Genomic DNA, 53,778 nt, shown 5'->3' with positions numbered 1-53,778 from the left:
CGGGTGGTCCAGGGTGTGGTTCTGGACGCTGGCCCCGACCGACTGCAGCCGGGCCAGCCGGCCGTAACCGGGGCCGATCACGCTGTCGGTGAGGAACATGCTGACCGGCAGGCGCAGTTCGCGGACCATGTCGACGAAGCGGGGGTCGCGCTCGGCGCCGTCGTCGTAGGTGAGGAAGACGACCCGGTCGGCGGTCGGGACATGGTCCACGACCGGCGGGAGGGCCGTTCCGGGGCTGCCGGCCAGGGAGCGGGCCGGGTGGGCCGGGGCAGGGGCCAGGGGGGCCGTCAGACCCCAGCGGCGGTAGGCGGGCTGCCCGGCGGCCGGGCCGGCCGGGTGGACCCGGGCCGCGGCCTTCCTGCCCAGTCGTTCGATCGGGTCGACGGACTGGGCGCAGCCGCTCAGGGCCGTCAGGACGAGCGCGGTGAGCGCGACGAGCAGGGCGGCCACCGGTCCCGCGCCCATCTGCCGCGCCCTCACAGGTAGTCCTCCAGACGGGCCACCGCGTAGCCCTTGGCGGTGACCTTGTCCAGGAAGCGGCGGACCAGGTCCGGCATGGTGCCCTTCCACTCGCCGCGGCCGCGGAAGTGGCTCAGGACGATGTCGCCGGGGTGCAGGTCCCGGTCCCCCTCGCGGTACTCCCAGTGGTCGACGAAGACCTCCTCGTCCCAGAGCGGGGCGTAGCGCACGCCGCAGCTCTTCGCGGCGCGCAGGGTGTCCTGGTCGTAGTTGCCGTACGGCGGCCGGAAGAGGGCGGGGCGGGTGCCGTAGCGCTCCCGGATCACCTCCTGCATCCCGCAGATCTCGTGTCTCTGGCGGGAGTAGGAGAGGGCCGGCAGGTAGGGGTGGTGGAGCGTGTGGTTGTTCAGGGCCGCCCCCCGGTCCTGCATCTCCTTGAAGTACCCGTAGTCGTCCTTGATCAGGTAGTCGCTGAGGAAGGCGGTGTACGGGATCTTCAGCTCGCTCATCATGCGCAGGAACGCCGGGTCCTTCTCGGCGCCGTCGTCGATGGTGAGGAAGACGACCCGGTCCTCGGTGGGGACCCTGGTGAAGACCGGCGGCAGACCGAGCTCCTCGTGGTCGTCGACCTCGAAGCCCTTGCGGGTGGTGATCTCCGGCTTGTGCGCGGGCGGCGCCGGGGGCGTCAGCGGGACCTTTCGCAGGCCCCAGCGCCCCGCCGCGGCGACCCGGGCCCGGTGGGCGGCGCGGAGCCGGGCGGCGTAGCCGTACAAAGCGCGGGCGGGCGCGACCACCGGGGGCGCCGCCTTCTCCGGCTGCTGTCCGGCCGCGGGGCGGGTCGTGCGGCCGGCGCCCCCTCCGGCGCAGCCCGACGCGGCGGCGGCCAGGGCGAGGACGGCGACGAGGCTCCTGATTCCCACGGCGCGCGTCCCGGCGCTGATCGTTCCCCTGCGGCTGCGGACGCCCGTCCTGGGGCGAGGTCCCGCGTGGGGGCGGTGTCCCGCGTGGGGACGGGCATCCGTGCCGGTGCGAGGTCCCGCGTGGGGGCGGGCATCCGTGCCGGTGCGAGGTCCCGCGTGGGGACGGGCATCCGTGCCGGCGCGGAGCCCCGTCCGGGGGCGGGCTTCCGTCCGAGGGCGGCGACGGGCCGGCCCATCGAGGCCGTTCATGTCATTTTGTACGACAGGTCCCATGGCGCCGGATCTTCGCAGTCGCCCTTCCCCGACCCGGTCCGACACCGCCGCCGGGGACGCGCTGTCCACCGACTGGCCCACAATGACCTGGTGAACGACCTCGCCCCCCTGCGCACTCCCGAGGGCCGCGCCCTCCTCGACGCGGTCCGCGGCACCGCCCCCGCCGACGAACTCGCCGTCGCCACCCGGCTCCGCCGCGAACATCCCGCCGACCTCGTCTCCGCGGCCCTCGGCCAGGCCCGACTGCGGCAGCGGGCGGCGGTGAAGTTCGGGGCGCGGGACGCCGAGCGGATGTTCTTCACGCCGAACGGGGTGGAGCAGTCGACGCGCGCGAGCGTCGCCGGCTACCGGGCCGAGCGGATGAAGGCGCTCGGCGTGACCTCCGTCGCCGACCTGTGCTGCGGGATCGGCGGGGACGCGATCGCCCTCGCCCGCGCCGGGATCCGGGTGCTGGCCGTGGACCGGGACCCGGCGGCGGCCGAGGCCGCGCGTGCGAACGCCGAGGCGCTCGGGCTGGGCGAGCTGATCGAGGTGAGGGAGGCGGACGTCACCGAGGTGGACGCCCGCGGTTACGACGCCGTCTTCGTGGATCCCGCGCGCCGGGGCGGCCGGGGGCGCATCTTCGACCCCGAGGGGTACTCCCCTCCCCTGTCGTGGGCGGTCGGCGCCGCCCTCGCCGCCCCGCACGCCGCCCTCAAGATCGCGCCCGGGGTGCCGCACGAGGCCGTCCCCGTCGAGGCCGAGGCCGAGTGGATCTCGGACGGCGGGGACGTCAAGGAGGCGGTCCTGTGGTTCGGGACCGAGCCGGGGACCGTCCGGGCCACTCTGCTGCCGGGGCCGCGCACCCTGATCGGCTCCGGCCTGCCCGACCCCCGCGTCCGGCCCGTCGGGCGGTATCTGTACGAGCCGGACGGCGCCGTCATCCGGGCTCATCTGGTCGCCGACGTGGCCCGGGAGCTCGACGGCGGTCTCGTCGACGAGACCATCGCCTACGTCACCGCGGACGCCCTCCGCCCCACCCCGTATGCCACCGCCTATGAGATCACCGATCAACTCCCTTTCGGCGTCAAGAAGTTGAAGGCTCTGTTGCGGGAGCGGGGGGTCGGTGCGCTGACCGTGAAGAAGCGGGGTTCGGCGGTGGAGCCGGAGGAGCTGCGGAAGAAGGTGCTGCCCAAGCCGCAGGGTTCCGAGGCGGTGACGGTGTTCCTCACACGAGTGGCGGGCGCCCCGACCATGCTGATCGGGAAGCCCGCCGCCCCCTGACACCGGTCGGGCCATCCGTCGGGCCATCCGTCGGGCCGTGACGGCCCGCGCGGCCGTCAGTCCGAGGCGTCGGCCCTGTGCAGCAGCAGGCGTCGTTCGCGTGCGCTGGCCGTCAGCGCCGCCGCCCGTTCGAACTCGGTCCGGGCCTCCGCGGTGCGACCGAGGCGGGACAGAAGGTCGGCCCGGACGCTCGGGAGCAGGTGGTACTCCCGCAGTGCGGGTTCGGCCGTCAGGGCGTCGACGATGGCCAGGGCGGCCGCCGGGCCCTCGGTCATCGACACGGCGACCGCGCGGTTCAACTCGACCACCGGGGAGGGGAAGCGGGCCGCCAGCAGCCCGTACAGGGTGGCGATGCCCGCCCAGTCGGTCCGGTCGTACGTGTACGCGTGCGCGTGGCAGGCCGCGATGGCCGCCTGGAGGGCGTACGGGCCCGGGGCCGCGCCCGCCGCCACGCTCCGCGCCCGGTCGAGGGCGGTGATGCCGCGCGCGATCAGCATGCGGTTCCAGCGGCGGCGGTCCTGGTCCTTCAGCAGGACGGGTGTGCCGTCGAGGGAGGTGCGGGCGGCCGACCGGGACGCCTGGAACTCCAGCAGTGAGACGAGGCCGTGGACCTCGGGCTCCTTCGGCATCAGCGCCGCCAGCTGCCGCCCCAGCCGCAGGGCGTCCTCGCACAGCGCCGGGCGCAGCCAGTCGTCACCGGCGGTGGCCGCGTACCCCTCGTTGAAGATCAGGTAGATGACGTCGAGGACGGAGCCGAGCCGGGCCTCGCGGTCGGGGCCGTACGGCACCTCGAAGGGCACGTTCCTGGTCGCCAGGGTCTTCTTGGCGCGCACGATCCGCTGGGCGACCGTCGGCTCGGGCACCAGGAAGGCACGGGCGATCTCCGGTGTGGTCAAGCCGCCCAGCAGACGCAGGGTGAGGGCGATGCGGGACTCCGCGGAGAGCACCGGATGGCAGGCGGTGAAGACGAGCCGGAGCAGGTCGTCGTCGATGTCGTCGGGGTCGGCGGGCTCCTGGGGCGGGGCGGTCGTGGTCTCCAGGTCGCGGCCGATCTCCTGGAGCTTGCGGGCGTGGTTCTCACGCCGGCGGATCAGGTCGACGGCACGGCGCCGGGCGGTGGTGGTCAGCCAGGCGCCGGGATGGTCCGGCACGCCGTCGCGCGGCCACTGCTCCAGCGCGGCCACCAGGGCGTCCTGCGCCAGTTCCTCGGCGACGCCGACGTCCCGCACGAGTCGGGCGACGGCGGCGATGACACGGGGGGCCTCCAGACGGAAGACGGTCTCGATGGCCGTACGGGTATCCGGGGCGGTACACCGATCCGGGGCGTCCGTACCGGGGACCGGGGCGGCCCTGCCGGGGTCCGGGGCGTCCGTACCGGGGACCGGGGCGGCCCTGCCGGGGTCCGGGGCGGCCCTGCCGGGGTCAGGGTCGTCCGTACCGGGGACCGGGGCGGCCCTGCCGGGGTCAGGGGCGGCCGTACGCGTATCCGGGGCGCCGTGAGAAGGCGGGGCGCCGCCGGGGTCCGGGGGCGTGCGGGGGTGCGAAGGCGGGCCGGGGTCCGGGGCGGGCTGTCGTTCCACAGCTCACCATCGAACACCCGGCGCCCGTTCAGGCCAAGAACGCTCAGCCTTCCGCGATTTCCCGCACCTCGCAGGTCACCGTCCAGTGCTCCTCGTGCACCTTCAGGAACCGCTTCGTCCATTCGACGGCCTCGGCCATGTCCTTGCACTGCATGATCGCGTAGCCGCCGACGACCTCCTTGGCCTCGGTGAAGGGCCCGTCGGTGAGGGTGATCTTCCCGCCCTCCCAGTGCGCGCGGACGCCCTGCGCGGACGGGGTCAGCCCGGCGGTCTCCAGCATGACGCCGGCCTTGGTGACCTCCTCGATCAGTTCGCCCATCCGCTGCATCAGCTCCGGGCTGGGGCCCTCGGCGGGGGCGGTGGACTCGTCGATCTTCACGAGCGACAGATAGCGGGGCATGGTGACTCCTCGGGTGCGGTGAGCCGGGTCCTTCCCGGCCTCTCCCCCCTGCGTCGAACGGCGGCGGGCCGGATCGACACCTCACCGGAATTTATTTCAGCGACTTCCACAGCGCGCTCGCCGCCGGCTCCAGCGCGACCACCCGGTTGGGGTCGGAGGGGGCCGGGACCACGGGCATGGTGACCGTCCGGACGTTCCCGGCGGACAGGCCCTTCAGGCTCCGGCCGAGTTCCGTCAGCTCGGCGAGCGAGTCCAGACCGGTGTCGGTGGTCAGGCTTGCGGTGACCGCGTCGGCGGCCTCGTACAGCTCGGCGGGGTCGGTGAGGAGGTCGGTGGAGGCGATCTGCTCCAGCAGGGCCTTCACCAGTTTCTGCTGGAGGCCTATGCGGCCGAGGTCGCTGCCGTCGCCTATGCCGTGGCGGGTGCGGGCCAGGGCGAGGGCCCGGGCGCCGTTCAGACGGTGGGTGCCGGCCGCGAGGTGCAGATGGCTGTCGTCGTCGTCGATGTCCTCGTCGGTGGTGACGGTGACCCCTCCGAGCGCGTCCACGAGCTTGGCGAAGCCGGAGAAATCGACCTCGACGTAGTGGTCCATACGGACACCGGTGATCGACTCGACCGTCTTGACGGCGCACACCGGGCCGCCGACCGCGTAGGCGGTGTTGAACATCGCGCCGTACGCCTTCGCCGTCGAACCGCCGTCGGGCAGCGGGCAGGAGGGCCGGGTGACGAGGGTGTCGCGCGGGATGCTGACGACCGTGGCCTTCGTGCGGCCGGCGTCGATGTGCACGACCATCGCCGTGTCGGAGCGGGCGCCGGTGCTGTCGCCGCCGCCGAGCGCCTGGTTCGCCGCGCCGCTGCGCGAGTCCGAGCCCAGCACGAGGAGGTTCACCGCCTCGGTGGGCGGCGGGGAGGCGGACGCCGGGGCCGACGGGGTCGTGACCGCCTTCGCCGGCCGGTCGTCGCCGAGCGCGTTGTCGATGTCGACGCTCTTGATGTTGCCGTTGAGACGCCAGTAGGCCCAGCCCGCCGTCCCGACGCCCACCACCAGGACGGCGGCCAGCGTGAGGCCGGCGGCCTTCAGTGCCCTCGACCGCCGGCCCGCTCCGCTGCCGGTTTCGCCGTGCTCCTCGAGTCCCGTCACAGGAAGGAACGTACGTCCGAATTATGAGGATGGGGTTAGGAAGGGGTTCACGGACACGCCTCCTGAGGGAGATCTCGCGGTTGCCGTGCCGGTCACCCCAAGGTGACCGTGGGCGCCGGGTTGCTCCCGCTCCAGTCGGCGTTGAACCCGAAGCTCACCGAACCGCCGTCCGGGACCGTCCCGTTGTACGAGGCGTTCGCGCACGACACGGCCGCCCCCGACTGGGTGCAGGCGGCGTTCCAGGCCTGGGTGATCCGCTGGCCCGCGCCGTAGGCCCAGGTCGCCTTCCAGGACGACAGCGAGGCTCCCGAGCAGGAGATCGTCACGTTCCCGGTGAACCCGGTGTTCCACTGGCTGCCCACGCTGTAGGCAGCCGTGCACCTGCCGGTCGGCGGCACCGGCGTGGTGGTGCCGCCGAGCGCCTCGGAGATGCCGTAGTACGCCGGTTTGGGCGCGTAGTTCGCGTCGTACGGGGTCGCCGCGCCCTCCCCCGGGAAGGTGCTCTCCACCCAGGAGTCGGAGTCGGTGAAGCCCCAGACCGTGAGGTTGACGCATCGTGTGACGGCGGCACAGGCGGCGGTGACCGCCTTGTAGTCGGCCTTCTGCTGCGCGAGCTTGGCGCTGTCGGAGGGCAGGGGCATCCGGATGTCCAGCTCGGTGATCGCCACGTCCACGCCGAGGTCGGCGAAGCGCTGGATGTTCTGCTGGAACGTGGACGGCACCTGACCGAGGACCAGGTGCGCCTGCAGCCCGACCCCGTCGATCGGGACGCCCCGCGCCTTCAGCGACTTGACCAGGTTGTACAGGGCGGTCGACTTCGCGTTGACGCCCTCGACGTTGTAGTCGTTGACGTAGAGCCCGGCGGCCGGGTCGGCGGCCCGCGCCCGGGTCAGGGCGGTGGCGATGTAGTCGGCGCCGAGGCCGTTGTACCAGAGGGTCGAACGGTAGGTGCCGTCCTCGTTGAAGGGCTCGTTGACGACGTCCCAGGCGGCGATCTTCCCCTTGTAGCGGCCGACCTCGGTGTCGATGTGGTTCTGCAGCAGGGCGCCGAGCTGCGCGGGCGTCCAGCTGCCGTTGGCCAGCCAGTTGGGGTTCTGGTTGTGCCAGACCAGGGTGTGACCGCGCACCTGCTGGTTGTGGGCCTGGGCGAACGCCACGATCCGGTCCGCCTCGGCCCAGTCGAAGACGCCCTGCGTCGGCTCCACCGAGCCCCACTTCATGGCGTTGCCCGGGGTCAGCGAGGAGAACTGCGCCCCGGCGACGTCGCCGTAGACGCCGGTGAGCTTGGAGCCGGTGACGGCGGTGCCGACGACCTTCCCCTTGGCGGCGCCGAGGTCGCGCAGCGGAGCGTCGGCGGCGTGCGAGAGGGGAGCCGCGACGAGCAGGGCCGCCGCTGCGGCGGCGCCGGTGAGCAGGGCGGTGAGCCGTGTCCTCGGCGATATCGGCCCGGGGGACCGTCGGGGAGATGTTCTGGAGGATCTCATTGCGGGTGCCTCCGAAAGTTTCGGTTGTTCAACCGATTGACTTCGGTGGAGTGTGGAGGCATCCAGCACACCCGTCAATACGTCAACTTCCGGCCGCGGGCGGCACACCCGTGCTCGTCCGCACCACGAGGCTGGTGGCCAGCTCCACCCGCGTCGCCGTCGGCGCATCCCGGGAGACCGACCGGCCCAGCTCCAGGACCAGCCGGGCCGCCGCCTCGGCCATCTCGGTCAGCGGCTGGCGCACCGTCGTCAGCGGCGGGCCGACCCAGCGGGCGACCGGAAGGTCGTCGAAGCCGACCACGCTCACGTCCTCCGGGATGCGCAGACCCAGTTCGCGGGCTGCCTCGTAGAAGCCGAGCGCCTGGAGGTCGTTGCCGGCGAAGACGGCGGTGGGCCGGTCCGGGCGGTCGAGCAGCTCGCGGCCCAGCCGGTAGCCGGTCTCGTGGTGGAAGTCGCCGGTCTTGATCAGCCCCGGCTCGACCGGCAGCCCGGCGGTCTCCAGCGCGGCCCGGTAGCCGTCGATCCGGGCCCGGCTGCACATCATCTGCGGCGGCCCGCTGATCGCCCCGATCCGGCGGTGCCCCAGCTCCACCAGGTGCCGGGTGGCGGCGAGGCCGCCCTGCCAGTTGGTCGCCCCGATGGACGGCACGTCAGCGCCCGGGTCGCCTGCCGGGTCCATCACCACGAACGGGATGGAGCGGCTGGTCAGCAGCGCCCGCTGGGACTCGTCGAGTCCGGACAGCACCAGCACCACGCCGTGCGGGCGGCGGGCGGCGACCTGGTCGGCCCAGGTCCGCCCGGGGGTGAGCCGTCCGGCGCTCTCGCTGAGCACCACGCTCAGCCCGGCGTCGCGGGCCACGTTCTCCACACCCCGGATGACCTCCATCGCCCAGGCGCTCTCCAGCTCGTGGAAGACCAGGTCGATCAGGGGGGAGCGGGTCGCCTCCGCGCGACGGCGGCGGTAGCCGTGGGCGCGCAGCAGCTCCTCGACGCGGGTGCGGGTGGCGGGGGCGACGTCGGCGCGGCCGTTGAGGACCTTCGAAACAGTCGGTGCCGACACGCCGGCCTCGCGGGCGATCTCCGCGAGCGTCGCGGTCTGCGTCGGCCGCGCTTCTGTCCGCGTTTCTGTGGGCTCCGAGGGTGTCATGGCGGCGATCGTATCGTCACGCGACCTCTTGACGAACCCATGCCGACGCCATAGGTTCCCGGAACATTCGGAATGCAGCTCGAAACATTCGACAGGACGCCCGCCCTGCCGAACGCTCCACAGGATTCCAGGGCGCACCCTCCCCCTGGTGGCTCACCGACCTCTGACAGGAGTTTCATGACCACCGCCCCCTGGCGTGACCCCGCCCTGCCCGCCGCCGCCCGCGTCGACGACCTCCTCGGCCGGATGACGATCGAGGAGAAGACCGCCCAGCTGTACGGCGTGTGGGTCGGCGCCGCGACGGACGGCGGGGGAGTCGCCCCGCACCAGCACGACATGACCTCCGAATACGACTACGACGAGCTGATCACCCGGGGGCTCGGCCAGCTGACCCGCTCCTTCGGCACCGCGCCCGTGGAGCCGGCGCTCGGCGCCCGCGCGCTGGCCGGCGCCCAGCGGCAGATCGTCGCCGCCGGCCGTTTCGGCATCCCGGCGGTCGCCCACGAGGAGTGCCTGGCCGGAGTCACCGCCTGGCGGGCCACCGCCTACCCGGTCCCCCTGGCCTGGGGCGCGGCCTTCGACCCGCCGCTGGTCGAGGAGGTGGGCCGGGCGATCGGCCGGGACCTGCGCGCGATGGGCGTCCACCAGGGCCTCGCCCCGGTCCTGGACGTCGTCCGCGACCCGCGCTGGGGACGGGTCGAGGAGACGATCGGCGAAGACCCGTATCTGGTCGGCACGGTCGGCACGGCCTACGTCCGCGGACTGGAGTCCGCCGGGATCGTCGCCACCCTCAAGCACTTCGCCGGCTACGCCTCCTCGGCGGGCGCGCGCAACCTGGCCCCGGTGCGGGCGGGCACCCGCGAGTTCGCGGACGTCACCCTGCCCCCGTTCGAGATGGCGCTGCGCGAGGGCGGCGCCCGCTCGGTGATGGCGGCCTACACCGAACGCGACGGCGTTCCGGCCTCCGCCGACCCCGAACTGCTGACCGGCCTCCTCCGGGAGGAGTGGGATTTCACCGGCACGGTCGTCGCCGACTACTTCGGCATCGGCTTCCTGCAGACCCTGCACCGGGTGGCCGGCACCCCCGTGGAGGCGGCCCGGCTGGCGCTGGCCGCCGGCATCGACGTCGAGCTGCCCACCGTGAAGTACTACGGCGAGGCGCTGGCCGACGCCGTGCGCGCGGGCGAGGTGCCGCAGGAGCTGATCGACCGGGCCGCACGCCGCGTCCTGCTGCAGAAGTGCGAACTGGGCCTGCTGGACGAGGACTGGCAGCCGCACGTTCCCGAGTCGGTGGACCTCGACCCGCCCGCGAACCGCGCGCTGGCCCGCCGGCTGGCCGAGGAGTCGGTGGTCCTCCTGGACAACCCCGACGGCCTGCTCCCCCTCTCCCCCGACGCCCGGGTGGCCGTGATCGGGCCGAGGGCGGCGGACGCGCTGGCGATGCTGGGCTGCTACTCCTTCCCGTCCCATGTGCTGCCCCACCACCCCGGGGTGGAGAACGGCATCGACATCCCGACGCTGCTGGAGTCGCTGCGGGCCGAACTCCCCGACGCGAAGGTGACGTTCACGGAGGGCTGCGGGGTCTCCGACCCGGACCCCTCCGGCTTCACGGAGGCCATCACGCGCGCCTCGGAGGCCGACGTCTGCGTGGCCGTCCTCGGCGACCGCGCGGGCCTGTTCGGGCGGGGCACCTCGGGCGAGGGCTGCGACGTCGCCGATCTGAGCCTGCCCGGCGTCCAGGGCGCGCTGCTGGACGCGCTGGTCGCGACGGGCGTCCCGGTCGTCCTCGTGCTGCTCACCGGCCGCCCGTACGCGCTGGGCCGCTGGCACGGGCGGCTGGGGGCGGTCGTCCAGGCGTTCTTCCCCGGCGAGGAGGGCGGTCCGGCGGTGGCCGGCGTGCTGTCGGGCCGGGTGAACCCCTCGGGCCGGCTCCCGGTGAGCGTGCCACGTGTGCCGGGCGGTCAGCCGTGGACCTACCTGCAGCCGCCGCTGGGCCTGGCGGGCCAGGTCAGCAGTCTCGACCCGACCCCGCTGTACCCCTTCGGACACGGACGCTCGTACACGGCGTTCACCTGGGAGGACTTCAGCGGCCCGGACACGGAGATCGGCACGGAGATCGGCACGGACGGCTCCTACGACGTCTCCGTCACCGTCCGCAACACCGGCGACCGGGCGGGCGCGGAGGTCGTCCAGCTGTATCTGCACGACCCGGTGGCCGAGGTCACCCGCCCCGACGTGCGGCTGATCGGCTACCAGCGGCTGGAGCTGGCCGCCGCCGAAGCGGCCCGCGTGACCTTCCGCTTCCACGCGGACCTGTCCGCCTTCACCGACCGCTCGGGGCGGCGGGTGGTCGAACCCGGCGACCTGGAACTGCGGTTGGGCGCCTCCAGCGCCGACGTCCGGGCCACCGCCCGGCTGCGGCTGACCGGGCCGGTGCGCGAGGCGGGAGCGGGGCGCCGGCTGCGCTGCGAGGCGGACGTCGTGCGCAACTGAGGTGCGGAGTGGGGGTGGGGGCGTGTCAGAATCCGCCGACCCTCCGGCACAGGCGACGGGAACGCCATGGACATCCCGATATCCGCACCCACCTCCTCCCCGCCCACCGCGCCCGACCCGGCGTCCGGGGACCGTCCGCCGCGCGAGTGGCTGCTCGGCCTCGCCATGCTCGCGCTGGCCGGACTGCCCGAGGCGGTCCTGTTCTGCGCCCTGTATGCGGCGGGTCTTCGGTGGGTGGCTGCCCTGCTGCTCGGCTCGGCCGTCCGCAGGATCGCCCGGACCGTCTCGGCGGCTCGCGGCCCGCTGCCCGGCCGGGCGGTGCGGCCCCGGGACGAACCCGCACTCGCGGAACTGGTACGGGACGTGGCCGGGCGGCTCGGCTTCCACGAGCCGCTGCTCGTACGCATCGTGCCGACCGTCCAGGCGGCCCTGGGACGCACGCGGATCGACGGCGTGCGCACCCACGTGCTCCTTCTCGGCCTGCCCCTGCTGCGCAACCTGACCGAGGCCGAGCTGGCGTCCGTGACAGCGCACGAGCTGGCCCACGAGAGGCACCTGCGCGACCGGCGCCACGGCCTCCTGCGGTTCGCCCGCGCACAACTCGCCGAGCGGCTGGAGGGCCGGTTCCGCCCGCTGGCGCCGTTCGCCGCGCCGCTGCTGCGCGCCTCCCGGTCCCCCCTCTGGCACGCCGAGACCGCGGCCGACGCCGACGCGGCCCGGATCGCCGGCGCCGAGGCCACCGCCGGAGCGCTGCACCGGGTCGGGCTGTTGGACGCGGCCTTCGAGGCGCTCGGCGAGCGCTGGCTGTCGGGGCTGGCGCAGCAGGACGCCTGGCCCGAGGACTTCTACGACGCTTTCGACGCCGCCGTGAGCGACCCGTACGTCGCCCGCCGGGCCGCCCGGGCAGCCGCCGACGAGGACGCCGTGGACCCCTACGGGACGGCCGACCACCCGCCCCTGGACCGCCGCGCCGCCGCCCTGCCGGACCACGCCGGGTCCCCCTTCGGCAGTGCGGTGCTCACCCTGCGGACCGGGGCCGCCGTCGAGGAGTGGTGCGTCCGGGAACTGGCCGGTCCGGACGGGGAGCCGGACGAAGAACCGCACGACGACGACGTGAACGCGGTGCGCCTCCTCGGTCTGCCGCACGACCGGCTGCGCGAACTCGGCTTCGACACCCGCCTCGACGTCCTGCACGCCGTCCGCCGCGACAGTTCGACGCGGGCGGCGGCCGCAGTCCTGGACGCCCTCGCCGACGGCACGGGCCCGCTGCTCGCCCGCCGTCTGGAGCCGGCGCTGCGGTGGGCGCCGGCGACGGTCCGCCCGGCGCTCACCCGCGGCGTCCTGGCGAACGCCGCGAGCCCGGCCTTCGCCGAGGCGTTGTGCGCGGCCGGCTGGACGCACTCCGGCCGCTGGCTCACGACCGTCGTCACCCCGCCGGACGACGGCAGCGCCGTCGACGTGCACGAACTGCTCGACGACGCCCTGCGCAGCGGCGACCTGGAGCCCCTGCGCACCCTGTGGGCGTCCGCCGGTCCGAAGGAGTGGGACGTATGAGACGCCCCGGCCCCGCCCTGCGGGCAGGCCTCCTGGGCATGGCCGTCACCCTCGTCGGCTACGCCCTGTTCGCCGCGTGGCTCGGCCTGCACGCCCGGCGTTACGCCGACGCCCGGGACCGGGCCACCGCGACGGCCGTCGGCGTCGTCGTGGAGGACGGCATCGGCGGCGACGACGACGTCCGCGTCCGCTGGACCGACTCCCTGGGCGGGGTCCACGTCCAGCGCTTCGCGATCTACGACACCGACCGCCGCCCCCGGGGCGCCGACTTCCCGGTGGCCTACGATCCCGACGACTCCGCTCCCGAGGGCTTCCCGGCCGACGGCGACGAGACGGCGGTGGAGGACGACCTGGTCTCCCCCGTCCTCCTGGGCGGTCTGGCCGTCGTCCCCCTGACGTGCGTCTGGGCCTGGCGCGGTCTGCGGTTTCGGCTGCGGGTGCGCCGCCCAGGGTGTCCGACGAGGGGACGCGTCCGCTTCGGCCGGCGTCCGGGCGCGGCGGTGCGGGGCCGGCGGACGACGTGGCTGAGGCTGACGGCCCCCGACGGAAGCGGCCGTCACTGGCAGCGCGTCATGTGGCACCCGGCGCTCGAGACGATCTCCGGCGAGGTCGAGGTCGTCCTGCACCGCGCGGGCGACGGCAGCCTCCGCCCGGCCGCCGTCACCCTTCCCGACGGCACCCGGCTGGTCCCTCTCGGAAGACTGCGCGAGCACCGCCCGCCGTTCCTGGTCTTCGACGACGAGGAGGCCGTCCGGGCTGACCTGCGGGACGCCTTCGTCCTTCCCGCCGACGCCCTCGCGCGAGCGCCCCGGCCCCGGCCCTGGCGGCGGGGCGCGGTGACCGCCGCGTCCGGCACCGCGCTCGGCGCGCTCGCCGGCCTCCTCCTGACCGGCGGCGCCCTGGTCCCCACGGTGGCCGTCGCCCTGGCCGCGGGGACGCTGCTGGTGTCCGTGTGGGCGCTGTCCGCTCCGCAGCCGTAGAACCCGTGTTCGGGGAGATGGGGAGATGCCGTGCACTGTCGGTGAATAGGATCTGAAGCCCGACCCGAGAGGTGCTTCAGGTTGAGTGAACCGCAGCGTGGCGTCTGTCCGTTATGCGGTGCGCCCCGGGCCGCGGACGGAGCCCCCGCGTGCGTGTGCGCCCGGCTCGCGTCCGACGCCCACCGCAGCGCGCGCACGGCGGAGGCCGCCGCCGCCGAGGACTTCGACCCGGTGCGCATCCGGCCGTTCGTCGTGTTCGACGACGGCCGGGAACCGCAGGACGGCATCCGGGAACCGCAGGACGGCGCCGGGCCCGCGAGTCCGGCCGCCCCCGGCCCGGCGCCCGCGAGCGAACCCGGTGAGCCGCCCTCCGCGAAGGCGGCCGACGGGGCACAAGAGGCCGACGGGGTGGAAGATCTCGCGTCTGGCGGGCCCGGGTCAGGCGAGCATGGGCGGGCCGACGGCTCCCGGGCCGGTCCGGGCGCCGGCGACGCGTCGCTCCCGGGCCGCCGCCGGAGCCCCGTGCGCCTGCTGGTGCTCGCCGGCGTCCTCGCGACCGCCGTGACCGCGGCGGTGCTCGCCGGATTCGTCCTGTACGTAGGTCCCACGCGCGACGGCACGCTCCCCGAGGGCGTGCGGGCGCCGGTGCCCGACGTGACGTCCGGCGGAGTCACCACGGGCCGAAAGGCGAGTCCGCGGGCCTCGCGGACAGCGCCGTCGCCGACCGCCTCCGACTCGCCCGGCACGCCCTCGCCCACCCCGACACGGCCCACCCGGTCCGCCGCGCCGCCCCCGGCTCCGTCCAGGCGGGCCACCGGCAGCGCGTCCCCCCGGCCGGCCCCGACCGTCTCCGCGCCGCCGGTGCTGCGGTTCGGGGACGCGGGTCCCGAGGTGGCCGAACTCCAGGCACGGCTGCGCCAGATCGGCTACCAGGGAGGGCGGACCGAGGGCGTGTACGACCGCGAGGTCGAGGACTCGGTCCGCTCCTACCAGCTCACCCGGGCGGTGCTGGAGGACGAGTCCGGGGTGTACGGCGTCGCGACCCGCGCAGCGCTGGAAGCGGAGACCGACGAGCCCTGACCGCTCAAGGCCGGTCCGGAACCGTCTCGAACCGCCAGCGATGCACCGCCCTGGCCACCAACTCCCCGTCCGGCTCGGGAAGTTCGGGCAGGCCGGGATCGTCGTACCCGGCGTCCCACCAGGTGATGACGAGCACCCGGTCCTGCGGAGCCCGGAAAGTCTCGCAGCGCAGGGGGCGCCGCGCGAGCCGCCGCGCCTGCTCCTGCGCCCAGTGCAGCAGTTCCTCGCCCCGGCCGGCCGCCGCCCGGGCCTCCCACATCAGCGCGACGGTCATGAGTACAGGTTGTCCTTGGCGACCTCGTGCACATGGTCGTGACCTTGTCCGTGCCGATGCCCGGGGCGCCGGCCGGGCACGTGCGGGTCGGTCACCGGCAGCGAAGAGTCCGCCGACAGGTCCCAGTCGGACGCGGCCCGGCCCCGGGCGACCATCTCCGCGCCCAGCGCCGCCACCATCGCACCGTTGTCCGTGCACAGCTTGGGGCGCGGTACGCGCAGCCGGACGCCGGCCGCCTCGCAGCGCTCCTGGGCCAGGGCGCGCAGCCGGGAGTTGGCGGCCACACCGCCGCCGATCATCAGGTGGTCGACGCCCTCGTCCTTGCACGCCCGGACGGCCTTGCGGGTCAGGACGTCCACGACCGCCTCCTGGAAGGAGGCCGCCACGTCGCGCACCGGGACCTCCTCGCCCGCCGCCCGCCTGGCCTCGATCCAGCGGGCGACCGACGTCTTCAGACCGGAGAAGGAGAAGTCGTACGCCGGGTCGCGCGGGCCGGTCAGACCGCGCGGGAACGCGATCGCCGTCGGGTCGCCCTCACGGGCGTACCGGTCGATGACCGGGCCGCCCGGGAAGCCCAGGTTCAGCACCCGGGCGATCTTGTCGAAGGCCTCGCCCGCCGCGTCGTCGATGGTCGCGCCCAGCGGACGGACGTCGGAGGTGATGTCGGTGGACAGCAGCAGGGAGGAGTGTCCGCCGGACACCAGCAGCGCCATCGTCGGCTCGGGCAGCGCGCCGTGCTCCAGCTGGTCCACGCAGATGTGCGAGGCGAGGTGGTTGACGCCGTACAGGGGCTTGCCGAGGGCGTAGGCGTAGGCCTTGGCCGCCGAGACGCCGACCAGAAGGGCGCCGGCGAGCCCCGGACCGGCGGTGACCGCGATGCCGTCGAGGTCCTTCGCGCTCACCCCCGCCTCCTTCAGCGCGCGCTCGATGGTGGGGACCATCGCCTCCAGGTGGGCCCTGGACGCCACCTCCGGCACGACGCCGCCGAAGCGGGCGTGCTCGTCGACGCTGGAGGCGATCGCGTCCGCCAGCAGGGTCGTGCCGCGCACGACGCCGACGCCGGTCTCGTCGCAGGAGGTCTCGATCCCCAGAACGAGGGGTTCGTCAGCCATTGGTCTCGTTTCCCTGTGTTCCCGCTACGGATGTCGATGGGTCGGTGAGGCGCATCACCAGGGCGTCCACGTTGCCCGGCTGGTAGTAGCCGCGCCGGAACCCGATGGCCTCGAACCCGAAGCGCTCGTAGAGCTTCTGGGCGCGGACGTTGTCGATGCGGCACTCGAGCAGGACCTCGGCGCACTCGAAGGCGGTCGCCGCGCTCAGCAGCTCCGTCAGCAGCCGGCCGCCCAGTCCGGTGCCCCAGTGGTCGCGGGCCACGGCGATGGTCTGGACGTCGGCGACGTCCCCTGCGGCGGCCAGACCCGCGTACCCGACGATCCGGTCGCCCTCGGCCGCGTCGACCGCGACGAGATAACGCCGGGTCGCCTCCGGGCCGCGGGCGTGGGCCAGGTCGGACCAGAACATGCCCCGGGACCAGGCGTCCTCGGGGAAGAGGTCCTTCTCGAGTTCGAGCACGCGCTCGATGTCCCACCAGCGCATCTCGCGCAGCACGAGGTCGACGGATTCGGTCACTTGGGGGTGACCACCTTGTAGTTCTTGGGGACCTGGGCGTCCGGCCTGCGCAGGTACAGGGGCCGTGGCGCGGGCAGTTCCCCGCCCGCGGCCAGCCGCTCCGCCGCGAGGGCGGCCAGGGCCGCCGCCGAGACGTGCTCGGGTTCGTGCGCGTGGGGGAAGACCTCCGGGTACAGCAGCGCGCCCGCGCCGACGGCGGGCAGCCCGGCCACCTCGTCGGCGATGTCGGCGGGCCGGTCCACGGCAGGGCCGGACACCCGGGTGCGGGAATCGGCGTAGCGCGCCCAGTAGACCTCCTTGCGGCGGGCGTCGGTCGCCACCACGAAGGGTCCTTGGAGGTCGGAGGCGTAGGCGAGACCGTCGAGGGTGCACAGGCCGTGCACGGGGACGCCGAGCGCCAGCCCGAAGGTGTCGGCGGTCATCAGACCGACTCTCAGCCCGGTGTAGGGGCCGGGGCCGACGCCGACGACGATCCCGGTGACGGCGTCGAGCCCGAGCCCGGCGTCGGCGAGCAGCCGGTCGACGGCCGGGAGCAGCAGCTCGCCGTGCCGGCGCGCGTCCACCTGACTCGAGGAGGCGATGACGTCCGTGCCGTCGTGCAGGGCGACGGTGACGGCGGGGGTGGCGGTATCCAGAGCGAGCAAGAGCACGCAAACAGCCTACGGCTCCCGTGCCCCCGACACCGCCGTCCCGGTCGGAGCCGTGACGGCTGCTAACGTCGCCGCGAAACATGACGTACATCACGTACGGGACAGAAAAGCGGAAGCGGCCTGTAACAGGCGCAGGACGGACGAGGTGGTCACCGGTGCCCAGCAGCAGCTCGACTTTCGTGGCCGGGCTCACCGCGGCCGCCCTGGCGACGGTCGGGTTCCTCGCGTTCCAGGCGTCGGCGAACGTGCCCGACGATCTGGCCGAGCCGCGGCACGGCGCCCCCGCGAAGGCCGCGAAGGCGCCCGGGGGCATCGCCTCGACGGCTCTGCCGGACGGCTCCGGCGTGGGCGAGCGGGTGGTGTACGCGCTGACCCCCGACCGGGTGTGGCTGGTCGGCGCGGACGGTCGCGTCAACCGCACGTTCAGGGTCGCCCCCGGCAGTGTGGACCCGTCGCCGGGCAGCTACTCGGTCCGCTCCCGCTCGGGCGCGGTCACCGGCACCGACGGCACTCCGATCGAGCACGTCGTGCGGTTCGCCGAGGTGGACGGAGTGGCGATCGGCTTCAGCGCGGCCCTGGACGGCTCGCTGCCGGAGCCCGATCCGACGGTGCAGACGGGCGGCATCCGGGAGACCGTCGCGGACGGCGACGCGATGTGGGCGTTCGCGACGATCGGCCGACGGGTCGAGGTGGTCCGGTAGGGCCTCCCGTCCGGAGCGGCCCGCGTTGCGCCGTCCGATGACGCGTCAGGCCGCGCGGGGACGCCGGGCCGGCTTCTTCGCCAGTGCGGGATCGGGCAGCCGCGGAGGGGTCGAGACGGCTTCGGCGGCCGCGCACGAGGCCAGCAGGTCGCGCATGGACACGGGCGCGGGCGCGAGGGGACGCGACGGCCGGGGCGGGGGCTCGGTGGCCGGCATGGACGCCTCCTGAGGTTCGGGGGCGGGCGTGGTTAGGTAGACCTAACCACGAACTGGATACCATGTGACCACGCCCCGGACACGGAACGCAACATTTTGCCGACACGTTGTCGGAACCTTCACGGGGCCCGGTCGCGGGCACGCCGCACCGGCACACCCCGGACCGGCGGCGCCCCGGACCGGCAGCACTGTGGACCGGCAGCACCGCGCGTCGGCAAGGCGCGTCTGCACGTCGTGGACGTCAGCACCGCATGGATGCCAGACCGACACGAGCGTCAGGCCGGCACGAGCGTCAGACCGCCACGAACGTCAGGCCGACACGAGCGTCAGACCGACGCGAGCGTGAGGCCGGCACGAGCGTCAGGCCGCCACGGACGTCACGCCGGCACGAGCGTGAGGCCGCCACGGACGTCACGCCGCCACGAGCGTGAGGCCGCCACGAGCGTCAGACCGACACGAGCGTGAGGCCGCCACGGACGTCAGACCGGACACGAGCGTCAGGCCGCCACGGACGTCAGGCCGCCACGGACGTCACGCCGACAGCACGCCGAGGTCCGCCGAGGCCCACCGCCGCCCGAGCGCCGACACGGTCACGTGCCGCACCTCGTCGTCCGTGTCGCCGACCGCCCGGTGGATGCGGATCTGGAGCCGGTCGTCGGTCAGCTCCTCGACCTTGCCCTCGCCCCACTCGACGACGATCACCGACTCGGGCAGCGACACGTCGAGGTCGAGGTCCTCCATCTCGTCGAGGCCGCCGCCCAGGCGGTACGCGTCGACGTGGACCAGCGGCGGACCGTCCCCGAGGGCGGGGTGCACCCGGGCGATCACGAACGTCGGAGAGGTGACCGCGCCCCGGACCCCGAGCCCCTCGCCGAGCCCCCGGGTGAGCGTCGTCTTGCCCGCCCCGAGCTCCCCGCTCAGCATCACGAGATCGCCGGCTCGCAGCACCTTGGCCAGCCGGCGGCCGAAGTCCCGCATCTGCTCGGGGGAGTTGACGGTGATCCGAAGGTCAGCCGGGTGGTGCGGCGCTGCTGGTGTCTCCATAACCTCCCACGGTAGCCCCTGCCGGCACGGCGCCCGCGCGGGTGAGGAGGTCGGCGAGGCGGTCGGTCACCACTTCCGGGTGCTCGAGCATCACGAGGTGCCCGGCGTCGGGGACGAGGACCAGTTCGGCGTCCGGCAGCATGTCGGCGATCGCCTCACTGTGCTCGCTCGGCGTCACCAGATCGCCGATGCCGGCCAGCACCAGCACCGGCATGTCCGTGAAGCAGGCGAGCGCCTCGGTCTTGTCGTGGTCGGTGAACGCCGGGTAGAACTCGGCGACCACGTCGATCGGCGTGCTCTCGATCATCCGCTCGGCGAACCGCGCCACCGCCGGGTCCACGTCTCGGGACGCGAACGAGTACCGCTTGATGATGCCCGCGAAGAGATCGGCGGTCGCCCGGCGCCCCTTCTCCACCAGGGCCGCCTGCTGCCCGAGCGCCCGCAGCACGCCCGGCAGCACCCGCCTGACCGCGTTCACCCCGGCGACCGGCAGCCCGAAGTTGACCTCGCCGAGCCGCCCGGACGACGTCCCGACGAACGCGGTGGCGACGACCCGCTCGCGGATCAGCTCGGGATACAGGGCGGCCAGGGCCATCACCGTCATCCCGCCCATGGAATGCCCGACCAGCACGATCGGCCCCTCCGGCGCGGCCGCGTCGACGACGGCCCTCAGGTCGCGTCCCAACTGGTCGATGGTGACCGGCACGCCGTCCCGGGTCTGGGCGTTGCCGCGCCCGGACCTGCCGTGGCTGCGCTGGTCCCAGTGCACGGTCCGCACGACGCCCCGCAGGGCCGCCCGCTGGAAGTGCCAGGAATCCTGGTTGAGGCAGTAACCGTGGCTGAACACCACGGTGACGGGCAGCGGCGCCTTGCGCCCGAAGAGCCTGCGCCGCCGGTTCGGCGGGCCGCCCTGCGGCTCGACGTCGTCGACCTCGTAGTACAGCTCGGTGCCGTCGTCGGCGTACGCCTTGCCGGGGGTGCCGCGCAGCCCGCCGTACGGTCCCGCCGAGTCGAGCGCGAGCCGGGCCTTGGCCCGTATGCCCCGCCCCACGGTCATCCGCTCCAGGGCGACTCCGGCCGCGGCTCCCGCGGCGATCACGCCTATCGCGGCGCCCGCGATGCCGGTCGCCCGGCGCCATCCTCCGGCTTCCCCCGTCGCGGACGCGGCGAGGACCGCCGTGGCGGCGCTCGACACCGCCTCCGCGCTGCTCTCGCTCACGTGCCGCTCCTCCTGGGCCGATGTCCGTGCACTGACTGCGGGTTACCCGGTCTGGTCACTCATTCACATAGACGCGGGGAACGCGCGATCCGATGCGCGTGACGATCTCGTACCCGATGGTTCCGGCCGCCTGCGCCCAGTCCTGCGCCGTGGGCTCGCCGCGGTCGCCCGGTCCGAAGAGGACCGCCTCCGCGCCGGGGCCGGGATCGTCGCCGCCGAGGTCGACGACGAACTGGTCCATCGCGATGCGGCCGGCGGCCGTCCGCCACTTGCCGCCGACCAGCACCGGGCCGGTCCCGGAGGCGTGCCGGGGCACGCCGTCGGCGTACCCGAGGGGCACCAGCCCGAGCGTCGTCTCACCCGGGGTGACGTAGTGGTGGCCGTAGCTCACGCCGTGCCCTCCGGGGACGCGCTTCACCAGGGCCAGCGAGGCCGCGAGCGTCATCACCGGACGCAGCCCGAGGTCGGCGGAGGAGCCCAGCTCGGGGCTGGGCGAGAGGCCGTACATCGCGATCCCCGGGCGGACCAGGTCGAAGTGCGTCTCCGGGAGGGTGAGCGCGGCCGGGGAGTTGGCGATGTGCCGTACCTCGGGCCGGGCGCCCTGCTGTTCGGCGTACGCCACCATCTCGCGGAACCGGTCGACCTGGGCGGCGACGGAGGGGTGCCCCGGTTCGTCGGCACAGGCGAAGTGCGACCAGAGGCCGGTGATCCGCACCAGTCCCTCGCGCTCGGCGCGCAGCGCCTCCCCGACGAGCTCGGGCCAGTCGGCGGGCTGGCATCCGTTGCGTCCGAGCCCGGTGTCGGCCTTGAGCTGCACCCGGGCGGCCCGCCCGGCCGCCCGTGCGCCCTCGACAGCCTCCCGCAGCGCCCAGAGCCCGCTCAGCGACACGTCGAGGCCTGCGTCGACGGCCTCCCGCCAGGGCCCGCCCGGCGTCCACAGCCAGCACATGATCCGGACGTCGGCGGGCAGTCCGGCGTGCGCGCGCAGCGCGAGGGCCTCCTCGGGCGTGGCGACGCCCACCCAGGCGGCGCCCGCCTCGACGGCGGCGCGGGCGCAGGGTGCGGCCCCGTGTCCGTATCCGTCCGCCTTGACCACGGCCATGAACGCCGCGCCCGGCGCCTTGGCGCGCAGGGTACGCACGTTGGCCCGCAGCGCGGCCAGGTCGATCTCGGCGTGGGCGCGCGGCGGGGCGGCGGGCGGCTTGGCAGTCTCACTCATCGCGCCCAGTGTCGCAGAGCGGCCGAACGGCACTCCCGGCACCGGGCCGCCTTTCCCCGCACGGCGACCCGGGAGACGACGCGCGCCGGGCTGCTCTCACTCAGGGCTGGTACAAGCGGCCTAGCCGCCATCCGCCAGCACACCGCCCTTCAGCACACCGCGTGACAGCACACCGCGGGGGCCGGGCCGGCGGAGCGGGCGAGGACATGAGGGACGCGAGTTCGACCGACGCTGACGTGACGGGCGGGGATATGACGCACGTCAGTCGCGCACGTCCCGCCAGGCGCGCGGGATCGCCTCGGCCACGTCGTGCGCCCCGACCGGCGCCCCGTCCGCCGCGTACCGGCCCGCCAGGCCGTGCAGGTACGCCCCGACGCTCCCCGCGTCCAGCGCCCCCAGCCCGGCCGCCAGCAACGAGCCCGCGAGCCCCGACAGCACGTCCCCGCTGCCGGCCGTGGCGAGCCACGCCGTCCCGGTGGCGTTCACCCGCACGGCGCCCTCGCCGCCCGCGTCCGCGACGAGCGTCGTCGACCCCTTCAGCAGCACCGTCGCCCGGTACCGCGCCGCCAGCTCGCGCACCGAGGCCAGCCGGGCCCCCTCCACCTGCTCGCGTGCCACGCCCAGCAGCGCGGCCGCCTCCCCGGCGTGCGGCGTCATCAGCGTCGGCGCGGCTCGCCCCCGCACCGCGGCGGGGTCGGCCAGCCGCAGCCCGTCGGCGTCGATCAGCACGGGCACGTCGGCGGCGAGCACCTCCGCGACCGTCCCGGCGTCGTCCCCGGCGCCCGGACCGACGACCCACGCCTGCACCCGTCCGGCGTGCGCGGGCCCCCGCTCCGACACGAGCGTCTCGGGAAACCGCGCGAGGACCGCGTCCCCGGCCGGGCCCACGTACCGCACCGCCCCGGCCCCGCCGCGCAGCGCGCCCGCGACGGCGAGCACGGCGGCACCCGGATACCGGGCCGATCCGGCGGCGATCCCGACGACGCCCCGCCGGTACTTGTCGCTCTCCCCGCCCGGCGCCGGCAGCAGGGCGGCCACGTCCGCGTGCTGCAGCGCCTCCAGCTCGGGTGCGGCGGGCAGCACGTCGCCGAGCCCGATGTCGACGAGCCGCACCGAACCTGCGTACTCGCGCGCGGGATCGACCAGCAGCGCCGGCTTGTGCGTGCCGAAGGCGACGGTGAGGTCGGCGCGCATCGCGCTCCCGTGCACCTCGCCGGTGTCTGCGTCGACGCCGCTCGGCAGGTCGACGGCGACGACGAGGGCCCCGGCCTGCTCGACGAGCGCGGCCACGTCCGCCGCCTCCGGCCGCAGACCGCCCTTGCCGCCGATCCCGACGACGCCGTCGAGCACCAGGTCGGCGCGGCGGACGACGTCGCCGGCCCCGTCGGGAGCCACGGTCGCGCCGCCGGCCCGGCGCAGCGCCGTCAGCCCCCCGGCATGGGCCCGCCCGGGCGCGAGAAGCACGGCGGTCACCCCGGCTCCGCGCCGGGCGAGCCGCGCCCCGGCGTACAGGGCGTCGCCCCCGTTGTCCCCGCTGCCGACCAGCAGCACGATCCGGCGTCCGTACACCCGGCCCAGCAGGTCGGCGCAGGCGGCGGCGAGCCCGGCGGCGGCCCGTTGCATGAGGGCCCCTTCCGGGACCCGGGCCATCAGCTCCCGCTCGGCACGGCGGACGGTCTCCACGCAGTAGGCAGTACGCATACGGTCGAGTCTGCCCCGGTCTCCCCCGCCGCCGCACCCGCGCGCCTCACCCTTCGGCCACCACCACCGCCGAGGCCACGCCCGCATCGTGACTCAGCGACACATGCCATCCCCGTACGCCCAGTTCGGCCGCCCGGGCGGCGACGCTCCCCTGCACCCTCAACCGGGGCCGCCCGCTCTCCTCGACGTACACCTCGGCGTCGGTCCACAGCAGTCCGGGCGGGGCCCCGAGCGCCTTGGCGAGGGCCTCCTTCGCCGCGAACCGGGCCGCCAGCGAGGCCGCGCCCCTGCGCTCCCCGCTGGGCAGCAGCAACTCGCTCCGCAGGAACAGCCGCTCGGCGAGTCCGGGTGTCCGTTCCATGGACGCCGCGAAGCGCTCGATCTCGGCCACGTCGATACCGACCCCGATGATGCTCATGCCGAGCACCCTAGGCCCTTGATGTCAGCGCCTGGTGCTAGCCTGCGGCGACTTGATCACGTCAAGTCGAAGCAGACTTTCTCAGCGGACTTTCACCGCCGCGCGCCCTGGGGGGCCAGCCCGCGCGCCGCGGACGGCGACGCCAGGGGGCGGGGGAATGACCAGCACGACCAGCGGCATGACCAGCGGCAGACCCATGGGCTCTTCGGGGCCGACGTTCGACCCGTACGACAACACGCCCGAGCTGATCCCGCTGCGCACCGCCGCGCAGGCCGGGGACTGGCCGGCCGTCCGGGCGTACTTCGCGGGGCTCGACTCGGCCGACAAGATCTCCTCGGCCTCCCGCCTCCTCGGCGACACCGCCGGCGTCGAGGACTTCCTGGAGCGGGCGGCCGCCGAATCGCCCGCCGACCCGCTGCCCCGCACCCTGCTCGCCGAGCGGTACGTCTGCATCGGCTGGGACATCCGCAGCGGCGCCCGCGCCAAGGACGTCTCGCAGGATCAGTTCGGCCAGTTCCACGACTGGCTGCGGCGGGCCGAGCAGCTGCTGATCGAGGTCTGCGCCGAGCAGCCCTCGTACGCCCCCGCCTGGACCGCCCGGCTGACGGCCGCGCGCGGCCTGCAGCTGGGGCAGGCCGAGGCGCGCCGCCGCTACGACCGGCTGTCCGCGCACCACCCGCACCACTACCGCGCGCAGACGCAGCTCCTGCAGCAGCTGTGCCCGAAGTGGGGCGGCTCCTGGGAGGCGGCGCACGGCTTCGCCCGGGAGTGCGCGACCGGCGCCCCCGACGGGTCGAACTCCGCCGCAGTGGTGGCCCTCGCCCACATCGAGCACTGGCTGGACCTGCCGAGCGGCGAGGACGCCGCGTACCTGAGGGGCGTGCCGGTCCGCGACGACCTGCGCTTCGCCGCCCAGGTCTCCGTGCTGCACCCCGGCCACCGGCCCGACTGGAACTCGGTCGCCGCGCACAACGTGTTCGCGTTCGCCTTCGCGCTGGGCGGCCACCACGCGGACGCGGCCCCGCACTTCGCCTTCCTCGGCGACCGCGGCACGGAATACCCCTGGCAGTACCTGCCCGACCAGAAGTCGGCGTTCCTCGGCTTCCGCAAGGCCGCACTGGAATCCCGTGGAGGCGGCGCCCGATGACCACGAACCTGCACAAGCACGACGGCGTCGACGACCTGGACGGCCTCGCCGCTCTCGAGGGCCTCGTCTCGCACACCACCACGAACGGCGTGCCCACCCTCTACGCCCCCGCCTCCGGCAAGGAGATCACCGCAGGTCTCTTCTTCCGGGTGGGCCGTGCCGACGAGACGCTGGCCACGGCCGGCGTCACCCATCTCGTCGAGCACCTCGCCCTGCACCGGCTGGGCCTGTCCGACCTGCACTACAACGGCGCGACGGCGAACGCGTACACCCTCTTCCACGTGCACGGCAGCGAGGAGGAGGTGGTCGAGTACCTCAACAGCGTGTGCGCCGGGCTTCGGGACCTGCCGATGGAGCGGCTGGAGACCGAACGGGAGATCCTCCGCACGGAGGCGGCCGGCCGTGGCGGCGGACCCCAGAACCAGATGCCGCTGTGGCGGTACGGCGCCCAGGGCTACGGACTGTCCAGCTACACCGAACTGGGCACCTGGAGCCTCACGCCCGACCAGGTCCGCCACTGGGCCGAGACCCGCTTCACCAGCGACAACGCGGTGCTGTGGGTCACCAGCGATCACGTCCCCGAGGGCCTGGACCTGACCCTCCCCCGGGGCTCACGCTTCCCCGCCCCGGCCGCGACCAGCGCCCTGCCCGTCACCCCGGCGTACATCAGCGGCGACGACGGACACGTGGTCCTCACCTCGGTGCTGCGCCGCTCCACCGCGGCCAGTGTCTTCGCGGACGTCCTCGGCCGGGCCCTCTTCCAGGACCTGCGTCAGGAGGGCGGCTACTCCTACTCCGCGGAGGCCGACTACAGCCCGCGCGACGCCGAGTTCGCCACCCTCACCGCGTACGCCGACGCCCTCCCGCAGAAGCAGGACGCGGTCGTCGGCGGCTTCGTCGACACCCTCGCGCGGCTGCGCGCGGGCCGCATCGAGCAGGCCGAGCTGGACTCCGTCCGCGGCAAGCTCCTCAAGGTGTACGACGCCCCCGACCTCGGCGCGGCGGTGCTCCCCTCGTACGCGCTGAGCCTGCTGCTCGGGCACCCTCTCCTCACCCCCGACCAGCACCGGGCCGAGCTGAACGCGGTGACGACGCAGGACCTGCACGAGGTCGCCCGCCAGGCATGGGACGGCGCGCTGCTGCAGGTGCCGGGCCGGGGCGTCGACTGGGCGGGCCTCACCCTCGCCCCGCAGTTCTCGACGGCCGCAGTGACCGGCACCCGCCACCAGTCGCTGGAGAACGAGGACGTCACCCTGGTCATCGGCACGGACGGCGTCAGCCTGCTCACCCCGAGGGGCCCGGTCACCGTCCGCTACGACGCCTGCGCGGCGATGACCACGCGTCCCGACGGCGCCCGCACCCTCACCGGCCACGACGGTTTCTCGGTCACCGTGGAGCCGACCCTGTACAAGGGCGTCACGCCGGATCGCATCGCGGCGCTGGACGCGGCCGTGCCCGGCGGAGCGATCGTCCGGATGCCGGCCCGCGAACCCGACCACATCCCGCAGCCCCGCAAGCGGCCCCCGACGGCCCGGGCGGCCGGCGCCGGCGGCTCGGTGGGCGGCTGGACCGCCGCCCTCTGGCTGGTGGGCCTGCTGGCGGCGGCCTGGGGCGTGGTGTGCGGGGTCATCACCGCCGACGAGTCCGCGATGGCGGACCCGGAGTGGGACGCGGTCACCGGCGTCTGGATCATGGAACTGCCGCTGCTCTTCGCGGCCTGGAAGCTGTTCGCCGCCCGCAGGCGCCGCACCCGGAACTGACCCACCGCGTGGGGGGCGGACACGCGACACGCCCCCCACCCCACCCGACCCGTCTCGACCCGATTCGACCCGGCCCGGCCCGCGAGCAGCCCTGCTCCACAGCGACGGGGCGGCCCGCTGCTGCACGGGGCGGCCTCTACTCCACGGTGACCGACTTGGCGAGGTTGCGCGGCTGATCCACCTCGTTGCCCCGCGCGGTCGCCAGCTCGCACGCGAACACCTGCAACGGAACCGTCGCCACCAGCGGCTGCAGCAGCACCGGCGTGGCGGGAATCCGCACGAGGTGGTCGGCGTACGGCACGACCGCCTCGTCCCCCTCCTCCGCGATCACGATGGTCCGCGCCCCCCGCGCCCGGATCTCCTGGATGTTGGAGACGATCTTGTCGTGCAGGACGGACCGGCCGCGCGGCGAGGGCACGACCACCACCACGGGCAGGTCCTCCTCGATGAGCGCGATCGGCCCGTGCTTCAGCTCCCCCGCCGCGAACCCCTCCGCGTGCATGTAGGCGAGCTCCTTCAGCTTGAGCGCGCCCTCCAGCGCGACGGGATAGCCCACGTGCCGGCCGAGGAACAGCACGGTGTCCTTGTCGGCCAGCGACCGGGCCAGCTCCCGCACCGGCTCCATGGTCTCCAGCACCCGCTCCACCTCGCCGGAGATCCGCGCCAGGTCCCGGACGACGGCCCGGATCTCGTCCCCCCACTTGGTGCCGCGCACCTGGCCGAGATACAGGGCGACCAGATAGCACGCCACCAGCTGGGTCAGGAACGCCTTGGTGGACGCGACGGCCACCTCCGGCCCCGCGTGCGTGTAGAGCACGGCGTCCGACTCACGGGGGATGGTCGACCCGTTGGTGTTGCAGATGGCGAGCACCTTCGACCCCTGGTCCCGCGCGTGCCGCAGCGCCATCAGCGTGTCCATCGTCTCGCCGGACTGGGAGATGGCGATGACGAGGGAGCGCGGGTCCAGGATCGGGTCCCGGTAGCGGAACTCGCTGGCCAGCTCCACTTCGCAGGGGATGCGCGTCCAGTGCTCGATGGCGTACTTGGCGATCAGCCCGGCGTGGAAGGCCGTGCCGCAGGCGACGACGACGATCTTGTCGATCTCCCGCAGCTCCCGGGCGGGGATGCGCACCTCGTCGAGGGTCAGCGAGCCGCCGGCGTCGATCCGTCCGAGCAGGGTGTCGGCCACGGCCTTGGGCTGCTCGGCGATCTCCTTCAGCATGAAGTAGTCGTAACCCCCCTTCTCCGCCGCCGACGCGTCCCAGTCGACGTGGTACGAACGCACCTGGGCCGGACGGCCGTCGAACCCGGTGACCGTCACCCCGTCCCGGCGCAGTTCCACCACCTGGTCCTGGCCCAGCTCGATCGCCGACCGGGTGTGCGCGATGAACGCGGCGACGTCCGAGGCGAGAAAGGCCTCGCCCTCGCCGACACCCACCACCAGCGGCGAGTTGCGGCGCGCCCCCACCACCACGTCCGGCTCGTCCGCGTGCACCGCGACCAGCGTGAACGCGCCCTCCAGGCGCCGGCACACGAGCCGCATCGCCTCCGCCAGGTCGGAGGTCACGGAGAACTCCTCGGCGAGCAGATGGGCGACGGCCTCGGTGTCGGTCTCGGACAGCAGCTCGTGTCCCCGCTCGGCCAGTTCGGCCCGCAGCGCCGCGAAGTTCTCGATGATCCCGTTGTGCACGACGGCGACCCGCCCGGCGTTGTCGAGATGCGGGTGGGCGTTGACGTCGGTGGGCCCGCCGTGCGTGGCCCACCGGGTGTGCCCGATGCCCGTCGTCCCGGCCGGCAGCGGCCGCTCCGTCAGCTCCTTCTCCAGATTGACGAGCTTGCCCGCCTTCTTCGCCGCGGCGAGCCCCCCGTCGGCCGGCACGGCGACGCCCGCCGAGTCGTACCCCCGGTACTCCAGCCGCTTCAGTCCGGCCATCACGACGTCGAGCGCCGACTGAGACCCCACGTATCCCACGATTCCGCACATGCGCGGCAGCCTACGGCCGAAGCCCGCCCCGAAAGAGCCTCCGCGTGCCCGATTCCGGAAATTCCCACCGCCGCACGAACACCCCGACGGCGCCCGTCCCCGCCCTGCCCGCGCCCTGCCCGCCCCCCGGCGCCGGCCCGGGCGGCTGCCCGCCGGCCGGCCGGCCGGCGTGACGGACCCCACCCGCCATCGCGTTCAAACTCCGTTAACAATGGACTGTGATCTCTCCGGTCCCCCCGATGCCCCGGAGCGCCCACCGGCACAGGCCGGAGGCGACTCCCTACGTCGACCTCACCCGATCCGAGTGGAGCGCGCTGCGGGAGAAGACCCCGCTGCCGCTGACCGCCGAGGAGCTCGAGAAGCTGCGCGGTCTGGGGGACGTCATCGACCTCGACGAGGTGCGGGACATCTACCTGCCGCTCTCCCGCCTCCTCAACCTCTACGTGGGCGCCACCGACGGCCTGCGCGGCGCCCTGAACACCTTCCTGGGCGAGAAGGGCTCGCAGTCCGGCACCCCCTTCGTGATAGGGGTCGCCGGCTCCGTCGCCGTCGGCAAGTCGACGGTCGCCCGTCTGCTGCAGGCCCTGCTGTCCCGCTGGCCGGAGCACCCACGCGTAGAACTGGTCACCACGGACGGCTTCCTGCTGCCCACCCGGGAACTCGAAGCCCGCGGCCTGATGTCCCGCAAGGGCTTCCCCGAGTCCTACGACCGCCGCGCGCTGACCCGGTTCGTCGCCGACATCAAGGCGGGCAAGGGCGAGGTCACCGCGCCCGTCTACTCCCACCTGATCTACGACATCGTCCCCGACCGACGGCTCACCGTGCGCCGCCCCGACATCCTCATCGTCGAGGGCCTGAACGTCCTGCAGCCCGCGCTGCCCGGCAGCGACGGCCGCACCCGCGTCGGCCTCGCCGACTACTTCGACTTCAGCGTGTACGTCGACGCGAGCACCGAGGACATCGAGCGCTGGTACCTCAGCCGGTTCCGGAAACTGCGTCAGACCGCCTTCCAGAACCCGGACTCGTACTTCCGCAAGTACACGCAGGTCTCCGAGGAGGAGGCGCTCGACTACGCCCGCACTCTCTGGCGCACCATCAACAAGCCGAACCTGGTGGAGAACATCGCCCCCACCCGCGGCCGGGCCGGCCTCGTGGTCCGCAAGGGCCCCGACCACAAGGTCCAGCGGCTGCGCCTGCGCAAACTCTGACGGCTACCCTGCCCCCATGCTGCACCTGCGTCTGATCACCCCGGCGGAGCGGACCGACGACGTGGTCCGTCTGATCGAGGGGACCGTCGGGGCCACCCATCTGGTGGTCCTCCCCCGAGCCGCCCGCAACCCGGCCGGCGACGTCGTCCTGTGCGACGTGGCCCGCGAGGCGGGCGACGAACTTCTGTCCGGTCTACAGGAGTTGGGCCTGGAGGAGACCGGCTCGATCGCCGTGGAGAACATCGACCTCTCGCTCTCCCTGCGCGCGGACAAGGCCGAGGCGGAGGCCCCCGGCGAAGGCGCGGACGCGGTCCTGTGGGAGCACCTGACCGACGCCACCCACGAGGAGTCGACGCTCTCCGTCACCTACCTCGCCTTCATCACGCTGGCCACGATGATCGCGGCCTGCGGCGTGGTGCTCGACAACGCGGTCCTCATCGTCGGCGCGATGGCCGTCGGCCCGGAGTTCGGCCCGCTCGCCGGCGTGTGCACGGCGATCGTGCAGCGCGCCTCCCGGCTGGCCGTTCGCTCGCTGATCGCCCTGCTGGTCGGCTTCGCGGTGGCGATGGCGGTGACCGTCGGCTTCAGCCTCTTCATGGACGCGGTAGGCCTGTTCACCGTGACCAAGCTGGACGGAGCCCGCCCACAGACCGGCTTCGTCTACGCCCCGGACTGGTTCTCCTTCGTCGTCGCCGTACTGGCCGGAGTCGCCGGCACGCTCTCCCTGACCTCGGCGAAGTCGGGCGCCCTGGTGGGCGTGGCGATCTCGGTGACGACGGTCCCGGCGGCGGCGAACGCGGCGGTCGCCCTCAGCTACGGCGACATGGGCCAGACCTGGGGCTCGGCGAAACAGCTCCTCCTGAACCTCCTGGGCATCATGCTGGCCGGCACCCTGACCCTCCTGACCCAGAAATGGGCCTGGTCAAAACGCCGCTGAAACCCCCGACACCCCCCACCCGACAACCCCGCCCAGACCAGGCCCCCCACCCAGGGGCGCGGGGAACTGCGCACCCACCCACCAACACCCGCACCACCCAACCCCGCCCAGACCAGGCCAGGCCCCCCAGGGGCGCGGGGAACTGCGCGACAAACCCCAACGCACCCGCACCCCCCAACACCAGGCCAGGCCGCCCCCACCCAGGGGCGCGGGGAACTGCGCACCCACCCACCAACACCCGCACCACCCAACCCCGCCCAGGCCAGGCCCCCCAGGGGCGCGGGGAACTGCGCAACAAACCCCAACGCACCCGCAGCCCGCGACGCGCAGAACCCCGACCCCGATCGACCCCGATCGACCTCGGCCCGCCCCCGGCTAACCCAGCGCCGACTTCACGACATCCGCCAGCCGCCCGGCAACAGCCCGAGCCTGATCGATGTCCGCCGCCTCGACCATCACCCGAACCAGCGGCTCGGTCCCGGAAGGCCGCAGCAACACCCGCCCGGTGGACCCGAGTTCCCGCTCCGCCTCACCGACGGCAGTCGCCAGCTCGGCCGAGTTCCCGACCCGGGACCTGTCGACGTCGGGCACGTTGATCAGGACCTGCGGCAACCGCTCCATCACGGAGGCCAGCTCACGCAACGACCGCCCCGTCTCCGCGACGCGAGCCGCCAGCATCAGCCCGGTCAGCGTGCCGTCGCCGGTCGTCGCATGGTCGAGGATGATCACGTGCCCGGACTGTTCGCCGCCGAGCGCGTACCCGTGCTGCTTCATCTCCTCGAGCACATAGCGGTCGCCGACCGCGGCCTGCACGAGGTGGATCCCCTCGCGCTCCATGGCCAGCTTGAAGCCGAGGTTGGACATGACGGTCGCGACAACGGTGTCCGAGCGCAGCACGCCCCGCTCCCGCATGGACAACGCCAGCACGGCGAGGATCTGGTCGCCGTCGATCTCCTCACCCGTGTGGTCCACGGCGAGGCACCGGTCCGCGTCACCGTCGTGCGCGATGCCCAGGGCGGCGCCGTGCTCGATGACCGCGGCCTTCAGCTTGTCCAGGTGGGTCGACCCGCAACCGTCGTTGATGTTGAGCCCGTCCGGCTCGGCCCCGATGGTCACGATCTCCGCGCCGGCCCGGGCGAACGCCTCCGGCGACACCCACGCGGCAGCGCCGTGCGCCTCGTCGAGGACGATCCGCAGCCCGTCGAGCCGGTTCGGCAGGACGGCGATGAGGTGGGCGACGTACCGGTCGAACCCCTCGTCGTAACTGCGCACGCGACCGACGCCGCCGCCGGTCGGCCGGTCCCAGGGCGCGCCGGTGCGGTGCTCCTCGTAGACGGTCTCGATGGCGTTCTCGAGCTCGTCGGCGAGCTTGTGACCGCCGCGGGCGAAGAACTTGACGCCGTTGTCGGGCATCGCGTTGTGGCTGGCGGAGAGCATCACGCCCAGGTCCGCGCCGAGCACGCCGGTGAGGTACGCGACCGCCGGCGTCGGCAGCACGCCGACCTTCAGCACGTCCACGCCCGCACTCGCCAGACCCGCCACCACGGCGGCTTCCAGGAACTCCCCGGACGCGCGCGGGTCCCGTCCGACGACGGCCACCGGTCGGTGACCCTCGAAGGTGCCCGCCTCGGCCAGCACGTGCGCCGCCGCGACGGACAGGCCGAGGGCCATCTCCGCCGTCAGATCCGCGTTGGCGACACCGCGCACGCCGTCCGTGCCGAAGAGTCGTCCCACTTGTCCTCCTGAGGAAGCGTCAGTTTCACAGGCCGTGCGGCCCGGTCGCCGGTCGGCCGGCCTGCGGCCGCTCCCGCGTCCAGGCATTCGATGCCCCCGGCATCCCATCGCACAAGCCTTTGAGCACCTTGTGCCGTTATACGCCCACGGCTGCGATAAAACGAACGCCCCGACGACACTATGGCGTGCCGCCGGGGCGTTCGGAGTACGTACGGACGAGGCGAGAGACCCGCTCCCGGATACGTACGAGCAGGCAGCGAAGCTTAGCGCTTGCTGTACTGCGGGGCCTTGCGGGCCTTCTTCAGACCGGCCTTCTTGCGCTCGACCGCGCGGTCGTCACGCGTGAGGAAGCCGGCCTTCTTGAGGGCGCCGCGGTTGTTGTCGACGTCGGCCTCGTTCAGCGCACGGGCGACACCGAGACGGAGCGCACCGGCCTGACCGGAGACGCCGCCACCCGAGATGCGGGCGATGACGTCGTAGCGGTTGTCGAGCTCGAGCACCTTGAAGGGCTCGTTGACTTCCTGCTGGTGCACCTTGTTCGGGAAGTAGTCCTCGAGCGTGCGCCCGTTGATCTTCCACTTGCCGGAGCCCGGAACGATCCGGACGCGGGCGATGGCGTTCTTGCGACGGCCCAGGCCGGCCGCCGGCTGGGCCTCGCCGAAGCGGGAGGCCAGGGACTCCGAGGTGTACTCACCCTCGACGGGGACCTCGGACTCGGTGGTGTAGCTCTCGATGTCGACGAGCTCGGTCTCTTCGAGCGGCTGCTCGGCAGTGGTCTCGGCCACGGTTCTCCTCAGTTCTTTTCAGCTAGGGGTGTGGCCGGAATTACTGCGCGACCTGGGTGATCTCGAACGGCACGGGCTGCTGCGCCGCGTGCGGGTGCACGTCACCCTTGTAGACCTTCAGCTTCGAGAGCATCTGACGGCCCAGCGTGTTCTTGGGGAGCATGCCCTTGACGGCCTTCTCGACGGCCTTCTCGGGGTTGTTCGCGAGAAGGTCGTCGTAGCGCACGGAGCGCAGACCGCCCGGGTACCCGGAGTGGCGGTACGCCATCTTCTGGGTGCGCTTGTTGCCGGAGAGGTGCACCTTGTCGGCGTTGATGATGATGACGAAGTCACCGGTGTCGACGTGGGGCGCGTAGATCGGCTTGTGCTTGCCCCGGAGGAGGGACGCGGCAGTGGTGGCGAGACGGCCCAGGACGATGTCCTGAGCGTCGATGACGTGCCACTGGCGCGTCACATCGCCGGGCTTGGGGCTGTACGTACGCACGGTTCGTAGCCTTCGCTTCTTCAGTGAATTGGTCCTGACAAGGTCACCGAAGACGATCACGACAGCCCAGACCGCACTGCGGTGACGCATACCGCGTGCTGGTCGCTGGTCATCGGCCCGGTGGACCGGTGTAAGGGCCCGTCCCGTGAGAAGAGCGCGCCAATACACAACGAAGATGCAGGATACCCGCGTCTCCATGGTGGGGTCAAAACGAGCCCGATCGACGCAGGAAACGCCCCTCCGGAGTGGCCCGCGCCACATGTCCGGGGACAGCCTGGGAGAACGCCGCACCAAGCACCCGGAGATGTCGTGTTTGCCCGCCCCCCGCCCCGGAATCCACCGGGCTCCGGTCCCCGTCGGCACGGAAAGCACACCCCGCACCCCGTCTAAGATGCGCCCCATGAGCTATGGGCAGGGGGGACCTCAGTCCCAGTGGGATCCGTGGAAACCGAACTCCCAGCAGCCGTGGGGCACCGGCGATGACGCCAGCACCCCGGACTGGGCCGCGCTCGCCGAGGCGTCCGAAACGCGCAACAAGCGCCGCAGGCTGCTGTTCATAGGCGGCGGCGTGCTCGCCACCCTCGGCATCGGCACCGCCGTGGCCATGGGCGTGGTGTCGGCGAACGGCGACGACAAGGCCAACCGGCCCACGTCCTCGCTGCCCGCGACCGCCGACCTGCCGAGCGCGTCCTCCACCCCGTCGTTCGCGCCGACCAGCGCCCCGCCCCCGCTGGACCCCAAGGAGTTCGTCTCCAGCAAGGCCAAGGACACCGCCCCCAACGGGCCGGACCTGCTCTTCCCCGGCCTGCAACTGACCATGGGCCCGGCCGTGTACAAGAAGGGCGCCAAGGCCGACAGCACCACGTGCGCCACGGGCGCCGCGGGCACCCTGGGCAAGGTCCTCGCCGCCAACGGCTGCACCCGCATGATGCGCGTCACCTACACCAGGGACGGCATCGCGGTCACGGTCGGCGTGGCCGTCTTCGACACCGAGGCGCAGGCCCTCAAGGTCAAGAGCCAGTCCGACGGCAAGAGCATCGTCAAGGCCCTCGCCGGCGGGGGCGTCAAGGCCTTCTGCAACGGCGCGATCTGCCGCTCCACGACCAACTCCTACGGCCGGTACGCCTACTTCACGATCACCGGCTTCGCCAACGGCAAGGACGTCACCACCAAGGACACCGCCGTCTTCACCACCGGCGACGACCTGGCCGAGTTCGCGTTCCAGCAGCTCCGCCGCCGCGGCGAGGCCCAGGCGTCGGCGGCCGCCAACAGCTGACCGGCCGGCCCGGGCCCCACGACGCCGCGCGGGGCGGGGTCAGCAGCAGCCGGCCCTGGGCAGCGTCCTCCGGTTGCGCGCCTCCTTGCTGCGCGCGGCGAGCAGCCCGTCCGCCGGGTAGCCGACCTCCTCCAGCGTCAGCCCGTGCGGCCGCACGACGTGCACGGCCGAGTCCCGTACGCCGGCCGCGAGCACCTTGGCGGGCCACTCCGGACCGCGGTGCCCGTCCCCCACGAACAGCAGCGCCCCGATCAGCGAACGCACCATGTTGTGGCAGAAGGCGTCGGCCCGGACGGTGGCGGTGACGATCCCGTCGTCGTCCTTCGCCAGACTCAGCTCCTGGAGCGTGCGGATGGTGGTCGCGCCCTCCCGCTTCTTGCAGTACGCGGCGAAGTCGTGCTCGCCGAGCAGCTGCCGGGCCGCCTCGTTCATGGCGTCCACGTCGAGCGGCCAGTCGTGCCACAGGACGTGCCCCCGCAGCAGCGGATCGACGCCTCCGGGGTTGTCGGTGACCCGGTAGGCGTACCGCCGCCAGATCGCCGAGAACCTCGCGTTGAACCCGCTCGGCGCCTCCCGCAGGGCCCACACCCGCACGTCCCTCGGCAACCGCCCGGCGAGCCGCTTCAGCAGCTTCTCGTGGTGCTCACGCCAGACCGCCTCCGGCAGATCGACATGGGCGACCTGGCCCCGCGCGTGCACCCCGGCGTCGGTGCGCCCGGCCACGGTCAGCTCGTACGTCGTCCCGCCCGACCGGGTGACGGTCCGCAGCGCGTCCTCGATCTCCCCCTGCACGGTCCGCCGGCCGCCGGCCTGCTTGGCCCACCCGGAGAACGCGCTCCCGTCGTAGGACAGGTCCAGCCGCACCCGTACGAACCCGGGCTGTGCTTCGTCACTCACGTACAGATCCTCTCAGCAACACAAAAGCGGGCCCGCTCCTCGAAGGGAACGGGCCCGCAATCGCCCTAAGGGGCGCGGGGAACTGCGCGACGAGCCACGACGAACCCGCAGCCGCGAACGCGCAGCCCCCGCAGAACGCTTACGCGTCCTTCGACTCCTCGGCGGGAGCCTCGTCGGCCTTGGTCTCCTCGACCTTGGCCTCCTCGGACTCCTTGACCGCACGCTTCGTCGCGGCCTCGGCCTCGCCCGTCGCCTGCTGCGCGACGGTCAGCGCCTCGACCAGCTCGATGACGGCCATGGGCGCGTTGTCGCCACGACGGTTACCGATCTTGGTGATGCGGGTGTAGCCACCGGGACGGTTCTCGTAGCGCGGGCCGATCTCGGTGAAGAGCGTGTGCACGATGCTCTTGTCCGTGATGACCTGGAGCACCTGACGGCGGTTGTGAAGGTCGCCCTTCTTCGCCTTGGTGACCAGACGCTCGGCGTACGGACGCAGCTTGCGCGCCTTCGCCTCGGTGGTGGTGATGCGGCCGTGCTCGAACAGCGCCTTCGCGAGGTTCGCGAGAAGCAGCTTCTCGTGCGCGGCGCTGCCGCCCATACGGGCACCCTTGGTGGGCTTCGGCATGGTGTTTCTCCTAGGTGTCTGCCCCGGCCGTATCAGGTACCGGGGTCAGTATCCGAGCAGACGGTCGTCTGTCGAAGATCCAGACCCCCGAAGGGGTCTGGAAGGGGCGCGGGGAACTGCGCGACCGGCCGGAGCCGGTCCGCAGTCGCAGTACGGCCTCCCCGCGGAGCGCTCAGTACTGCTCGGTCTCCACGAAGCCCGCGTCGGCGTCGTCGTCCGCCCCGAAGGCGTCCGCGGCGGCGGTCGGGTCGAATCCGGGCGGGCTGTCCTTGAGGGCCAGGCCCATGCCGGCCAGCTTCGCCTTGACCTCGTCGATCGACTTCGCACCGAAGTTGCGGATGTCGAGCAGGTCGGCCTCGGAACGCGCCACGAGCTCACCCACGGAGTGGATGCCCTCGCGCTTGAGGCAGTTGTACGACCGAACGGTGAGCTCGAGCTCCTCGATCGGCAGGGCGAGATCAGCGGCGAGGGCGGCGTCCGTCGGGGACGGGCCCATGTCGATGCCCTCGGCGTCGATGTTGAGCTCACGGGCGAGACCGAAGAGCTCGACCAGCGTCTTACCGGCGGAGGCCATGGCGTCACGGGGACGCATCGCCTGCTTGGTCTCGACGTCGACGATCAGCTTGTCGAAGTCGGTGCGCTGCTCGACACGCGTGGCCTCGACCTTGTACGTGACCTTGAGAACCGGCGAGTAGATCGAGTCGACCGGGATACGGCCGATCTCCTGGCCCACCTGCTTGTTCTGCACCGCGGAGACGTAACCGCGACCGCGCTCGACGGTCAGCTCCATCTCCAGCTTGCCCTTGCCGTTGAGCGTGGCGAGGACGAGGTCGGGGTTGTGCACCTCGACACCGGCCGGGGGCGCGATGTCGGCGGCGGTGACCAGACCCGGACCCTGCTTGCGCAGGTACATCACGACCGGCTCGTCGTGCTCCGAGGAGACGACCAGCTGCTTGATGTTGAGGATCAGGTCGGTGACGTCCTCCTTGACGCCCGGCACGGTGGTGAACTCGTGCAGCACGCCGTCGATGCGGATGGACGTGACCGCCGCACCCGGGATCGACGACAGGAGGGTCCGACGGAGGGAGTTTCCGAGGGTGTAGCCGAAGCCCGGCTCCAGCGGCTCGATCACGAACCGGGAGCGGAATTCGTCGACGACCTCTTCGGTCAACGAGGGACGCTGAGCGATCAGCATGGATGAATCCTTCAGTCAGGGGCGCCCGCTATTTGACGCCCGACTCGGTACTGCAAGGGTACGGGCGGCACCCCTGGAACAGGACGTGCCGCCCGAAACCCGAAAAAACCTGAGACGACCGTGCGTCAGACGCGACGGCGCTTCGGCGGACGGCAGCCGTTGTGCGGGGTCGGGGTGACGTCCTGGATGGAGCCGACCTCGAGGCCCGTGGCCTGCAGGGAACGGATGGCGGTCTCACGACCGGCGCCCGGGCCCTTGACGAAGACGTCGACCTTGCGCATGCCGTGCTCCTGCGCGCGACGGGCAGCCGACTCGGCGGCCATCTGCGCGGCGAACGGCGTGGACTTGCGGGAGCCCTTGAAACCGACGTGGCCGGCGGAGGCCCACGAGATCACGTTTCCGGCCGGGTCCGTGATGGACACGATCGTGTTGTTGAACGTGCTCTTGATGTGCGCCTGGCCGTGCGCGACGTTCTTCTTTTCCTTGCGGCGCACCTTCTTGGCAGCGCCCTGACGTCCCTTGGGGGGCATCTATTAACTCCTACGGGAGGTGGTCGGTCCTACAGCGAAGACCGCTGATGAGCGTCCGCTGAGGACTACTTCTTGCCCGGCTTCTTCTTGCCGGCGATGGCGCGACGCGGGCCCTTGCGGGTACGAGCGTTCGTGCTGGTGCGCTGACCGCGGACCGGCAGACCACGACGGTGACGGAGACCCTGGTAGCAACCGATCTCGACCTTGCGGCGGATGTCGGCCTGGACCTCGCGACGGAGGTCACCCTCGGTCTTGATGTTGGCGTCCACGTACTCGCGGATCGCGACGAGCTGCTCCTCGGAGAGGTCGCGAACGCGGGTGTTCGGGTCGACGCCGGTCGCTGCCAGCGTCTCCTGGGAAAGGGTCCGGCCGATGCCGAACACGTAGGTGAGGGCGACCTCCACACGCTTTTCGCGCGGGATGTCAACACCGGAAACGCGTGCCATTCAATGGCTCCAGTTTGATCTTCGGAGGTCTGCCACAGGGCCGACTCCCAGCCGCCGTCCTCTTCACTGCGGAAGATTTGGTACGGACTGGGTCCCCGGCCTCCGAACCGGGGGTGTCGGGCGGTGCGACCGCCCGGGCCCTGCGTATGAACATATTCAGCTCGCGTCGCGCGAAGTCTCTGCGATGTGATGCAGAGGGTGTGATCTCTGAGCGATCAGCCCTGGCGCTGCTTGTGGCGCGGGTTCTCGCAAATGACCATGACCCGACCGTGACGGCGGATCACCCTGCACTTGTCGCAGATCTTCTTGACGCTCGGCTTGACCTTCATGGGGTGAGGTTCTCCGGGTCAGTTGCCGACAGCCCCGAACGCCCTACCGGGCGCCCGAAGACCTGGGCAAGATCTACTTGTAGCGGTAGACGATCCGGCCACGCGTCAGGTCGTACGGAGACAACTCCACCACGACCCGGTCGTCAGGGAGGATACGGATGTAGTGCATACGCATCTTGCCGCTGATGTGTGCCAGGACCTGGTGGCCGTTCTGGAGCTCGACCTTGAACATGGCGTTCGGAAGAGACTCGACGACAGTGCCCTCGATCTCGATGGCACCTTGCTTCTTGGCCACGCTTCGCCCTTCGAATCGACTACCTTGATCGACTCCCCCACCCTTTCCCTTACGGGTGCATGCGGACATGCGGGTGCACGAGAGTCGACGAGTCAGTCTACGTCAGGGCCGACCGAAACACGAATCGAGGAGTCTGCCCCACCGGGGAGATCCTTAAGCGGCACAGCCTGCCCGCCCTGTCCGGCCGCCCTAGGCCAGCGGATCCGGCGCGGCCTCCACACCGTGTTCCGCCAGCTTCGCCCTGCCCCCGTCGGGAGCCGTCAGCACCAGCGGCCCCGCCTCCGTCAGCGCGACCGAGTGCTCCCAGTGGGAGGACCACGTGCCGTCCGTCGTGATGACGGTCCAGTCGTCCTCGAGGACCTCGGTGCGCGGGGTGCCGAGGGACACCATCGGCTCGATGGCGAGGCAGAAGCCCGGCACCAGCTTCGGCCCCTTGCCGCGCCGGCGGTCGACGTAGTTCAGCAGATGCGGGTCCATGTGCATCTCGGTGCCGATGCCGTGGCCGCCGTAGTCCTCGACGATGCCGTAGCGGCCGCCGCCCGGCTTGGGCTGACGGCGGATGTAGGTCTCGATCGCGCGCGAGACGTCCACCAGGCGGTTGCCCTGCTTCATCGCAGCGATCCCCGCCCACATGGACTCCTCAGTGACCCGGGACAGCTCGACCAGCTCCGGGGCGTGGCCGCCGCCCACGAACGCCGTGAACGCCGCGTCGCCGTGCCAGCCGTCCACGATCGCACCGCAGTCGATGGAGATGATGTCGCCGTCCTTGAGGACGACCTCGTCGGAGGGGATGCCGTGGACGACCACGTCGTTCACCGAGGTGCAGATCGTCGCCGGGAAGCCGCCGTACCCCAGGAAGTTCGACTTGGCCCCGTTCTCCGCCAGCACCTTGCGGGCGACGTCGTCGAGGTCCTTCGTGGTCGCACCGGGCACCGCCGCTTCCCGCGTCGCCGCGTGGATGGCGGCGACGACAAGCCCCGCCGCCCGCATCTTGGCGATCTGCTCGGGGGTCTTGATCTGCACCATGACGGTTTGCGCCTCCTGGGCCACTGGTATCGCGACGCTCCACAATACGCGTACGCACGCATGTACGCCGCCGCGGCCGAGGCGTCGCCCTCCGCGGGACCGGGCCCCGGCACGCGGAACGCCCGGCGGGGAGACCCCGCCGGGCGTTCTGCACAGACTGCTCGCCGCACCTCACCGATCGTCCACCGTGCGGTGCGAGAAAGCTGTTACTTGCCGTCCTCGTCGCGCCGGAGCGCGTCCATCGCGCGCGCCGTGACCTCGTCGACCTTGCCGAGCGCGGAGATGGTGACGACCAGGCCCTGCGCCTTGTAGTAGTCGATGATCGGCTCGGTCTGCGTGTGGTAGACCTCCAGCCGGGTCCGGACGGTCTCCTCGGTGTCGTCGTCTCGCTGGTACAGCCCGCCGCCGCAGACGTCGCAGACGCCCTCCGCCTTCGGCGGGCTGTAGGTGGCGTGGAAGACGTGGCTGGAGTCCTTGCGGCAGATCCGCCGGCCGGCGATCCGCTTGACGACCTCTTCCTCGGGGACCTCGAGGTCCAGCACCGCGTCCAGCTTCATGCTCTCGGTCTGCAGCACCTCGTCGAGCGCCTCGGCCTGGGACACGTTGCGCGGGAAGCCGTCCAGCAGGAAGCCGCCCTCGGCGTCCGGCTGCTCCATGCGGTCCTTGGCCATCGCGATGGTGACCTCGTCCGGCACCAGGTTGCCCGCGTCCATGTAGGACTTCGCGAGCTTGCCGAGCTCCGTCTGCTGGCTGATGTTGGCCCGGAACAGGTCGCCCGTGGAGATGTGCGGGATCGACAGGTTCTTGGCCAGGAACGCGGCCTGCGTTCCCTTACCGGCACCCGGCGGCCCGACGAGGACGATACGCATCAGCGGAGGAACCCTTCGTAATTGCGCTGCTGAAGCTGGCTCTCGATCTGCTTCACGGTCTCGAGACCCACACCCACGATGATCAGGATGCTGGTCCCGCCGAACGGGAAGTTCTGGTTTGCATCGAAACCAACCAACGCCATCGTCGGTACGAGAGCGATCAGACCCAGATACAGCGAACCCGGCCAGGTGATCCGGTTGAGCACGTACGACAGGTACTCAGCGGTCGGCCGACCAGCCCGGATGCCCGGGATGAAGCCACCATACTTCTTCATGTTGTCGGCTACTTCCTCGGGGTTGAAGGAGATAGCCACGTAGAAGAAGGCGAAGAAAACGATCAGCAGGAAGTACGTGACGATGTAGATCGGGTGGTCGCCCTTGGTCAGGTTGGTCTCGATCCACGTCTTCCAGCTGGAGGTTCCGCTGGAGAACTGGGCGACGAGGGCCGGGATGTACAGCAGCGACGAGGCGAAGATGACCGGGATCACACCGGCCTGGTTCACCTTGAGCGGGATGTACGTCGAGGTGCCGCCGTAGGACCGGCGGCCGATCATGCGCTTCGCGTACTGCACGGGGATCCGGCGCTGGGCCTGCTCGACGAAGACCACCAGGCCGACCATGACCAGGCCGACCAGGACGACGGTGCCGAACTCGATCCAGCCGTCCGCCAGCGTGCCCTGCTTCTTGATGGCCCACAGCGCGGAGGGGAACGTCGCGGCGATCGAGATGAACATCAGGATCGACATGCCGTTGCCGATGCCGCGGTCGGTGATGAGCTCACCGAGCCACATGACCATGGCCGTTCCGGCGGTCATGCAGACGACCATCACGATCGTGGAGAAGATCGCACGGTCCGGGACGATGCTCGAGGCGACCGAGCAGCCGGAGAACAGGGCGCCACTGCGGGCGGTGGCCACCAGGCCCGTGCCCTGCAGGATGGCGAGGGCCACCGTGAGGTACCGCGTGTACTGCGTGATCTTCGCGGTGCCGGCCTGGCCCTCCTTCTTGAGGGCTTCCAGGCGCGGGATGACCACGGTCAGCAGCTGGAGGATGATGCTCGCCGTGATGTACGGCATGATCCCCAGCGCGAAGATGGTGATCTGCAGCAGCGCGCCACCGCTGAACATATTCACCAGACCGAAGATTCCCTGCTGGCCGGAAGCCTCGTCCACACAGCGCTGAACGGACGTGTAGTCGACGCCGGGGATCGGGATGTGCGTGCCGACCCGGTAGACGACGATGATCCCGAGCGTGAAGAGCAGCTTCTTGCGCAGGTCGGGCGTCCTGAACGCCCGGGCGAACGCGGTGAGCACGGTGCCTCCTGCGACCCCCGCGCATCTGCGTCAAGGGTGACGGTCTTGAGGGTCCAATAAGGAACAACGACTTACGACAACGACATGAGTAACGGTCGACTGCCGCTCAAGGTGCCCTCTTGGGGGAACCTTGTGAAAAGTGGGCAGTGCTGGTCACCATACCCGCGACACACCCGCCCTAGGAACGACCAACCGGGGATACCCCATTTGTGGGGTATCCCCGGTCGGGATCGATCAAGTCATCGAGACGCCTGAGGTGATCAGATGAGCTCGGTGACGGTACCGCCGGCGGCGGTGATCTTCTCCTTGGCGGAGCCGGAGACGGCGTCGACCGTCACCTGCAGTGCCACGGAGATCTCGCCCTGGCCCAGGACCTTGACGAGGCTGTTCTTGCGAACGGCGCCCTTGGCGACGAGACCCTCGACGGTGACCTCGCCACCCTCCGGGTACAGCGCGGCCAGCTTGTCGAGGTTCACGACCTGGAACTCGGTCTTGAACGGGTTCTTGAAGCCCTTCAGCTTCGGAAGACGCATGTGGAGGGGCATCTGGCCACCCTCGAAGCGCTCCGGAACCTGGTAACGGGCCTTCGTGCCCTTGGTACCACGACCGGCCGTCTTACCCTTCGACGCCTCACCACGACCCACACGGGTCTTGGCGGTCTTGGCGCCCGGGGCGGGACGGAGGTTGTGGATCTTGAGCGGGTTGTTCTCCGCCATGATCAGTCGACCTCCTCGACCGTCACGAGGTGGCGGACGGTGTGCACCATTCCGCGGAACTCGGGGCGGTCCTCCTTGACGACCACGTCGTTCAGGCGCTTGAGCCCGAGCGAACGCAGGGTGTCACGGTGGTTCTGCTTGCTGCCGATGTACGACTTCGTCTGCGTGATCTTGAGCTGAGCCATTACGCAGCACCAGCCCCGGCACGCGCACGAAGCAGAGCCGCGGGAGCGACGTCCTCGAGGGGCAGACCACGGCGAGCCGCGATCTCCTCGGGACGCTGCAGGCCCTTCAGGGCCTCCACGGTCGCGTGCACGATGTTGATCGCGTTCGACGAGCCGAGCGACTTCGACAGGATGTCGTGCACGCCGGCGCACTCGAGCACGGCACGCACCGGGCCACCGGCGATGACGCCGGTACCGGGGGAAGCAGGCTTGAGCAGGACGACGCCCGCAGCCTTCTCGCCCGTGATCGGGTGCGGGATGGTGCCCTGGATACGCGGGACCTTGAAGAAGTGCTTCTTGGCCTCCTCAACACCCTTGGCGATGGCGGCCGGCACCTCCTTGGCCTTGCCGTATCCGACACCAACGGTGCCGTCACCGTCGCCCACCACGACCAGCGCGGTGAAGCTGAAGCGACGACCACCCTTCACAACCTTGGCGACACGGTTGATCGCGACGACGCGCTCAACGTACGCGGTCTTCTCGGCGGCAGCAGCGCCGCCGTCACGGCCCTTCCGGTCCCGCCGCTCGCCGCCACCGGCACCGCCACCGCGGCGCTGGGGTCCAGCCATTGGAATTACCTCTCTCTGTTTCCGCTAGCTACGGAACCGACTCAGAACTTGAGTCCGGCTTCGCGGGCGGCGTCCGCCAGGGCGGCAATGCGCCCGGCGTACTGGTTACCACCACGGTCGAACACGACAGCCTCGACACCCGCAGCCTTGGCGCGCTCGGCGACCAGGGCGCCGACCTGCTTGGCCTGCGAGGACTTGTCGGCCTCACCACCGCGGATCGTGGTGTCCAGGGTCGACGCCGACGCCAGGGTGTGACCCTTGATGTCGTCGATGACCTGAGCCACGATGTGGCGGTTGGAGCGCGTCACGACCAGGCGCGGACGCTCCGCCGTACCCGAGATGTGCTTACGGATCCGGATGTGGCGACGCTTGATCGCGGCACGCTTGTAAGCGTCGCCCTTGAGGATCTTCTGTCCGTATGCCATGGCTTACTTACCCGCCTTTCCGACCTTGCGGCGGATGACTTCGCCCTCGTACTTGACGCCCTTGGCCTTGTACGGGTCGGGCTTGCGCAGCTTGCGGATGTTGGCCGCAACCTCGCCGACCTTCTGCTTGTCGATGCCCTCGACCTGGAAGCGGGTCGGGGTCTCCACCTTGAAGGTGATTCCCTCGGGCGCCTCGACGGTGATCGGGTGGCTGTAACCGAGCGCGAACTCGAGGTTCGAGCCCTTCGCGGTCACGCGGTAACCGACACCACTGATCTCGAGCTTCTTCACGTAACCCTCGGTCACGCCGGTGATCATGTTCGCCACCAGCGTGCGGGACAGGCCGTGCAGGGCCTTGCTCTGACGCTCGTCGTTGGGGCGAGTGACGTTCAGGACGCCGTCCTCAGCCTTGGCGATCTCGATCGGCGCAACGACGGTGTGGGTCAGCGAGCCCTTGGGGCCCTTGACCGAAACCGTCTGGCCGTCGATGGTGACGTCCACGCCGGCGGGAACCGTGATGGGGAGCTTGCCAATGCGCGACATAGCTGTTTCCTCCGTTCCCTTCCGCTACCAGACGTAGGCGAGAACTTCTCCGCCTACGCCCTTCTTGCCGGCCTGCTTGTCGGTGAGGAGACCGTGCGACGTGGAGATGATCGCCACGCCGAGGCCACCGAGCACCTTGGGCAGGGAGGTGGACTTCGCGTAAACCCGGAGACCGGGCTTGGAGATCCGCTTGATGCCCGCGATGGAGCGCTCACGGTTCGGGCCGAACTTGAGCTCGAGGGTGAGGTTCTTGCCGACCTCGGCGTCCTCGACCTTCCAGCCCGTGATGAAGCCCTCCTGCTGGAGGATCTCCGCGATGTGAGACTTGATCTTCGATGCCGGCATCGTCACGGAGTCGTGGTACGCCGAGTTCGCGTTCCGCAGACGCGTCAGCATGTCTGCGATCGGATCAGTCATGGTCATGAATTGGCCTGTGGCCTCTCTCGCCGGGGTTTCCTGGTGCGCCATCCCTCTCCCCGATCCGAGACGGGACGGGTGCGGCGCGGTGGACCTACGGCGTAGTAAGTCGTACGGGCGACCGTCAGGGCGCCCAACCCTCCCAGCCTAAGCCATGAAGGGGTGGGCGCCTGACACGCCCATTGCTTACCGAGAGCCTCTGGAAACCCTAAAAGGGGTTTTACCAGGAGCTCTTGGTCACGCCCGGCAGCTCGCCACGGTGAGCCATCTCACGAAGGCACACACGGCAGAGGCCGAACTTGCGGTACACGGAGTGGGGACGGCCGCAACGCTGGCAGCGGTTGTACGCCCGCACAGCGAACTTGGGCTTACGAGCAGCCTTTGCGATCAGAGCCTTCTTCGCCATCTCGCTCACGCCTCCTTGAAGGGGAAGCCGAGGTGACGAAGGAGCGCACGGCCCTCAGCGTCGTTGGTCGCCGTGGTGACCACGGTGATGTCCATACCCCGGACACGGTCGATCTTGTCCTGGTCGATCTCGTGGAACATGACCTGCTCCGTGAGACCGAAGGTGTAGTTGCCACGGCCGTCGAACTGCTTGGGGGACAGACCGCGGAAGTCGCGGATGCGCGGGAGCGCGAGCGACAGGGTGCGGTCCAGGAACTCCCACATGCGGTCGCCACGAAGCGTGACGTGGGCACCGATCGGCTGACCCTCGCGCAGCTTGAACTGCGCGATGGACTTGCGGGCCTTGGTGACGGCCGGCTTCTGACCGGTGATCGTGGTGAGGTCGCGGATGGCGCCCTCGATCAGCTTGGAGTCGCGGGCGGCGTCGCCCACACCCATGTTGACCACGATCTTGACGAGGCCGGGGATCTGCATGACGTTCTCGTAGGAGAACTCCTCACGCAGCTTGCCCGCGATCTCCTCGCGGTACTTCGTCTTCAGACGCGGAGTGGTGGTGGTAGCCATCAGATGTCCTCACCCGTCCGCTTGGCAACGCGGATCTTGTTGCCCTCGTCGTCGAAGCGGTAACCGACGCGCGTGACGACCTTGTTGCCGTCCTTCTCCACGACCAGCTGAACGTTGGACACGTGGATCGGGGCCTCGGTGGTCACGATGCCGCCGGCCTGCGAGCCCTTGGCCGTCGGACCGGCCTTCGTGTGCTTCTTGACCCGGTTGACACCCTCGACCAGGACGCGGTCCTCGCGGGGGAAGGCCGCGATGACCTTGCCCTGCTTGCCCTTGTCCTTACCGGTGATGACCTGGACCAGGTCGCCCTTCTTGATCTTCATGCTTACAGCACCTCCGGAGCCAGCGAGATGATCTTCATGAACTTCTTCTCGCGCAGCTCCCGGCCGACCGGGCCGAAGATGCGGGTGCCACGAGGGTCGCCGTCGTTCTTCAGAATGACAGCGGCGTTCTCGTCGAAGCGGATGTACGAGCCGTCCGGACGGCGGCGCTCCTTGACGGTGCGAACGATGACCGCCTTGATGACGTCACCCTTCTTCACGTTGCCGCCGGGGATCGCGTCCTTGACGGTGGCGACGATGACGTCACCGATGCCCGCGTAGCGGCGACCGGAGCCACCGAGCACACGGATGCAAAGGATTTCCTTCGCACCAGTGTTGTCGGCGACACGCAGTCGCGACTCCTGCTGGATCACGTCTATCTCCTGTTTGTCTGCCGGTTCCCGGCAGGGGCCGCCTCGTCACGAGGTGAGCCCCTGCCGAGCCTGGCGGAACTGTCCTGCGGGGCCCCTATGTGTTAGGGCCGCAGGAGAATTACTTGGCCTTCTCGAGGATCTCGACGACGCGCCAGCGCTTCGTCGCGGACAGCGGCCGGGTCTCCGCGAGGAGGACACGGTCGCCGACGCCCGCGGCGTTCTGCTCGTCGTGAGCCTTGAGCTTGTTCGTACGGCGGATGACCTTGCCGTACAGCGCGTGCTTCACACGGTCCTCGACGGCGACGACGACGGTCTTGTCCATCTTGTCGCTGACGACCAGACCCTCACGGGTCTTGCGGAAGCCACGGGCCTCGGTGTTCTGCTCAGTCACGTTGTTCTCGCTCATCAGGCGCTCTCCACCGTCTCGATGCCCAGCTCGCGCTCACGCATCAGGGTGTAGATCCGCGCGATGTCCTTACGGACGGCCTTGAGCCGACCGTGGTTCTCGAGCTGACCCGTCGCCGCCTGGAAGCGGAGGTTGAACAGCTCTTCCTTGGCTTCGCGGAGCTTCGCCAGAAGCTCCTCGTCACCCAGTTCGCGCAGCTCGGACGCCTTGGTACCGGCCGACATCACGCTTCACCTGCCTCGCGCTTGACGATCCGGCACTTCATCGGCAGCTTGTGGGCTGCGCGAGTGAGGGCCTCACGGGCGATCTTCTCGTTGGGGTAGGACAGCTCGAACATGACCCGTCCCGGGTGCACGTTCGCGATCCACCACTCGGGAGAACCCTTACCGGAACCCATGCGGGTCTCGGCAGGCTTCTTCGTGAGCGGGCGGTCCGGGTAGATGTTGATCCAGACCTTGCCACCACGCTTGATGTGGCGGGTCATCGCGATACGGGCCGCCTCGATCTGGCGGTTGGTCACGTACGCCGGCGTGAGGGCCTGAATGCCGTACTCGCCGAACGAGACCGTCGTACCGCCCTTGGCCTGACCACGGCGCTTCGGGTGGTGCTGCTTGCGGTGCTTGACCCTACGGGGGATCAGCATGTCGGTCAGGCCTCCGTTCCGGTGCTCTCAGCCGGAGCGGCAGCCGCCGGAGCCTCGGCCTTGGGGGCCTCGGCAGCGGGAGCCTGCTGCGGCTTACGACCGCGACCGCCACGCTCGCCACCACGGCCACCACGGGCCGGGCGGTCGGCGCCGCCGCCGCCACGGGCCGGGCGGTTGCCGGCGCGGGCTGCGGCGTTCTCGGCGCGGACCTCGGCGATGTTCTTGACGTCGCCCTTGTAGATCCAGACCTTCACGCCGATGCGGCCGAAGGTCGTCTTGGCCTCGAAGAAGCCGTAGTCCACGTTCGCGCGGAGCGTGTGCAGGGGCACGCGGCCCTCGCGGTAGAACTCCGAGCGGGACATCTCGGCGCCGCCGAGGCGGCCACCGCACTGGATCTTGATGCCCTTGGCGCCGGCCTTCATGGCGGACTGCATGCTCTTACGCATGGCCCGACGGAAGGAGACGCGGGAGGAGAGCTGCTCGGCGACGGCCTGGGCCACCAGCTGAGCGTCGACCTCGGGGTTCTTCACCTCGAGGATGTTCAGCTGGACCTGCTTCTTGGTCAGCTTCTCCAGGTCGCCGCGGATACGGTCGGCCTCGGCGCCGCGGCGGCCGATGACGATGCCCGGACGCGCGGTGTGGATGTCGACGCGGACGCGGTCACGGGTGCGCTCGATCTCCACCTTCGAGATGCCGGCGCGCTCCATGCCGGACGTCATCATCCGACGGATGGCGACGTCTTCTCCGACGTATTCCTTGTACGACTTGTCGGCGTACCAGCGGGACTTGAAGTCCGTGGTGATGCCGAGCCGGAACCCATGCGGGTTAACCTTCTGGCCCATTACCGGGATCCTTCCTTGCTGCTGAGGACCACGGTGATGTGGCTGGTCCGCTTGCGGATCCGGTACGCGCGCCCCTGGGCACGCGGACGGAACCGCTTCAGGGTCGGACCCTCGTCGACGTACGCCTCGGAGATGTAGAGGCTGTCGGCGTCAGTGTGGTCGTAGTTGTGCGCGGCGTTGGCGATGGCGCTGTCAAGCACCTTGCCGACCGGCACGCTCGCGGCCTGCGGGGCGAAACGCAGGACCGCCTGAGCCTCCGTGGCGTCCATGCCACGGATAAGGTCCACCACCCGGCGGGCCTTCATGGGCGTGACGCGGATGTACCGCGCCTGGGCCCTGGCTTCCATGGTTGTCCTTCCAGTGTCTGTCATGGTCATTCCACCCCGCTACTAGCGGCGCTTCGACTTCCGGTCGTCCTTGACGTGACCCCGGAAGGTGCGCGTCGGCGAGAACTCGCCGAGCTTGTGGCCGACCATCGACTCGGTGACAAACACCGGAATGTGGGTCTTGCCGTTGTGCACCGCGATCGTGTGGCCCAGCATGCTGGGAATGATCATCGAGCGACGGGACCAGGTCTTGATGACGTTCTTGGAACCGGCTTCGTTCTGGGCGTCCACCTTCTTTACGAGGTGTCCGTCGACGAAGGGCCCCTTCTTGAGACTGCGCGGCATCTAAACCCGCTCCTAGCGCTTCTTGTTCGTCTTGCGGCGGCGGACGATGTACTTGTTCGAAGCCTTCTTGGGCGAACGAGTACGACCCTCCTTCTGACCCCAGGGGCTGACCGGGTGGCGACCACCGGAAGTCTTGCCCTCACCACCACCGTGGGGGTGGTCAACCGGGTTCATCGCCACACCGCGAACGGTCGGGCGGACGCCCAGCCAGCGCTTGCGGCCGGCCTTGCCCCAGTTGATGTTGCTCTGCTCGGCGTTGCCGACCTCGCCGACCGTGGCGCGGCAGCGCTGGTCGACCAGGCGGATCTCACCGGACGGCATGCGGAGGTGGGCCATCGTGCCCTCCTTCGCGAGCAGCTGCACGGAGGCGCCGGCGGAGCGGGCGAACTTGGCGCCGCCACCGGGACGGATCTCGATCGCGTGGATCGTGGTACCGACCGGGATGTTGCGGATCGCCAGGTTGTTGCCCGGCTTGATGTCGGCCCCGGGACCGTTCTCGACGCGGTCACCCTGCTGCAGGTTGCGCGGGGCGAGGATGTAGCGCTTCTCACCGTCGGCGTAGTGCAGCAGCGCGATGCGCGCGGTGCGGTTGGGGTCGTACTCGATGTGCGCGACCTTCGCCGGCACGCCGTCCTTGTCGTGACGACGGAAGTCGATCACTCGGTAGGCGCGCTTGTGTCCGCCACCCTGGTGGCGAACGGTCACACGACCGGCGTTGTTACGGCCGCCCTTGCTGTGCAGCGGGCGGACCAGCGACTTCTCCGGCGTGGACCGCGTGACCTCGACGAAGTCGGCGACGCTGGAGCCACGACGGCCCGGCGTAGTCGGCTTGTACTTGCGGATTCCCATTTTTCAGTCCTCGTCCGATATCGGACGATCCGGACCGCCCTTAGGCGGTCGGACCGCCGAAGATGTCGATACGGTCGCCCTCGGCAAGGGTCACGATCGCGCGCTTGGTGCCGGCGCGCTGACCGAAACCGGTCTTGGTGCGCTTGCGCTTGCCGATGCGGTTGATCGTGTTGACGCCGGTGACCTTGACCGAGAAGACCGACTGGACGGCCTGCTTGATCTGGGTCTTGTTGGCGTTCGGGGCGACGATGAACGTGTACTTGTTCTCGTCGAGGAGCGCGTAGCTCTTCTCCGACACGACCGGCTTCAGCAGAACGTCACGGAGGTCCGTGAACGCCTTGCTGGGCGCGGTGACGACGGTGTTCTTGCCCTCGGCCTCGTGGCGCTTCGCCTTGGCGACGCGCGCGGCCTTGGCGGCCTTGGCCGCCTTGGAGGCGATGCTCGGGTGACGCGTAGCCATCAGGCGTCACTCCCTTCGGTGTCGTTGGCCTTGTTCGGGCCGGACACGAAGGACTCAAGAGCGGCCTGGGTGAAGACCACGTCGTCCGAGACGATCACGTCGTACGTGTTCAGCTGGCCCGGCTCCAGGATGTGCACCTGGGGCAGGTTGCGGGCGGACAGCCACGCGGCCTCGTCGGCGCGGTCGACGACCAGGAGCAGGTTCTTGCGCTCCGAGATCTTGCCGAACAGCGAACGAGCGGCCTTCGTGGAGGGGGTCTCGCCCTCGATCACGCCGGAGACGACGTGAATGCGGTTGTGGCGGGCCCGGTCGGTGAGGGCGTGACGCAGAGCGGCAGCCTTCATCTTCTTGGGGGTCCGCTGCGAGTAGTCACGCGGCTGCGGGCCGTGGACGACGCCACCGCCGGCGAACTGCGGCGCGCGGGTCGAGCCCTGGCGCGCACGGCCGGTGCCCTTCTGACGGTAAGGCTTCTTACCGCCACCGCGAACCTCGCCGCGGGTCTTGGTCTTGTGCGTGCCCTGACGGGCAGCCGCGTTCTGCGCGACGACGACCTGGTGGATCAGCGGGATGCTGACCTTCTCCACGCCGAAGATCTCCGCGGGGAGCTCGACGCTACCGGTCTTCTCGCCTGCAGGCGAAAGGATGTCAACAGTGCTCATCGGTTACCTCAGGCCCCCTTGGCCGCGGTGCGGACCAGGACGAGGCCGCCGTTCGGACCGGGGACAGCGCCCTTGATGAGCAGCAGACCCTTCTCCGCGTCAACGGCGTGGACGGTCAGGTTCTGGGTGGTCACGCGCTCGTTGCCCATGCGACCCGCCATGCGGAGGCCCTTGAACACGCGGCCCGGGGTGGCGCAGCCACCGATGGAACCGGGCGAGCGGTGCTTGCGCTGGGTGCCGTGACCGGCGCCGAGGCCCTTGAAGTTGTGACGCTTCATGACACCGGCGAAGCCCTTGCCCTTGCTCTTGCCGGTCACGTCGACCTTCACGCCGGCCTCGAACACCTCAGCGGTGATCTCCTGGCCCAGCGTGTACTCGGAGGCGTCCGCGGTGCGGATCTCGACGAGGTGGCGACGGGGAGTGACGTCGGCCTTGGCGAAGTGACCCTTGAGGGGCTTGTTCACCTTGCGCGGGTCGATCTCGCCGAAGGCGATCTGGACGGACTCGTAGCCGTCACTGTCGTTCGTACGGACCTGGGTCACGACGTTGGGGCTGGCCTTGACGACGGTGACCGGAACAACGCGGTTGTTCTCGTCCCACACCTGCGTCATGCCGAGCTTCTCGCCCAGGATGCCCTTGATCTGCTTGGTCATATCTCAGATCACCGGCCTCAGAGCTTGATCTCGATGTCGACACCGGCCGGGAGGTCGAGTCGCATCAGAGAGTCAACGGTCTTGGGGGTCGGGTCGAGGATGTCGATCAGGCGCTTGTGCGTGCGCATCTCGAAGTGCTCGCGCGAGTCCTTGTACTTGTGCGGCGACTTGATGACGCAGTACACGTTCTTCTCAGTGGGCAGCGGCACCGGGCCCGCGACCGACGCACCAGTGCGGGTCACCGTCTCGACGATCTTCTTCGCCGAGCTGTCGATGACCTCGTGGTCGTAGGCCTTGAGCCGGATGCGGATCTTCTGTCCCGCCATGGCTACTCAGTAGTCCTGTCTCTTTGTCCGCTCCGGAACCCGATGTTCCATTTCACCTTCTCCTCCGACCCACGCGGTCGGGCGTGTCGCTCTCCCGCTGACACAGATGTCCCTTGTTCGAACATCCCTGCGGAATGCACACGGCCCTTCCGGAACCGCAAGCCGGGGGCGGAAGGCCCACCGGGCGCCTGGCCGGTGCCGCACTGCGCTTCCCGAAAGATTCCCGTACGTCCGCCCCAGCGCTGCCATCAGGCAGTTAGGGCGACGAGTACTGTGGGACTCGCTTCCGGTCCTCCCGGCGGGAGGCGCACAGCATCAACACTCGACCGAGCAACTCCGACAGTCTGCCATATGGGGCACGCCCTCCGCCAATCGGGCCGGAGACAATACCCCGGACGTGACGCAGGTCAAACGCAGGGTGTGGAGAGTGTGTGCGCGCCGGGTGCCTGCGCGCCCCGGAACGACTTCCGGTGACAGGTCCTCGCCATAATCGACGTCATGTCTGAGCACGGGGGCAAGGCGAGCGGACCGCCCGAGAACAGGGTTCCCAGGTCACGTCTCGAGGACTACGCGGAGATGACGGCCCCGCCGCGCGAGCCGTCGGAGGGGCGAGGGGCGCCGTTCGCACCGGAGTGGGCGGCCGCACCGGAACCGGTGGCTGAACCGGAGCCGGTGGCTGAACGGGAGCCGGTAGCCGCACCCGCGCGGGTTCCCGCGTCGGCCGCGGACGACCCGGAGGCCGAGGCCCGGCGGCGGTGGTTCGCCGCTCTGCTGGAGGAGTTCCGGCAGACGGCCGTGCTGGTCCCCCTGGGCGACGGACCCGGCCCCGACAGCGAACGGGGTCTGCTCACCGCCGACCTGGGCGGCGTCCGGTTCATCCTGGCGTTCTCCGACGAACAGGCGCTGTCCCGGTACGCCCTGGCCCGGGGCGAGTATCACCGCGAGTGGACCTACCAGACGATCCTCGGCGCCCGGCTGCTGGACGTGGCCGTGCCCGCGGCGGGGGTCCCCTGCGGAGTGGCGCTGG

64 protein-coding genes (2 of these 64 running past the window's edge) are annotated in these 53,778 nt (G+C 71.2%); 12 read left to right on the top strand and 52 right to left on the bottom strand.

Annotation, left to right across the window (positions count from 1 at the left end; all coding sequences use genetic code 11):
* Both ACN6LD_RS05175 and ACN6LD_RS05170 read right to left on the bottom strand, forming a co-directional pair.
* Positions 1–465, bottom strand: the 5' portion of a protein-coding gene (locus ACN6LD_RS05175; RefSeq protein WP_445042629.1) for a polysaccharide deacetylase family protein. The gene continues 360 nt to the left of window position 1, outside the view; 465 of the gene's 825 nt are visible here — the first part of the coding sequence; it begins with the start codon at positions 463–465; its stop codon lies off the left edge, out of view.
* Positions 466–476: 11 nt separating this feature from the next.
* Positions 477–1,373, bottom strand: a complete 897-nt coding sequence (locus ACN6LD_RS05170; protein ID WP_415925058.1) for a polysaccharide deacetylase family protein — start codon at positions 1,371–1,373, stop codon at positions 477–479.
* A gap of 369 nt (positions 1,374–1,742) precedes the next feature.
* On the opposite strand from ACN6LD_RS05170, the gene ACN6LD_RS05165 reads away from it, so the two are divergent.
* Positions 1,743–2,915, top strand: a complete 1,173-nt coding sequence (locus ACN6LD_RS05165) for a class I SAM-dependent methyltransferase (protein ID WP_445042604.1) — start codon at positions 1,743–1,745, stop codon at positions 2,913–2,915.
* A gap of 56 nt (positions 2,916–2,971) precedes the next feature.
* Here ACN6LD_RS05165 and ACN6LD_RS05160 read toward each other — a convergent pair whose 3' ends face one another.
* From ACN6LD_RS05160 to ACN6LD_RS05140, 5 genes are all read right to left on the bottom strand, one after another.
* A complete protein-coding gene (locus ACN6LD_RS05160; protein WP_445042628.1) occupies positions 2,972–4,201 on the bottom strand; it encodes an RNA polymerase sigma factor in 1,230 nt (409 codons plus the stop codon).
* 337 nt (positions 4,202–4,538) lie between these two features.
* Positions 4,539–4,895 carry a YciI family protein gene (locus tag ACN6LD_RS05155; RefSeq protein ID WP_445042603.1) on the bottom strand — a complete coding sequence of 119 codons (357 nt, stop codon included), beginning with the start codon at positions 4,893–4,895 and terminating at the stop codon, positions 4,539–4,541.
* A 91-nt stretch (positions 4,896–4,986) separates the two neighbouring features.
* Positions 4,987–6,036, bottom strand: a complete 1,050-nt coding sequence (locus ACN6LD_RS05150) for an LCP family protein (RefSeq protein ID WP_319196501.1) — start codon at positions 6,034–6,036, stop codon at positions 4,987–4,989.
* Positions 6,037–6,128: 92 nt separating this feature from the next.
* Positions 6,129–7,520 carry an endo-1,4-beta-xylanase gene (locus tag ACN6LD_RS05145; RefSeq protein WP_319196503.1) on the bottom strand — a complete coding sequence of 464 codons (1,392 nt, stop codon included), beginning with the start codon at positions 7,518–7,520 and terminating at the stop codon, positions 6,129–6,131.
* 82 nt (positions 7,521–7,602) lie between these two features.
* Entirely contained in the window at positions 7,603–8,667 is a 1,065-nt protein-coding gene (locus ACN6LD_RS05140) for a LacI family DNA-binding transcriptional regulator (protein ID WP_445042602.1), read from the bottom strand.
* 177 nt (positions 8,668–8,844) lie between these two features.
* Between ACN6LD_RS05140 and ACN6LD_RS05135 the strand changes: the two genes are divergently transcribed.
* The 4 genes from ACN6LD_RS05135 (at position 8,845) to ACN6LD_RS05120 (ending at position 14,774) form a co-directional block, all read left to right on the top strand.
* Entirely contained in the window at positions 8,845–11,160 is a 2,316-nt protein-coding gene (locus tag ACN6LD_RS05135; protein ID WP_445042601.1) for a beta-xylosidase/alpha-l-arabinosidase, read from the top strand.
* 66 nt (positions 11,161–11,226) lie between these two features.
* Entirely contained in the window at positions 11,227–12,714 is a 1,488-nt protein-coding gene (locus ACN6LD_RS05130; protein ID WP_445042600.1) for a hypothetical protein, read from the top strand.
* Complete coding sequence (locus ACN6LD_RS05125) at positions 12,711–13,694, top strand: hypothetical protein (protein WP_445042599.1); 984 nt, start codon at positions 12,711–12,713, stop codon at positions 13,692–13,694. The genes ACN6LD_RS05130 and ACN6LD_RS05125 overlap by 4 nt, the downstream gene beginning before the upstream one ends.
* Positions 13,695–13,847: 153 nt before the next feature.
* Positions 13,848–14,774 (top strand): peptidoglycan-binding protein, encoded by a 927-nt coding sequence (locus ACN6LD_RS05120; RefSeq protein WP_445042598.1) that lies wholly within the window; start codon positions 13,848–13,850, stop codon positions 14,772–14,774.
* 4 nt (positions 14,775–14,778) lie between these two features.
* On the opposite strand, the gene ACN6LD_RS05115 is transcribed toward ACN6LD_RS05120, so the two are convergent.
* From ACN6LD_RS05115 to tsaB, 4 genes are read right to left on the bottom strand one after another with little or no spacing between them, the layout of a single operon-like run.
* Complete coding sequence (locus ACN6LD_RS05115) at positions 14,779–15,048, bottom strand: hypothetical protein (RefSeq protein WP_319195284.1); 270 nt, start codon at positions 15,046–15,048, stop codon at positions 14,779–14,781.
* Positions 15,045–16,160: a tRNA (adenosine(37)-N6)-threonylcarbamoyltransferase complex transferase subunit TsaD gene (tsaD, locus tag ACN6LD_RS05110; protein WP_319195286.1), complete on the bottom strand. Its 1,116-nt coding sequence runs from the start codon at positions 16,158–16,160 to the stop codon at positions 15,045–15,047. The genes ACN6LD_RS05115 and tsaD overlap by 4 nt, the downstream gene beginning before the upstream one ends.
* On the bottom strand, positions 16,153–16,677 hold the full coding sequence (gene rimI, locus ACN6LD_RS05105; protein WP_319195288.1) for a ribosomal protein S18-alanine N-acetyltransferase: 525 nt from the start codon (positions 16,675–16,677) through the stop codon (positions 16,153–16,155). The genes tsaD and rimI overlap by 8 nt, the downstream gene beginning before the upstream one ends.
* Positions 16,674–17,327, bottom strand: coding sequence for a tRNA (adenosine(37)-N6)-threonylcarbamoyltransferase complex dimerization subunit type 1 TsaB (gene tsaB / locus ACN6LD_RS05100; protein WP_319195290.1), 654 nt, complete (start codon positions 17,325–17,327; stop codon positions 16,674–16,676). The genes rimI and tsaB overlap by 4 nt, the downstream gene beginning before the upstream one ends.
* 155 nt (positions 17,328–17,482) lie before the next feature.
* Between tsaB and ACN6LD_RS05095 the strand changes: the two genes are divergently transcribed.
* Positions 17,483–18,028 (top strand): hypothetical protein, encoded by a 546-nt coding sequence (locus ACN6LD_RS05095; protein WP_319195292.1) that lies wholly within the window; start codon positions 17,483–17,485, stop codon positions 18,026–18,028.
* Between the two features lie 45 nt (positions 18,029–18,073).
* Here the strand turns inward: ACN6LD_RS05095 and ACN6LD_RS05090 are convergent, their stop codons facing one another.
* The 6 genes from ACN6LD_RS05090 to ACN6LD_RS05065 all read right to left on the bottom strand — a co-directional run bounded on the left by ACN6LD_RS05090 (position 18,074) and on the right by ACN6LD_RS05065 (position 23,845).
* Positions 18,074–18,244 carry a hypothetical protein gene (locus ACN6LD_RS05090; RefSeq protein WP_199863993.1) on the bottom strand — a complete coding sequence of 57 codons (171 nt, stop codon included), beginning with the start codon at positions 18,242–18,244 and terminating at the stop codon, positions 18,074–18,076.
* Between the two features lie 531 nt (positions 18,245–18,775).
* The gene (gene tsaE / locus ACN6LD_RS05085; RefSeq protein WP_057584656.1) at positions 18,776–19,288 is read right to left on the bottom strand and encodes a tRNA (adenosine(37)-N6)-threonylcarbamoyltransferase complex ATPase subunit type 1 TsaE; all 513 of its coding nucleotides are present in this window, start codon (positions 19,286–19,288) and stop codon (positions 18,776–18,778) included.
* Positions 19,254–20,507 (bottom strand): alpha/beta hydrolase, encoded by a 1,254-nt coding sequence (locus ACN6LD_RS05080; RefSeq protein ID WP_319195295.1) that lies wholly within the window; start codon positions 20,505–20,507, stop codon positions 19,254–19,256. Before ACN6LD_RS05080 ends, tsaE begins: the two co-directional genes overlap by 35 nt.
* 55 nt (positions 20,508–20,562) lie before the next feature.
* On the bottom strand, positions 20,563–21,726 hold the full coding sequence (alr, locus tag ACN6LD_RS05075; RefSeq protein ID WP_319195297.1) for an alanine racemase: 1,164 nt from the start codon (positions 21,724–21,726) through the stop codon (positions 20,563–20,565).
* Positions 21,727–21,987: 261 nt separating this feature from the next.
* Positions 21,988–23,427, bottom strand: coding sequence for an NAD(P)H-hydrate dehydratase (locus ACN6LD_RS05070; RefSeq protein ID WP_445042597.1), 1,440 nt, complete (start codon positions 23,425–23,427; stop codon positions 21,988–21,990).
* A 46-nt stretch (positions 23,428–23,473) separates the two neighbouring features.
* Positions 23,474–23,845 carry a holo-ACP synthase gene (locus tag ACN6LD_RS05065; protein ID WP_057584784.1) on the bottom strand — a complete coding sequence of 124 codons (372 nt, stop codon included), beginning with the start codon at positions 23,843–23,845 and terminating at the stop codon, positions 23,474–23,476.
* Between the two features lie 157 nt (positions 23,846–24,002).
* On the opposite strand from ACN6LD_RS05065, the gene ACN6LD_RS05060 reads away from it, so the two are divergent.
* Both ACN6LD_RS05060 and ACN6LD_RS05055 read left to right on the top strand, forming a co-directional pair.
* Positions 24,003–24,992: a hypothetical protein gene (locus ACN6LD_RS05060; protein WP_319195302.1), complete on the top strand. Its 990-nt coding sequence runs from the start codon at positions 24,003–24,005 to the stop codon at positions 24,990–24,992.
* Positions 24,989–26,752, top strand: coding sequence for a M16 family metallopeptidase (locus ACN6LD_RS05055; protein WP_445042596.1), 1,764 nt, complete (start codon positions 24,989–24,991; stop codon positions 26,750–26,752). The genes ACN6LD_RS05060 and ACN6LD_RS05055 overlap by 4 nt, the downstream gene beginning before the upstream one ends.
* Positions 26,753–26,888: 136 nt before the next feature.
* On the opposite strand, the gene glmS is transcribed toward ACN6LD_RS05055, so the two are convergent.
* Positions 26,889–28,736, bottom strand: a complete 1,848-nt coding sequence (glmS, locus tag ACN6LD_RS05050; protein WP_266726344.1) for a glutamine--fructose-6-phosphate transaminase (isomerizing) — start codon at positions 28,734–28,736, stop codon at positions 26,889–26,891.
* A 239-nt stretch (positions 28,737–28,975) separates the two neighbouring features.
* Here glmS and coaA point away from each other — a divergent pair, with 239 nt between their 5' ends.
* Positions 28,976–29,944, top strand: coding sequence for a type I pantothenate kinase (gene coaA / locus ACN6LD_RS05045; protein ID WP_319164319.1), 969 nt, complete (start codon positions 28,976–28,978; stop codon positions 29,942–29,944).
* Between the two features lie 16 nt (positions 29,945–29,960).
* Positions 29,961–30,881, top strand: a complete 921-nt coding sequence (locus tag ACN6LD_RS05040; protein ID WP_445042595.1) for a DUF389 domain-containing protein — start codon at positions 29,961–29,963, stop codon at positions 30,879–30,881.
* 375 nt (positions 30,882–31,256) lie between these two features.
* On the opposite strand, the gene glmM is transcribed toward ACN6LD_RS05040, so the two are convergent.
* The 3 genes from glmM to rplM all read right to left on the bottom strand — a co-directional run bounded on the left by glmM (position 31,257) and on the right by rplM (position 33,884).
* On the bottom strand, positions 31,257–32,615 hold the full coding sequence (gene glmM, locus ACN6LD_RS05035; protein ID WP_319192008.1) for a phosphoglucosamine mutase: 1,359 nt from the start codon (positions 32,613–32,615) through the stop codon (positions 31,257–31,259).
* 263 nt (positions 32,616–32,878) lie between these two features.
* On the bottom strand, positions 32,879–33,400 hold the full coding sequence (gene rpsI / locus ACN6LD_RS05030) for a 30S ribosomal protein S9 (protein WP_107442401.1): 522 nt from the start codon (positions 33,398–33,400) through the stop codon (positions 32,879–32,881).
* Between the two features lie 40 nt (positions 33,401–33,440).
* Positions 33,441–33,884: a 50S ribosomal protein L13 gene (gene rplM, locus ACN6LD_RS05025; protein ID WP_020132189.1), complete on the bottom strand. Its 444-nt coding sequence runs from the start codon at positions 33,882–33,884 to the stop codon at positions 33,441–33,443.
* Positions 33,885–34,284: 400 nt separating this feature from the next.
* Here rplM and ACN6LD_RS05020 point away from each other — a divergent pair, with 400 nt between their 5' ends.
* Complete coding sequence (locus tag ACN6LD_RS05020; protein ID WP_319192009.1) at positions 34,285–35,160, top strand: hypothetical protein; 876 nt, start codon at positions 34,285–34,287, stop codon at positions 35,158–35,160.
* A gap of 39 nt (positions 35,161–35,199) precedes the next feature.
* Here the strand turns inward: ACN6LD_RS05020 and truA are convergent, their stop codons facing one another.
* From truA to rpsJ, 31 genes are all read right to left on the bottom strand, one after another.
* Entirely contained in the window at positions 35,200–36,057 is an 858-nt protein-coding gene (truA, locus tag ACN6LD_RS05015) for a tRNA pseudouridine(38-40) synthase TruA (RefSeq protein WP_445042594.1), read from the bottom strand.
* Between the two features lie 139 nt (positions 36,058–36,196).
* Entirely contained in the window at positions 36,197–36,682 is a 486-nt protein-coding gene (rplQ, locus tag ACN6LD_RS05010) for a 50S ribosomal protein L17 (protein WP_107442405.1), read from the bottom strand.
* Positions 36,683–36,854: 172 nt separating this feature from the next.
* Positions 36,855–37,877, bottom strand: a complete 1,023-nt coding sequence (locus tag ACN6LD_RS05005; RefSeq protein ID WP_003966937.1) for a DNA-directed RNA polymerase subunit alpha — start codon at positions 37,875–37,877, stop codon at positions 36,855–36,857.
* A gap of 125 nt (positions 37,878–38,002) precedes the next feature.
* Positions 38,003–38,407 (bottom strand): 30S ribosomal protein S11, encoded by a 405-nt coding sequence (gene rpsK, locus ACN6LD_RS05000; protein WP_010354218.1) that lies wholly within the window; start codon positions 38,405–38,407, stop codon positions 38,003–38,005.
* 65 nt (positions 38,408–38,472) lie between these two features.
* The gene (gene rpsM, locus ACN6LD_RS04995; RefSeq protein WP_057584669.1) at positions 38,473–38,853 is read right to left on the bottom strand and encodes a 30S ribosomal protein S13; all 381 of its coding nucleotides are present in this window, start codon (positions 38,851–38,853) and stop codon (positions 38,473–38,475) included.
* 215 nt (positions 38,854–39,068) lie between these two features.
* The gene (rpmJ, locus tag ACN6LD_RS04990; RefSeq protein WP_003998809.1) at positions 39,069–39,182 is read right to left on the bottom strand and encodes a 50S ribosomal protein L36; all 114 of its coding nucleotides are present in this window, start codon (positions 39,180–39,182) and stop codon (positions 39,069–39,071) included.
* Positions 39,183–39,255: 73 nt separating this feature from the next.
* Positions 39,256–39,477 carry a translation initiation factor IF-1 gene (gene infA / locus ACN6LD_RS04985; RefSeq protein ID WP_003948620.1) on the bottom strand — a complete coding sequence of 74 codons (222 nt, stop codon included), beginning with the start codon at positions 39,475–39,477 and terminating at the stop codon, positions 39,256–39,258.
* 189 nt (positions 39,478–39,666) lie between these two features.
* Positions 39,667–40,503 (bottom strand): type I methionyl aminopeptidase, encoded by an 837-nt coding sequence (gene map, locus ACN6LD_RS04980; RefSeq protein ID WP_319192013.1) that lies wholly within the window; start codon positions 40,501–40,503, stop codon positions 39,667–39,669.
* 206 nt (positions 40,504–40,709) lie between these two features.
* On the bottom strand, positions 40,710–41,372 hold the full coding sequence (locus ACN6LD_RS04975) for an adenylate kinase (RefSeq protein ID WP_319192015.1): 663 nt from the start codon (positions 41,370–41,372) through the stop codon (positions 40,710–40,712).
* Positions 41,372–42,685 (bottom strand): preprotein translocase subunit SecY, encoded by a 1,314-nt coding sequence (gene secY / locus ACN6LD_RS04970; protein WP_057584671.1) that lies wholly within the window; start codon positions 42,683–42,685, stop codon positions 41,372–41,374. Before secY ends, ACN6LD_RS04975 begins: the two co-directional genes overlap by 1 nt.
* Positions 42,686–42,945: 260 nt before the next feature.
* A complete protein-coding gene (rplO, locus tag ACN6LD_RS04965) occupies positions 42,946–43,401 on the bottom strand; it encodes a 50S ribosomal protein L15 (protein WP_057584672.1) in 456 nt (151 codons plus the stop codon).
* 2 nt (positions 43,402–43,403) lie between these two features.
* Positions 43,404–43,586 carry a 50S ribosomal protein L30 gene (gene rpmD / locus ACN6LD_RS04960; protein WP_030788246.1) on the bottom strand — a complete coding sequence of 61 codons (183 nt, stop codon included), beginning with the start codon at positions 43,584–43,586 and terminating at the stop codon, positions 43,404–43,406.
* On the bottom strand, positions 43,586–44,194 hold the full coding sequence (gene rpsE, locus ACN6LD_RS04955) for a 30S ribosomal protein S5 (protein WP_013001409.1): 609 nt from the start codon (positions 44,192–44,194) through the stop codon (positions 43,586–43,588). Before rpsE ends, rpmD begins: the two co-directional genes overlap by 1 nt.
* Before the next feature lie 41 nt (positions 44,195–44,235).
* Complete coding sequence (gene rplR, locus ACN6LD_RS04950) at positions 44,236–44,619, bottom strand: 50S ribosomal protein L18 (protein ID WP_057584673.1); 384 nt, start codon at positions 44,617–44,619, stop codon at positions 44,236–44,238.
* 3 nt (positions 44,620–44,622) lie between these two features.
* Entirely contained in the window at positions 44,623–45,162 is a 540-nt protein-coding gene (gene rplF, locus ACN6LD_RS04945) for a 50S ribosomal protein L6 (protein WP_319192016.1), read from the bottom strand.
* A gap of 24 nt (positions 45,163–45,186) precedes the next feature.
* Complete coding sequence (rpsH, locus tag ACN6LD_RS04940; protein ID WP_030788259.1) at positions 45,187–45,585, bottom strand: 30S ribosomal protein S8; 399 nt, start codon at positions 45,583–45,585, stop codon at positions 45,187–45,189.
* A gap of 214 nt (positions 45,586–45,799) precedes the next feature.
* Positions 45,800–45,985 carry a type Z 30S ribosomal protein S14 gene (locus tag ACN6LD_RS04935; protein ID WP_030890724.1) on the bottom strand — a complete coding sequence of 62 codons (186 nt, stop codon included), beginning with the start codon at positions 45,983–45,985 and terminating at the stop codon, positions 45,800–45,802.
* A gap of 5 nt (positions 45,986–45,990) precedes the next feature.
* On the bottom strand, positions 45,991–46,548 hold the full coding sequence (gene rplE, locus ACN6LD_RS04930) for a 50S ribosomal protein L5 (RefSeq protein WP_030788262.1): 558 nt from the start codon (positions 46,546–46,548) through the stop codon (positions 45,991–45,993).
* A complete protein-coding gene (gene rplX / locus ACN6LD_RS04925) occupies positions 46,548–46,871 on the bottom strand; it encodes a 50S ribosomal protein L24 (protein ID WP_030039760.1) in 324 nt (107 codons plus the stop codon). Before rplX ends, rplE begins: the two co-directional genes overlap by 1 nt.
* 2 nt (positions 46,872–46,873) lie before the next feature.
* The gene (gene rplN / locus ACN6LD_RS04920; RefSeq protein WP_003992364.1) at positions 46,874–47,242 is read right to left on the bottom strand and encodes a 50S ribosomal protein L14; all 369 of its coding nucleotides are present in this window, start codon (positions 47,240–47,242) and stop codon (positions 46,874–46,876) included.
* A 118-nt stretch (positions 47,243–47,360) separates the two neighbouring features.
* Positions 47,361–47,648: a 30S ribosomal protein S17 gene (gene rpsQ / locus ACN6LD_RS04915; RefSeq protein ID WP_057584675.1), complete on the bottom strand. Its 288-nt coding sequence runs from the start codon at positions 47,646–47,648 to the stop codon at positions 47,361–47,363.
* Entirely contained in the window at positions 47,648–47,872 is a 225-nt protein-coding gene (gene rpmC, locus ACN6LD_RS04910) for a 50S ribosomal protein L29 (RefSeq protein WP_003998824.1), read from the bottom strand. The genes rpsQ and rpmC overlap by 1 nt, the downstream gene beginning before the upstream one ends.
* The gene (gene rplP / locus ACN6LD_RS04905; protein WP_006140905.1) at positions 47,872–48,291 is read right to left on the bottom strand and encodes a 50S ribosomal protein L16; all 420 of its coding nucleotides are present in this window, start codon (positions 48,289–48,291) and stop codon (positions 47,872–47,874) included. Before rplP ends, rpmC begins: the two co-directional genes overlap by 1 nt.
* Positions 48,292–48,296: 5 nt before the next feature.
* A complete protein-coding gene (rpsC, locus tag ACN6LD_RS04900; protein WP_057584676.1) occupies positions 48,297–49,133 on the bottom strand; it encodes a 30S ribosomal protein S3 in 837 nt (278 codons plus the stop codon).
* The gene (gene rplV, locus ACN6LD_RS04895) at positions 49,133–49,480 is read right to left on the bottom strand and encodes a 50S ribosomal protein L22 (protein ID WP_319192019.1); all 348 of its coding nucleotides are present in this window, start codon (positions 49,478–49,480) and stop codon (positions 49,133–49,135) included. The genes rpsC and rplV overlap by 1 nt, the downstream gene beginning before the upstream one ends.
* Positions 49,481–49,522: 42 nt before the next feature.
* Complete coding sequence (gene rpsS, locus ACN6LD_RS04890; RefSeq protein ID WP_018528354.1) at positions 49,523–49,804, bottom strand: 30S ribosomal protein S19; 282 nt, start codon at positions 49,802–49,804, stop codon at positions 49,523–49,525.
* 12 nt (positions 49,805–49,816) lie between these two features.
* A complete protein-coding gene (gene rplB, locus ACN6LD_RS04885; RefSeq protein WP_057584677.1) occupies positions 49,817–50,653 on the bottom strand; it encodes a 50S ribosomal protein L2 in 837 nt (278 codons plus the stop codon).
* 40 nt (positions 50,654–50,693) lie between these two features.
* Entirely contained in the window at positions 50,694–51,113 is a 420-nt protein-coding gene (gene rplW / locus ACN6LD_RS04880; RefSeq protein ID WP_319192023.1) for a 50S ribosomal protein L23, read from the bottom strand.
* Positions 51,113–51,772: a 50S ribosomal protein L4 gene (gene rplD / locus ACN6LD_RS04875; protein ID WP_319192025.1), complete on the bottom strand. Its 660-nt coding sequence runs from the start codon at positions 51,770–51,772 to the stop codon at positions 51,113–51,115. Before rplD ends, rplW begins: the two co-directional genes overlap by 1 nt.
* 8 nt (positions 51,773–51,780) lie before the next feature.
* Complete coding sequence (rplC, locus tag ACN6LD_RS04870) at positions 51,781–52,425, bottom strand: 50S ribosomal protein L3 (RefSeq protein WP_057584680.1); 645 nt, start codon at positions 52,423–52,425, stop codon at positions 51,781–51,783.
* 17 nt (positions 52,426–52,442) lie between these two features.
* A complete protein-coding gene (gene rpsJ, locus ACN6LD_RS04865; RefSeq protein WP_003948644.1) occupies positions 52,443–52,751 on the bottom strand; it encodes a 30S ribosomal protein S10 in 309 nt (102 codons plus the stop codon).
* A gap of 498 nt (positions 52,752–53,249) precedes the next feature.
* Between rpsJ and ACN6LD_RS04860 the strand changes: the two genes are divergently transcribed.
* Positions 53,250–53,778: the 5' portion of a hypothetical protein gene (locus ACN6LD_RS04860; protein WP_445042593.1), read on the top strand. The gene runs 98 nt beyond the window's last position; 529 of the gene's 627 nt are visible here — the first part of the coding sequence; the start codon lies at positions 53,250–53,252; its stop codon lies beyond the right edge, outside the window.

The sequence above is a fragment of the Streptomyces sp. SAS_272 genome, from assembly GCF_052543235.1.
This window is presented reverse-complemented; position numbering and strand designations above follow the sequence as displayed.

Bases quoted from the DNA above. Each gene is read 5' to 3' on its own strand.
- glmS (WP_266726344.1), bottom strand. From the start codon at position 28,736: ATGTGCGGAATCGTGGGATACGTGGGGTCTCAGTCGGCGCTCGACGTC.
- coaA (WP_319164319.1), top strand. From the start codon at position 28,976: ATGCCCCGGAGCGCCCACCGGCACAGGCCGGAGGCGACTCCCTACGTC.
- tsaE (WP_057584656.1), bottom strand. From the start codon at position 19,288: ATGGAGACACCAGCAGCGCCGCACCACCCGGCTGACCTTCGGATCACC.
- map (WP_319192013.1), bottom strand. From the start codon at position 40,503: ATGGTGCAGATCAAGACCCCCGAGCAGATCGCCAAGATGCGGGCGGCG.
- rpmC (WP_003998824.1), bottom strand. From the start codon at position 47,872: ATGTCGGCCGGTACCAAGGCGTCCGAGCTGCGCGAACTGGGTGACGAG.
- rpsC (WP_057584676.1), bottom strand. From the start codon at position 49,133: ATGGGCCAGAAGGTTAACCCGCATGGGTTCCGGCTCGGCATCACCACG.
- rplF (WP_319192016.1), bottom strand. From the start codon at position 45,162: ATGTCGCGCATTGGCAAGCTCCCCATCACGGTTCCCGCCGGCGTGGAC.
- rplO (WP_057584672.1), bottom strand. From the start codon at position 43,401: ATGGCGGAGAACAACCCGCTCAAGATCCACAACCTCCGTCCCGCCCCG.
- rplP (WP_006140905.1), bottom strand. From the start codon at position 48,291: ATGCTGATCCCCCGTAGGGTCAAGCACCGCAAGCAGCACCACCCGAAG.
- rplQ (WP_107442405.1), bottom strand. From the start codon at position 36,682: ATGCCGAAGCCCACCAAGGGTGCCCGTATGGGCGGCAGCGCCGCGCAC.
- rpsJ (WP_003948644.1), bottom strand. From the start codon at position 52,751: ATGGCGGGACAGAAGATCCGCATCCGGCTCAAGGCCTACGACCACGAG.
- ACN6LD_RS05145 (WP_319196503.1), bottom strand. From the start codon at position 7,520: ATGAGATCCTCCAGAACATCTCCCCGACGGTCCCCCGGGCCGATATCG.
- ACN6LD_RS05055 (WP_445042596.1), top strand. From the start codon at position 24,989: ATGACCACGAACCTGCACAAGCACGACGGCGTCGACGACCTGGACGGC.
- ACN6LD_RS05060 (WP_319195302.1), top strand. From the start codon at position 24,003: ATGACCAGCACGACCAGCGGCATGACCAGCGGCAGACCCATGGGCTCT.
- ACN6LD_RS05125 (WP_445042599.1), top strand. From the start codon at position 12,711: ATGAGACGCCCCGGCCCCGCCCTGCGGGCAGGCCTCCTGGGCATGGCC.
- rpsK (WP_010354218.1), bottom strand. From the start codon at position 38,407: ATGCCCCCCAAGGGACGTCAGGGCGCTGCCAAGAAGGTGCGCCGCAAG.
- rpsH (WP_030788259.1), bottom strand. From the start codon at position 45,585: ATGACCATGACTGATCCGATCGCAGACATGCTGACGCGTCTGCGGAAC.
- rplD (WP_319192025.1), bottom strand. From the start codon at position 51,772: ATGAGCACTGTTGACATCCTTTCGCCTGCAGGCGAGAAGACCGGTAGC.
- rpmJ (WP_003998809.1), bottom strand. From the start codon at position 39,182: ATGAAGGTCAAGCCGAGCGTCAAGAAGATCTGCGACAAGTGCAGGGTG.
- ACN6LD_RS05005 (WP_003966937.1), bottom strand. From the start codon at position 37,877: ATGCTGATCGCTCAGCGTCCCTCGTTGACCGAAGAGGTCGTCGACGAA.
- tsaD (WP_319195286.1), bottom strand. From the start codon at position 16,160: ATGGCTGACGAACCCCTCGTTCTGGGGATCGAGACCTCCTGCGACGAG.
- rpsM (WP_057584669.1), bottom strand. From the start codon at position 38,853: ATGGCACGCGTTTCCGGTGTTGACATCCCGCGCGAAAAGCGTGTGGAG.
- rpmD (WP_030788246.1), bottom strand. From the start codon at position 43,586: ATGGCTCAGCTCAAGATCACGCAGACGAAGTCGTACATCGGCAGCAAG.
- ACN6LD_RS05140 (WP_445042602.1), bottom strand. From the start codon at position 8,667: ATGACACCCTCGGAGCCCACAGAAACGCGGACAGAAGCGCGGCCGACG.
- rplX (WP_030039760.1), bottom strand. From the start codon at position 46,871: ATGAAGATCAAGAAGGGCGACCTGGTCCAGGTCATCACCGGTAAGGAC.
- rplV (WP_319192019.1), bottom strand. From the start codon at position 49,480: ATGGAAGCCAGGGCCCAGGCGCGGTACATCCGCGTCACGCCCATGAAG.
- ACN6LD_RS05090 (WP_199863993.1), bottom strand. From the start codon at position 18,244: ATGCCGGCCACCGAGCCCCCGCCCCGGCCGTCGCGTCCCCTCGCGCCC.
- ACN6LD_RS05065 (WP_057584784.1), bottom strand. From the start codon at position 23,845: ATGAGCATCATCGGGGTCGGTATCGACGTGGCCGAGATCGAGCGCTTC.
- rplB (WP_057584677.1), bottom strand. From the start codon at position 50,653: ATGGGAATCCGCAAGTACAAGCCGACTACGCCGGGCCGTCGTGGCTCC.
- rplC (WP_057584680.1), bottom strand. From the start codon at position 52,425: ATGACCAAGCAGATCAAGGGCATCCTGGGCGAGAAGCTCGGCATGACG.
- ACN6LD_RS04975 (WP_319192015.1), bottom strand. From the start codon at position 41,372: ATGCGTATCGTCCTCGTCGGGCCGCCGGGTGCCGGTAAGGGAACGCAG.
- alr (WP_319195297.1), bottom strand. From the start codon at position 21,726: ATGAGTGAGACTGCCAAGCCGCCCGCCGCCCCGCCGCGCGCCCACGCC.
- rplW (WP_319192023.1), bottom strand. From the start codon at position 51,113: ATGGCTACGCGTCACCCGAGCATCGCCTCCAAGGCGGCCAAGGCCGCC.
- rpsE (WP_013001409.1), bottom strand. From the start codon at position 44,194: ATGGCTGGACCCCAGCGCCGCGGTGGCGGTGCCGGTGGCGGCGAGCGG.
- ACN6LD_RS05135 (WP_445042601.1), top strand. From the start codon at position 8,845: ATGACCACCGCCCCCTGGCGTGACCCCGCCCTGCCCGCCGCCGCCCGC.
- rpsS (WP_018528354.1), bottom strand. From the start codon at position 49,804: ATGCCGCGCAGTCTCAAGAAGGGGCCCTTCGTCGACGGACACCTCGTA.
- ACN6LD_RS05040 (WP_445042595.1), top strand. From the start codon at position 29,961: ATGCTGCACCTGCGTCTGATCACCCCGGCGGAGCGGACCGACGACGTG.
- ACN6LD_RS05115 (WP_319195284.1), bottom strand. From the start codon at position 15,048: ATGACCGTCGCGCTGATGTGGGAGGCCCGGGCGGCGGCCGGCCGGGGC.
- ACN6LD_RS05155 (WP_445042603.1), bottom strand. From the start codon at position 4,895: ATGCCCCGCTATCTGTCGCTCGTGAAGATCGACGAGTCCACCGCCCCC.
- ACN6LD_RS05130 (WP_445042600.1), top strand. From the start codon at position 11,227: ATGGACATCCCGATATCCGCACCCACCTCCTCCCCGCCCACCGCGCCC.
- ACN6LD_RS05020 (WP_319192009.1), top strand. From the start codon at position 34,285: ATGAGCTATGGGCAGGGGGGACCTCAGTCCCAGTGGGATCCGTGGAAA.
- ACN6LD_RS04935 (WP_030890724.1), bottom strand. From the start codon at position 45,985: ATGGCGAAGAAGGCTCTGATCGCAAAGGCTGCTCGTAAGCCCAAGTTC.
- ACN6LD_RS05070 (WP_445042597.1), bottom strand. From the start codon at position 23,427: ATGCGTACTGCCTACTGCGTGGAGACCGTCCGCCGTGCCGAGCGGGAG.
- rplE (WP_030788262.1), bottom strand. From the start codon at position 46,548: ATGGCTACCACCACCACTCCGCGTCTGAAGACGAAGTACCGCGAGGAG.
- rpsQ (WP_057584675.1), bottom strand. From the start codon at position 47,648: ATGAGCGAGAACAACGTGACTGAGCAGAACACCGAGGCCCGTGGCTTC.
- rplR (WP_057584673.1), bottom strand. From the start codon at position 44,619: ATGGCATACGGACAGAAGATCCTCAAGGGCGACGCTTACAAGCGTGCC.